The 56610-nt window shown below is 59.7% G+C and carries 49 protein-coding genes, 1 tRNA gene and 3 pseudogenes; 20 read left to right on the top strand and 33 right to left on the bottom strand.

Annotation, left to right across the window (positions count from 1 at the left end; genetic code table 11):
* Positions 1-18: 18 nt before the first annotated feature.
* Entirely contained in the window at positions 19-1242 is a 1224-nt protein-coding gene (locus CLV41_RS04035) for a hypothetical protein (RefSeq protein ID WP_103220948.1), read from the bottom strand.
* A 287-nt stretch (positions 1243-1529) separates the two neighbouring features.
* Here CLV41_RS04035 and CLV41_RS04040 point away from each other — a divergent pair, with 287 nt between their 5' ends.
* Positions 1530-2648: a hypothetical protein gene (locus CLV41_RS04040; RefSeq protein WP_146048494.1), complete on the top strand. Its 1119-nt coding sequence runs from the start codon at positions 1530-1532 to the stop codon at positions 2646-2648.
* An 87-nt stretch (positions 2649-2735) separates the two neighbouring features.
* Positions 2736-3554 carry a methyltransferase domain-containing protein gene (locus CLV41_RS04045; protein WP_170107107.1) on the top strand — a complete coding sequence of 273 codons (819 nt, stop codon included), beginning with the start codon at positions 2736-2738 and terminating at the stop codon, positions 3552-3554.
* A gap of 60 nt (positions 3555-3614) precedes the next feature.
* On the opposite strand, the gene CLV41_RS04050 is transcribed toward CLV41_RS04045, so the two are convergent.
* From CLV41_RS04050 to CLV41_RS04065, 4 genes and pseudogenes are all read right to left on the bottom strand, one after another.
* A complete protein-coding gene (locus CLV41_RS04050) occupies positions 3615-4709 on the bottom strand; it encodes a hypothetical protein (RefSeq protein WP_103220951.1) in 1095 nt (364 codons plus the stop codon).
* A 37-nt stretch (positions 4710-4746) separates the two neighbouring features.
* A complete protein-coding gene (locus CLV41_RS04055; RefSeq protein ID WP_146048495.1) occupies positions 4747-7587 on the bottom strand; it encodes a hypothetical protein in 2841 nt (946 codons plus the stop codon).
* Positions 7588-8147: 560 nt separating this feature from the next.
* A pseudogene (locus CLV41_RS04060) lies at positions 8148-8468 on the bottom strand (integrase core domain-containing protein); the annotation flags it as partial.
* A gap of 40 nt (positions 8469-8508) precedes the next feature.
* Positions 8509-9678, bottom strand: a pseudogene (locus CLV41_RS04065) (IS3 family transposase).
* A gap of 66 nt (positions 9679-9744) precedes the next feature.
* Here CLV41_RS04065 and CLV41_RS28375 point away from each other — a divergent pair.
* A pseudogene (locus CLV41_RS28375) lies at positions 9745-9897 on the top strand (IS481 family transposase); the annotation flags it as partial.
* A gap of 56 nt (positions 9898-9953) precedes the next feature.
* On the opposite strand, the gene CLV41_RS04075 reads toward CLV41_RS28375, so the two are convergent.
* Positions 9954-10043 (bottom strand) — tRNA-Ser (locus tag CLV41_RS04075).
* Between the two features lie 320 nt (positions 10044-10363).
* Here CLV41_RS04075 and CLV41_RS27440 point away from each other — a divergent pair.
* From CLV41_RS27440 to pabB, 5 genes are all read left to right on the top strand, one after another.
* Positions 10364-10678 carry a hypothetical protein gene (locus tag CLV41_RS27440; protein ID WP_146048496.1) on the top strand — a complete coding sequence of 105 codons (315 nt, stop codon included), beginning with the start codon at positions 10364-10366 and terminating at the stop codon, positions 10676-10678.
* A gap of 206 nt (positions 10679-10884) precedes the next feature.
* Positions 10885-11541: a peptide-methionine (S)-S-oxide reductase MsrA gene (gene msrA, locus CLV41_RS04085; RefSeq protein ID WP_170107126.1), complete on the top strand. Its 657-nt coding sequence runs from the start codon at positions 10885-10887 to the stop codon at positions 11539-11541.
* A gap of 408 nt (positions 11542-11949) precedes the next feature.
* A complete protein-coding gene (locus CLV41_RS04090; RefSeq protein WP_208987258.1) occupies positions 11950-12273 on the top strand; it encodes a hypothetical protein in 324 nt (107 codons plus the stop codon).
* Positions 12270-13760 carry a methyl-accepting chemotaxis protein gene (locus CLV41_RS28330; protein ID WP_103220954.1) on the top strand — a complete coding sequence of 497 codons (1491 nt, stop codon included), beginning with the start codon at positions 12270-12272 and terminating at the stop codon, positions 13758-13760. Before CLV41_RS04090 ends, CLV41_RS28330 begins: the two co-directional genes overlap by 4 nt.
* A 190-nt stretch (positions 13761-13950) precedes the next feature.
* The gene (gene pabB / locus CLV41_RS04100) at positions 13951-15786 is read left to right on the top strand and encodes an aminodeoxychorismate synthase component I (protein WP_103221526.1); all 1836 of its coding nucleotides are present in this window, start codon (positions 13951-13953) and stop codon (positions 15784-15786) included.
* Positions 15787-15858: 72 nt separating this feature from the next.
* Here the strand turns inward: pabB and CLV41_RS04105 are convergent, their stop codons facing one another.
* A complete protein-coding gene (locus tag CLV41_RS04105) occupies positions 15859-16497 on the bottom strand; it encodes a nucleotidyltransferase family protein (RefSeq protein WP_103220955.1) in 639 nt (212 codons plus the stop codon).
* A gap of 152 nt (positions 16498-16649) precedes the next feature.
* On the opposite strand from CLV41_RS04105, the gene CLV41_RS04110 reads away from it, so the two are divergent.
* The 3 genes from CLV41_RS04110 (at position 16650) to CLV41_RS04120 (ending at position 17926) form a co-directional block, all read left to right on the top strand.
* The gene (locus tag CLV41_RS04110) at positions 16650-17003 is read left to right on the top strand and encodes a hypothetical protein (protein ID WP_235867049.1); all 354 of its coding nucleotides are present in this window, start codon (positions 16650-16652) and stop codon (positions 17001-17003) included.
* A 55-nt stretch (positions 17004-17058) separates the two neighbouring features.
* On the top strand, positions 17059-17388 hold the full coding sequence (locus CLV41_RS04115; protein WP_103220956.1) for a hypothetical protein: 330 nt from the start codon (positions 17059-17061) through the stop codon (positions 17386-17388).
* 280 nt (positions 17389-17668) lie between these two features.
* Positions 17669-17926 (top strand): hypothetical protein, encoded by a 258-nt coding sequence (locus CLV41_RS04120; RefSeq protein WP_146048497.1) that lies wholly within the window; start codon positions 17669-17671, stop codon positions 17924-17926.
* Between the two features lie 181 nt (positions 17927-18107).
* Here CLV41_RS04120 and pheT read toward each other — a convergent pair whose 3' ends face one another.
* From pheT to CLV41_RS04145, 4 genes are all read right to left on the bottom strand, one after another.
* Complete coding sequence (gene pheT / locus CLV41_RS04125) at positions 18108-20525, bottom strand: phenylalanine--tRNA ligase subunit beta (protein WP_103220958.1); 2418 nt, start codon at positions 20523-20525, stop codon at positions 18108-18110.
* A gap of 58 nt (positions 20526-20583) precedes the next feature.
* Positions 20584-21237 (bottom strand): phenylalanyl-tRNA synthetase subunit alpha, encoded by a 654-nt coding sequence (locus tag CLV41_RS04130; RefSeq protein WP_103220959.1) that lies wholly within the window; start codon positions 21235-21237, stop codon positions 20584-20586.
* A gap of 30 nt (positions 21238-21267) precedes the next feature.
* On the bottom strand, positions 21268-22350 hold the full coding sequence (gene pheS / locus CLV41_RS04135; protein ID WP_103220960.1) for a phenylalanine--tRNA ligase subunit alpha: 1083 nt from the start codon (positions 22348-22350) through the stop codon (positions 21268-21270).
* A 523-nt stretch (positions 22351-22873) separates the two neighbouring features.
* Positions 22874-23791, bottom strand: a complete 918-nt coding sequence (locus CLV41_RS04145; RefSeq protein ID WP_103220962.1) for a LysR substrate-binding domain-containing protein — start codon at positions 23789-23791, stop codon at positions 22874-22876.
* Positions 23792-23925: 134 nt separating this feature from the next.
* Here CLV41_RS04145 and CLV41_RS27710 point away from each other — a divergent pair, with 134 nt between their 5' ends.
* From CLV41_RS27710 to CLV41_RS04155, 3 genes are all read left to right on the top strand, one after another.
* Positions 23926-24063 carry a hypothetical protein gene (locus CLV41_RS27710; RefSeq protein WP_170107108.1) on the top strand — a complete coding sequence of 46 codons (138 nt, stop codon included), beginning with the start codon at positions 23926-23928 and terminating at the stop codon, positions 24061-24063.
* Between the two features lie 195 nt (positions 24064-24258).
* Complete coding sequence (locus CLV41_RS04150; protein ID WP_103220963.1) at positions 24259-24621, top strand: MerR family transcriptional regulator; 363 nt, start codon at positions 24259-24261, stop codon at positions 24619-24621.
* Positions 24618-25217, top strand: a complete 600-nt coding sequence (locus tag CLV41_RS04155; RefSeq protein ID WP_103220964.1) for a short chain dehydrogenase — start codon at positions 24618-24620, stop codon at positions 25215-25217. Before CLV41_RS04150 ends, CLV41_RS04155 begins: the two co-directional genes overlap by 4 nt.
* Before the next feature lie 16 nt (positions 25218-25233).
* On the opposite strand, the gene CLV41_RS28055 is transcribed toward CLV41_RS04155, so the two are convergent.
* Together CLV41_RS28055 and lepA are read right to left on the bottom strand one after the other, a co-directional pair.
* Positions 25234-25812, bottom strand: coding sequence for a PhnA domain-containing protein (locus CLV41_RS28055; RefSeq protein ID WP_103220965.1), 579 nt, complete (start codon positions 25810-25812; stop codon positions 25234-25236).
* 346 nt (positions 25813-26158) lie between these two features.
* Positions 26159-27964, bottom strand: a complete 1806-nt coding sequence (lepA, locus tag CLV41_RS04165) for a translation elongation factor 4 (RefSeq protein WP_103220966.1) — start codon at positions 27962-27964, stop codon at positions 26159-26161.
* Between the two features lie 254 nt (positions 27965-28218).
* Here lepA and CLV41_RS04170 point away from each other — a divergent pair, with 254 nt between their 5' ends.
* Entirely contained in the window at positions 28219-28737 is a 519-nt protein-coding gene (locus CLV41_RS04170; RefSeq protein ID WP_103220967.1) for a GNAT family N-acetyltransferase, read from the top strand.
* Between the two features lie 328 nt (positions 28738-29065).
* Here the strand turns inward: CLV41_RS04170 and CLV41_RS04175 are convergent, their stop codons facing one another.
* The 4 genes from CLV41_RS04175 to CLV41_RS04185 all read right to left on the bottom strand — a co-directional run bounded on the left by CLV41_RS04175 (position 29066) and on the right by CLV41_RS04185 (position 32466).
* Positions 29066-30022: a homocysteine S-methyltransferase family protein gene (locus CLV41_RS04175; RefSeq protein ID WP_103221528.1), complete on the bottom strand. Its 957-nt coding sequence runs from the start codon at positions 30020-30022 to the stop codon at positions 29066-29068.
* Positions 30023-30040: 18 nt separating this feature from the next.
* Positions 30041-30166, bottom strand: coding sequence for a hypothetical protein (locus CLV41_RS28275; protein WP_268952600.1), 126 nt, complete (start codon positions 30164-30166; stop codon positions 30041-30043).
* Between the two features lie 57 nt (positions 30167-30223).
* Positions 30224-31240 carry a penicillin-insensitive murein endopeptidase gene (gene mepA, locus CLV41_RS04180; RefSeq protein ID WP_103221529.1) on the bottom strand — a complete coding sequence of 339 codons (1017 nt, stop codon included), beginning with the start codon at positions 31238-31240 and terminating at the stop codon, positions 30224-30226.
* A gap of 140 nt (positions 31241-31380) precedes the next feature.
* A complete protein-coding gene (locus CLV41_RS04185; RefSeq protein WP_103220968.1) occupies positions 31381-32466 on the bottom strand; it encodes a patatin-like phospholipase family protein in 1086 nt (361 codons plus the stop codon).
* A 293-nt stretch (positions 32467-32759) separates the two neighbouring features.
* On the opposite strand from CLV41_RS04185, the gene CLV41_RS04190 reads away from it, so the two are divergent.
* Positions 32760-33803: a M42 family metallopeptidase gene (locus CLV41_RS04190; RefSeq protein ID WP_103220969.1), complete on the top strand. Its 1044-nt coding sequence runs from the start codon at positions 32760-32762 to the stop codon at positions 33801-33803.
* 143 nt (positions 33804-33946) lie between these two features.
* Here the strand turns inward: CLV41_RS04190 and CLV41_RS04195 are convergent, their stop codons facing one another.
* The 7 genes from CLV41_RS04195 to CLV41_RS04225 all read right to left on the bottom strand — a co-directional run bounded on the left by CLV41_RS04195 (position 33947) and on the right by CLV41_RS04225 (position 40661).
* On the bottom strand, positions 33947-34525 hold the full coding sequence (locus tag CLV41_RS04195; protein WP_103220970.1) for a hypothetical protein: 579 nt from the start codon (positions 34523-34525) through the stop codon (positions 33947-33949).
* Between the two features lie 136 nt (positions 34526-34661).
* The gene (locus CLV41_RS04200) at positions 34662-35336 is read right to left on the bottom strand and encodes an alpha/beta hydrolase (protein ID WP_103220971.1); all 675 of its coding nucleotides are present in this window, start codon (positions 35334-35336) and stop codon (positions 34662-34664) included.
* Between the two features lie 4 nt (positions 35337-35340).
* Positions 35341-36573: a TCR/Tet family MFS transporter gene (locus tag CLV41_RS04205; RefSeq protein ID WP_103220972.1), complete on the bottom strand. Its 1233-nt coding sequence runs from the start codon at positions 36571-36573 to the stop codon at positions 35341-35343.
* Between the two features lie 46 nt (positions 36574-36619).
* Positions 36620-38221 carry a B12-binding domain-containing radical SAM protein gene (locus tag CLV41_RS04210; protein ID WP_103220973.1) on the bottom strand — a complete coding sequence of 534 codons (1602 nt, stop codon included), beginning with the start codon at positions 38219-38221 and terminating at the stop codon, positions 36620-36622.
* A 119-nt stretch (positions 38222-38340) separates the two neighbouring features.
* Positions 38341-39660, bottom strand: coding sequence for a tetratricopeptide repeat protein (locus CLV41_RS04215; protein ID WP_170107109.1), 1320 nt, complete (start codon positions 39658-39660; stop codon positions 38341-38343).
* A gap of 69 nt (positions 39661-39729) precedes the next feature.
* Complete coding sequence (locus tag CLV41_RS04220) at positions 39730-39933, bottom strand: cold-shock protein (RefSeq protein ID WP_103220975.1); 204 nt, start codon at positions 39931-39933, stop codon at positions 39730-39732.
* A gap of 269 nt (positions 39934-40202) precedes the next feature.
* Entirely contained in the window at positions 40203-40661 is a 459-nt protein-coding gene (locus CLV41_RS04225; protein ID WP_103220976.1) for a YtoQ family protein, read from the bottom strand.
* Between the two features lie 213 nt (positions 40662-40874).
* On the opposite strand from CLV41_RS04225, the gene CLV41_RS04230 reads away from it, so the two are divergent.
* The gene (locus tag CLV41_RS04230) at positions 40875-41510 is read left to right on the top strand and encodes a peroxiredoxin (protein WP_103220977.1); all 636 of its coding nucleotides are present in this window, start codon (positions 40875-40877) and stop codon (positions 41508-41510) included.
* Positions 41511-41580: 70 nt separating this feature from the next.
* Here CLV41_RS04230 and CLV41_RS04235 read toward each other — a convergent pair whose 3' ends face one another.
* The 5 genes from CLV41_RS04235 to CLV41_RS04255 form a co-directional block, all read right to left on the bottom strand.
* Positions 41581-42438 carry an SDR family oxidoreductase gene (locus tag CLV41_RS04235; protein ID WP_103220978.1) on the bottom strand — a complete coding sequence of 286 codons (858 nt, stop codon included), beginning with the start codon at positions 42436-42438 and terminating at the stop codon, positions 41581-41583.
* Positions 42439-43266 (bottom strand): TrmH family RNA methyltransferase, encoded by an 828-nt coding sequence (locus tag CLV41_RS04240; protein WP_103220979.1) that lies wholly within the window; start codon positions 43264-43266, stop codon positions 42439-42441.
* Complete coding sequence (locus tag CLV41_RS04245) at positions 43263-44216, bottom strand: class I SAM-dependent methyltransferase (RefSeq protein WP_103220980.1); 954 nt, start codon at positions 44214-44216, stop codon at positions 43263-43265. The genes CLV41_RS04240 and CLV41_RS04245 overlap by 4 nt, the downstream gene beginning before the upstream one ends.
* A gap of 303 nt (positions 44217-44519) precedes the next feature.
* Complete coding sequence (locus CLV41_RS04250) at positions 44520-46955, bottom strand: methyl-accepting chemotaxis protein (RefSeq protein ID WP_208987260.1); 2436 nt, start codon at positions 46953-46955, stop codon at positions 44520-44522.
* 189 nt (positions 46956-47144) lie between these two features.
* Positions 47145-47903, bottom strand: coding sequence for an SDR family NAD(P)-dependent oxidoreductase (locus CLV41_RS04255; RefSeq protein WP_103220982.1), 759 nt, complete (start codon positions 47901-47903; stop codon positions 47145-47147).
* 129 nt (positions 47904-48032) lie between these two features.
* Here CLV41_RS04255 and CLV41_RS04260 point away from each other — a divergent pair, with 129 nt between their 5' ends.
* Both CLV41_RS04260 and bfr read left to right on the top strand, forming a co-directional pair.
* Complete coding sequence (locus CLV41_RS04260; RefSeq protein WP_103220983.1) at positions 48033-48275, top strand: (2Fe-2S)-binding protein; 243 nt, start codon at positions 48033-48035, stop codon at positions 48273-48275.
* Between the two features lie 15 nt (positions 48276-48290).
* On the top strand, positions 48291-48776 hold the full coding sequence (gene bfr / locus CLV41_RS04265) for a bacterioferritin (protein WP_103220984.1): 486 nt from the start codon (positions 48291-48293) through the stop codon (positions 48774-48776).
* A gap of 232 nt (positions 48777-49008) precedes the next feature.
* On the opposite strand, the gene CLV41_RS04270 is transcribed toward bfr, so the two are convergent.
* The 4 genes from CLV41_RS04270 to CLV41_RS04285 all read right to left on the bottom strand — a co-directional run bounded on the left by CLV41_RS04270 (position 49009) and on the right by CLV41_RS04285 (position 53222).
* The gene (locus CLV41_RS04270) at positions 49009-49689 is read right to left on the bottom strand and encodes an ATP-binding cassette domain-containing protein (protein WP_103220985.1); all 681 of its coding nucleotides are present in this window, start codon (positions 49687-49689) and stop codon (positions 49009-49011) included.
* Positions 49690-49698: 9 nt separating this feature from the next.
* A complete protein-coding gene (locus tag CLV41_RS04275; protein ID WP_208987261.1) occupies positions 49699-51399 on the bottom strand; it encodes an ABC transporter permease in 1701 nt (566 codons plus the stop codon).
* A gap of 10 nt (positions 51400-51409) precedes the next feature.
* The gene (locus CLV41_RS04280) at positions 51410-52633 is read right to left on the bottom strand and encodes an ABC transporter substrate-binding protein (RefSeq protein ID WP_103220986.1); all 1224 of its coding nucleotides are present in this window, start codon (positions 52631-52633) and stop codon (positions 51410-51412) included.
* 133 nt (positions 52634-52766) lie between these two features.
* Positions 52767-53222 carry an Lrp/AsnC ligand binding domain-containing protein gene (locus tag CLV41_RS04285; protein ID WP_103220987.1) on the bottom strand — a complete coding sequence of 152 codons (456 nt, stop codon included), beginning with the start codon at positions 53220-53222 and terminating at the stop codon, positions 52767-52769.
* A 142-nt stretch (positions 53223-53364) separates the two neighbouring features.
* On the opposite strand from CLV41_RS04285, the gene putA reads away from it, so the two are divergent.
* Positions 53365-56508: a bifunctional proline dehydrogenase/L-glutamate gamma-semialdehyde dehydrogenase PutA gene (gene putA / locus CLV41_RS04290; RefSeq protein WP_103220988.1), complete on the top strand. Its 3144-nt coding sequence runs from the start codon at positions 53365-53367 to the stop codon at positions 56506-56508.
* The last annotated feature ends 102 nt before the right edge of the window (positions 56509-56610 follow it).

Here is a 56610-nt window from a genome sequence, read left to right on the forward strand (position 1 = left end):
CTAGATAACTTGGTAATTCTAGCCGTGCTTTTGCGCGTATTTTTGACGAAAAAATGCATAAATTCCACCGTCGTTTAGTTTTCGGTCGTAGTAATCTTCTCGAGTTATAAGGCGAAAGATTATCGACAGCAGAAGTCGATCAAATGGATTTCGAAATTGCGAGACAAGTGCATTCTTGGTGACGTAAAATTGGCTGCGCTTGTGCAATCGACGCCAGTCGTTCGCGGCAAGCCACACAGTGCTGGCGTCCATTTCCTCTACAATTTCTTCAACGAACGGTGAAGTTGGATCATTTTCTATACGCGCATTGCAGTCTTTCGTCAGAACAATCGTTTGCTTGAAAAACGCACGGTTCTGACGACTTGTCGCCATCTCTGCCCAAAGAACATGATCACGCACATCGTTGGGGCGTCTTTTCCGGACGCTAGTGTCCTTCGGGCTTAGTTCCACATTCAAGTGGGTTCGGCTGTCCTTTGCAATATAGACGTCACCGGGGTTGGGAACGACTTGGGCAAGGAAAATATCCATGTAGGTATTTGAAACACCGCGCACATTGGGGTCTGCCGGAATTTCAGCCATGACCTCCGGAAAGATGATGTACGGAATTATCAGGAACGTGTGAACGAGTATGACGTCGTCCGACAGCCTGTGAAACAGTTGGCCACAGTGCTCCTGACTTGGCTCCTTCTCCCAAAACCGATAGGACATATGTCTATGAAGGTTCTTGAAGATCAAAGCGGCAAGGTCTTCTGTGGAAATGTCCAACACACCGTTGTTGAGATAGCCGCCGTCAATGACGTCCCTGATCATGTCGGGCTTGTTCGAGCGCATGTTCCAGGAGCCGACAGCCTTGTATCCCTGATTTAGCGCTTCCACAAATTCCCGGAAACTATCACGTGCCCAAATGCCGTCTACGAACAGGAAACCCAGCGCATCACCGTTCTCGTACGCAGCCTTAACGCCAATGTTCTGAAGATCACTCATCTGTTTATACTTGTGATCGTCGTCTAAGCTGCTAGTTTTTATTATAACATCACCAAATTTTCTAATATTCTCAATCGCACTTGCTTTCTCAAGCTGCCATTTTCCCGGTTTGTCAGTTATGATGTGGAACTTGCATTTATAGTGTTCTGAAAAAAAAGGAATATTTCCCGGCGCAAGTAGCGAAGGGATGCAGATCTCGCAAAGAGTTTGTATAAATTCTTCGCCCCAAACGACGAGAATGAATCGAACGGACTTCATGGATTTGCCTTAGCCTAGCGATCAACTTTTTCGCGTATTTTGGCCGCTCCTCGTCCTTCCACGCGCAACATAATTACTGTGGTTTCTTACGGGTAAGAAGCACCATTTCAGATGAACCAATATGGCCCTTGTTAAGCCAATTTGAGGTTAGGGTCGAGGCGCATTCTGAAGTGAGGTACTGTCCATCGAGGTCAGTATGGACTTGAGTAATTTCTTGGACCTACATTGCGCGCTGGATGAAAAATATATAAGTAGCTGTAAAAGCAGAAGTCTGTTCAGGGTGGCTTATGTCCGAAATATATAAAGAAGCGCGCGAAGCGCATAATAAGAAATTACATGTACTTGCAGAAAAATTATATCGAGAAGATCAACTAAGCAGGAAGGTAGGATTTGGCGGAGGGCTGTACTGGTTAGACTGCATGATTTTGCTTGGAATGAAGGGAGAGGCCGAAGAGCTTATCGAACGTCTCTGGCAAAAACAAACCACCGACGCGGAGAGAGAACTGCTCGAAAAACGCCTTGAATATTATGAAGGTATTCTGGCCGAATGGGCGCAACAGGAACGCTTGCCTTCGCATCTCGATATTGGCTCGATCGCAAAAGAGATGCCGATCAAACCTTTTTATATCTCATCTTATGGCGGGTCCGCGACGGCCTGGCTTTCGGCATCACTTAGCTCGCATCCGGATATCGTCTGCTATCACGGCACCATGTCCTTCCCGCCGGGGCGCGCAGATCGTCGCTTTCATCGCATTCATCCGCGGGAGTTCATGCAGTCGCTGGTGGTGAGTGCAGAAGCGACACGCTTCAAGAAAGCATTCGGTGCCATCCACGGCTATCATGGGACATCCGCCCGAGAAGCCGTTGAAGACCTCGGCGGGACATTCTGCGGTGTAATTCGCCATCCGATTAACCGTCTCAAGAGTCTCAGTCATATCCATCTGGCGGAGCATTGTGAAGCGCTTGAGCCGGTTCGGTTCAGGAAACTGAAGGGGGATGTGATGGCGACGCTCGCGGAAACACAGAACGAACAGCTGCTCGAAAAGGCCGCCAACAGAGCGTCGACGATCTTTCGCAATCTCGTCTGTTACGATTTTCAGATGCATGCGGAATGCGGTCGTGAGCGCCTGTTCAAGATGGAGGACCTGACAAGCAAACGGAAAAGCTACAAGGAATTCTTCAACTACGTGACCGACGGCAAGGTGAGTCCCTCCTGGCGCTACGTGTCCTCCGTGATGAAAATTAACAATCAGAACCGCAGGGTTTCCAATGCCCCGGCCGCTTTTGCGCTTCGTAGCTGGCCGCAAGAAATCAAAAGTCAGATCTATCAGAATATCGAGGATCTCGGGCGCGAAAAGTATGTCGATTTCTATGAGTCCTACGGATACTCTGACCTTATTATCTAAATGGTCGATGAAATATGTTGGTGCCTATCAAAGGCACCTTCTGGCAGATGCTTGAAAAAGGCACATGTGCGTTGTGGAGAGAGCAGTATGAGCAAAGCAATTGACACGAAGCCGGCCGACGAAATGGCCAAGCTCAACTCTTCTGAAGGTCAGAAAGGCGAGACGCCCGGAACCGCTTTCGAGGAAGCAACCGCCGCTGCCAAGAAGATCTGGGCCAACAACGAGAATGAAGAATACCGGAAAGACAATTCACATTTCCGCGGTGTTGGTCGCTGGACGGACGATGAGCGCTGGAAGAGTATCGGTAAGAACTCGCTCACGGCGTTGAATCGCCATATCAGAATGGTCACAAACGACCCGTTTTACTGGACGCAGGAGCGGAACATGCTGGAATGGGGTCCTGGAGGAGGATCCAATGCCTATGCATTTCGGAAACTCGTTCAGTACTACTACGGTGTCGATATTTCCCAAGACAATCTCAATGAGACCGAACGGGTCGCAAGCGAAGATGGAACTCAGGGCTTCGTTCCGGTCCTGTTGAACAGCTCGATTGACGACGTCATCAAAAGCGTTCGTGAGCCGGTCGATATTTTTCTTTCAACAGCCGTTTTCCAGCATTTTCCCTCGAAAGCCTACGGTGTCGAAGTACTGAAATGCGTTCATCAAGTCCTGAAGCCTGGCGGGATCGGAATGGTGCAGATCCGTTTCGACAACGGGAACCCCAAATACAAGCCTATCGCAGAACTCGAAGAATATCATGAGAAGCATATTACTGCGACAAGCTATGCGCTTGACGAATTCTTTGGAATTCTTCAGGAGATCGGCTTCTACGAGATTTTCATCACCGGTCTAAACAGGGACATCAATTACGTAACGTACCTGTTCCGTCGTAAAAACAACGCCTAGCAGTGCAGTCTATGTAATTGAAGCGTGAGGCAACGAAAGGCCTTGCCTCACGTTTGAAGGTCATTCCGCAGGCGCAGGTGTGATTGCGCTGTCGACGAAATGCTCTTCGAAATTTCGCACAAGAACCTCATAGTCGTCGTTCTCCCACACGACCTTCTGCTTCTCCTGCAGAAACCGGTAATTCTTACCGATTTCATCGCCCATTTCGATGCGAAACTTGGTCGATGTAACTAGGACACTCTCGGTAATGACCTTGGCGGCCATGAATTTGACTTTCTCGTCAAAAAGGCCGAACACCCAAGGACCGTTGTTTACGAAGAAGGATACTGCGGCGCGTTCATAGAGGGCAACGCGGAAATTGAGATTCCAGTTGGGTATATCACAGATAGGATAACCGCTGAGGTCTGCCGGCAAGGGGTCATATGCCTTATCGAAATCCCGGACAATCAGAGGCTGATAGCCCTTGGTCGTCAGATACCTGCAGAACTTCTCCCACTCTCTAATTTTGTTGTTTCGATCCTTTTGATAGGACGCTTCGCGCAATGTGATCACCGCCAGTTTCACATCCTGCAATCCTTTTTGGGTCAACCAACTCTCGACATTTTGAAGCGCGTCCGAGGGGGCTCGTAGCGACTGCACATTCTTGCCGTCGTTCACCTTGTCCCAAGTGTTGTACCAGCTGTAATAGCGCGTCGGCCGGTCCAAGGTATATCCATAGGGAAACACGGGGGAGCCGTCTTGCGGTACCAGCTTTTCCGCCGATTTGCGGTCAGAAACGATAGATATGCCGGAACAACTCGGTAGGGTTCTAAGAGCAGGGGCGATAATGCTTAAAATGCGATGTTTTGAATGATCCACCGAGTGTACTGACAAATCACGGAAGCCATTTCCTGGTGCAGGGACGACAATCAGCCGAACATGCTTGCAGCCGAATTCGAGCCTTGCGATTTCCGCCAACGATAGGAAATTTGCAATGTCAAACGTTACCGGACAGACGGCGAGATCGTAAAAAGCCCTGAGTTCGCCTTGAGCCGGAGACAACTCGATCCCCGGAGCGGTTTTTTTCGCAGCCGCCCAAGTTTTCAGTCGTTTAATCAGTTTATTCGGCCATCTAGGAAGCTTTTTTTGGAATTCGGCGACGATACCGCTGATCATGAGTTTTCCCACTAATGCCTTGAAAAATCCAGATCGCTTAAAGCTCATCGAGCAGCAAAGGCTGATCACCGCAAATTTGTCTCAAAAGACTCGTCGGGGATTCGTTTTCCCAGTCTTCCGGTGTCAGGGTAACACATACGCCGTTGTTGCCGACAAAAAGCTGGTCCCAGCCATCGTTTGAAACGACAATATTGGTGCCAGCGTTTTGGCAAAGTGCGATCGCGGCGTCTAGAGCATATACCGCTGGTTCAAAGAGGTTGATGCGCTCGGGCAATTGCTGACAGTTTTCCACGAAGTGCCTGCTTCCGTTCAGCAAAATGTTTCTGTGTGCTGCTATTTCCACCAAGCAGTCGGAGCACAGGATACTCTCGGCTTGTGCATTGTTGAGGCTATCGCCAAAGGTTACTACGACGAGATTTTCATCCAGGCCCTTTGAGCCCAGCCAGCGTTTGGTCTGTGTCAGGACGTCATTTGAAGCCGATATCACTTTAAGGCCGGTGATCGATTTAGCATCGGCGCCAGGCAGGGCAAGAGCCTCGATATCCAGCTTCCGCAAAACCTTATCGCTTTCACTCCTGGAGGCAGTTTCGATGCTTCCCAAGGCGTCAATATGGATATTCACGGAGCGGCCCGACATGCCGTAAAATAGCGTTAGGATATCTCCGGAGTGCGTTGCAGCTTCCGAACCGTGGAAAACGAGATCAAGAGCTGTCTTGCTATCTGTTCCAAGAACGGTCTTGTAAAAAATTCGTGCCAATGTGTTTCGGTTAATTGGCAGGTTTTCATCGATCAGGAAAGTGCGACGGATGCTGAAGTCGCCGCTGGTTCTGTCGACATCCTTGAGGTATCTGTTTTCCGCGCATTTCTGGATGCTGAGCGGCACGGACATGATCGGCATGTCGCTGCAGTTCCTGGCAACATTAGAGCGGTATTCATTTTTCTGCTCCCAATCCATTCGGATTTCTTCCACAGCGCTTTCAGGCGTTTCCGAAAGGTGTTCTTTTCGAAAAGCTTCGAATTCGCCGCATTTTACTTGCCATACCGCAGGATCCTTGTAAGAGCGGTAGTCGGCCAAAATCTTGTCGACAAGGCTCTCTTTGGTGCCGCAATAGGTCATTCTTCCCAAGTCGACATACTGATGAAACAGCTGGCGCCCCATGTCGTCCAGCAACGTTACATCCATGTCGAACTCCAACCCTTCGCGCGCGAGAGTGGAGTATTTCGTGATAACGTGGTGACACCGCTCCATCAGGCTATAGAGGGGGATCTTGCTCGAATTTTCGACTTCAATGTTATCAGTGCCGTATTTCTCGATAAGTTCCGCTAGGCCATCCACGATCGGAAGTTGCATAGGGTGTAACCTCACCAGAAGGCGGGCATCCTTCGGCAAGGCTCTGGAAACTGCCACGATACCGGTGAAATCCACATGGTGGTACTGCGGTGAAAACAGAATGTTGTAAGTGGCGTCACCAATTTCTTTCAAAAATTCTCTATGTGACGGTTTAAGTTTGCTTTCTTCTTTCTCGTGATTACGCTTGAAGATTTCCAGCTCGGCGTGTCCTGCGACGATTGCAGGGCGATGAAAGGCGTTTCGCGGTTGGTGAGTTTCCGAGTTCTCCTTTTCGAATTTGTCGAAGACCCAGTAATAATCGGGGTGATTGACGTAGCCGTTCTCGGGCATCTTCACCCAGTGCGTGGTTTGCCACTGATGGGATCCTATCAGGCCGTGTTGGACTTCGATGACTGGAATGCCGAGGCTCTTGCAAGCAAGGATCAGGCCGATGGACTCGGGAGAATAATAAAACTCCTGGAAGACGAATCTGGGGTTTATGCGGCCGACGAAGTCTCTGAAAAAATTGGCGTACCCCCAAGCGTACTGCATGTTTCTTAAAAGTGCATTGTAGTTCTTCTTGTCACTCGGCAGGCCGAGTTTGCTGCAGGCCCGCGTGTAGAGGCGCCAGGATTCCTTGCTTTCGGTGCCACTCCACGATGGAAAATCGGACTTCATATGATCGAAGAATCTCTTCTGGTCGTGCTTCCAGGGCGTGCGGAAGTATTTAGGCGCCAGTACACGCGGTTGGCGTTTCAAGGCCTTGTCGTCGTATTCTTCGATTTTCAAGCAGGAATAGTTGGGTGCGAGAAGCTGGTGCAGATAATCGCAAGGTCCGTCAACCCAAAACCCATTCTTTCGCTTGATGTACCGTAACGCACGTGAAAAGAACAAGAATTCGATATCGAGATTGCCGGCCTTGAACGCGGCGTCGTTTTCAAGAAACGAAATATCGGGTGGCGTATACTTAATTTCATTGGTAAAGGCATTTTCATACTGATACAGCGTCGCTTCTGCATCGCCGGCGATTCGTGTTGTCAGCCTGCCGCCTGCGAGGATCCGGTTTTCAACCTCGGTCGCAAGCACAGTGCGCAACATGGGCCAAATTTCCATGCCGTGATATTTGGCATTGGCGATTAGATTTACATGATGATTTTCAATTTCTGCAAGTATTTCAGCAAGTGAAATGCGGTAGTTGCTGGATTTTAGATTGCGTCCTCTTTGACTTAATGCTCGAAGAGGTTCGGTTGCTGCAAGCGGAAATTTCTCGCAAAAGGCGGTGGCATAGGTTCTTAGCTGAAACGAATAGGGAAATATTCTAGCAGCGGCGGTGAGCGGTCCCGAAAGCACTTTCGCTATTACCAAACCTTCTTTGCCTTTGAGCTGGCTGATCAACTCCTGAATGAAGACATTTATCTCTGGTGTGAGCGCCAAGACCGGTCTGGAGGTGTCTTCAACCTTTTCTTTGATAGTTGAAGCGCTGACACAAAAGGATGTCAATTCAGACCAATCGGATTCGAAAATTTGACTTTCTTGCATGTTCACCATAACGCGTCGCTTTAATAGGGATCTTGTATCCGAAAACACACTGATAATTTTCAAGCTTTTTTAGAGCGCCCGTTCTGCCTTTACATTTTCATCGATCCTATTGGCATGTTTTAACACTTTGAACAGTGCACGCATTCGATTTGTCACTTTATTTTTCGCTCTGCAACATTAGATCCTGACCCGCTCCCGCCTGAAGGGCAAGGACCCCTGATGGGGCCTGGCAATTTCAGTGACGATTTGAAGCGCGATGCGGTCGCGTAGATTGCAGGGTGGGGTTATCTGGTTGCGGTCTACCGAGGTGTTTTCACTAAAGTCAATACTCGCTTCACGCGGAGAGAAACAAGTTCTTGAAACCATTGAACTCACCCGAATGCGAACAAGCATCGGAAATTTGCCGACTAAAATAGGATTCGATGTGGAGAAGCCCGAAAGCGGCTGGGCGACAGACGTCACTTACCATCAGAATACCGCCTGTCGTGCTGTCGTGGCCGCTCTTTTTCTCGCCGAGTCGTGAGGCTGCCGATGCAGAGCCATCAGACCACTGACCTGCCACTGATCTTTCATCCAGCCGCAGCTTGAGCCCGGTTGGTATTTACGCCTGTTGGCGCAGGTTGAGCAAGCGCCCGATACGCGGAGCTTTCCTCTCTCGCAGCGAGGCGGGCGCTTGCCGTCGCCAGGGTCCGCGCATAGTCGGCCGGGGTCTGGTAGTCCAAAGCTGAATGCGGGCGTTCGGTGTTATAGTCGGCCGCCCATGCGGCGATGACCACGCGGGCATGGGCCAGGTTTAAGAACATCGTCTCGTTGAGCAATTCGTCCCGCATCCGACCGTTGAAACTCTCCACGAAGCCATTCTGCATAGGTTTTCCTGGCGCGATGTAGTGCGGTAATCATCCCATTTTTAGTGGGTTTCAAAACCGAGCTTCAGGCCGCTGTTTTCAGTTTCATTGCGGGCGTAATGCCGCCGATGGCCATGTTGGGCCGCTCATTGTTGTATGTCCATAGCCAGCGCGTGGCGTGATCCTGTGCCTCCTCAATCGTCTTGAATATATATTGTCCGAGCCATTCATGGCGAACGGTTCGGTTGTAGCGTTCGACGTAGGCGTTCTGCTGCGGTTTGCCGGGTTGGATATACTCCAAACCGATCCCACGTCTCGAAGCCCATATTTGCAGGGCGGCACTGACGTTTTCCGGGCCATTATCCACCCGGATGTTCAGGGGCTGGCCGCGCCACTCGATGATCCGCTCCAGGGTGCGGATGACACGAAGGGCGGGAATGGAAATGGCCACTTCAATGCCCAGGCCCTCACGGTTGAAGTCGTCCAGAACGTTCAAGGTCCTGAAGCTGCGCCCGTCGGACCGCTGATCCGACATGAAGTCCATAGACCAGGTCATATTGGGACCATCGGGAACAGCCAACGGTTCCGCTTTTTCCCGAACCAAGCGCTTCTTCGGCTTGATGCGCAGGTTCAGTTCGAGCGAACGATAGATCCGCCGGACGCGCTTGTGGTTCCATACGAAGCCTCTGACATTGCGCAGATAAAGGAAGCACAGGCCGAAGCCCCAGGTTCGGTGAGCCGTCGTCAGCCGGACCAGCCAGTCCGCGATCTCTGCGTTCTCGTTGCTGAGTTTGCGCTCATGGCGATAGCAGCTTTCACTGATCTGGAAAGTCCGGCAGGCAAGCGCGATGCTCACACCACGCAGCCGAATTGCATTCATGGCCATCCATTGGCCGTCAGGCGATGCTTGCATCGCCGAGAGGCTCTCGACGCTGAGACGGCCTCAAGGCTTTTTTCCCAAGGCATCCTTCAGCAACTCGTTCTGCATCGCCATTTCGGCATACGTTCCAGCGGGAAAACGATTCACTGGATCGTTTTCTTGTCCGCTTCCAATCTTCAGCCGGCGGTTCTCCTCGGCCATGGCCTTCATTTCCGCCATCAAGGAAGCGTCCATGCCGCCGTATTTCGAACGCCAGTTGTAGTACGTCGCGTTGCTGATCCCGTGCTCCCGGCAAAGATCGGCAACCGGCACACCGTTTTCACCCGGCTTCAAAATCGCCAGGATCTGGCTCTCTGTAAATCTTGATTTCTTCATCTCGTTCTCCAAGCGCATCAAAGGCCGGAGAAGTCCAATTTTCAACCCAGTGGTTTTTGGGGATGATTACCCACCGTTCTCGCCGGCCAGAGGCTCGGTATCAAGGAAGTGGACGAGGGAATTTGGCTGATCAGCTTCATGAGCTATGATCTGGGATATATCGATCTGGAGCAGAAAGCATTACAGACAATCGACAACCCGTTCGGCACGAGGTTGTAACCCATGTCTCCGGTACAAAATGGTACCTATGTCTCCGGGTCGGACATTATGGAAAATGGCGGACAGAGAGGGATTCGAACCCTCGGAACGCTTGCACGTTCACACGCTTTCCAAGCGTGCGCCTTAAGCCACTCGGCCACCTGTCCTTTTCAAGCGGTCGACCCGCTTGAGTGCCGCGCAATATACCCATGACGCGGTCGAGCGCAAGCGCCTTGCCGCGTTTTTTTGAAGTTGCCCTCAAGCTTTGGATTTTTCTGGGAAAATTGCGGAACCGCACACCGGTCGGGAGCGTTCACCCGGTAGCTTCCCGGGGCAAATGTTGCAGAATTGTGTTGCATATCAATTCTTGTGTATTATTTGTGTGATATTACCCTGAGGAAACGCTCAATTGGAAGCGTGACTGCCTTTTTTGGCAACTCACCGTGAGTATTAACTATATAAAGTGTGACGAGTAGAAAGATATACCATGATTAGTGTTTTTAAATTTTTATTCCGGTTACTGGGATACGGCCTTCTCGCTGTCGCGATTGTTGCCGGCATCTCGGATGCAAGTAGTTCAATTGCACAATCGCAAGTTTATATGGCGCCGCTCGGACATGTCTGGTCCGGCCTGTCCCCGCACACCCTTGAGCTGGTCGGAAACTCCGCTTCCCCGGGCCTGTGGGACGTCGCGCAGCGGACCGTGCTGGTCTGGCCGGTCTGGGCCGTCCTCGCCCCGCTGGGCATGCTGCTGTTGTGGCTCGGCGCCAAGCGCCGGCGCCAGCTCGCCCAGTTCGCCTGAGGTCCGCCCGAAAGGCTTCGGATCGCTCACATAAACGTCAATTCGCCGGCAGGCCCTTGGAATGGGCTGCCGGCTGCGCCACATTCATGGCTGACCATCAACCGGTAACGCACCTGACCCGTGGCTACCGCCTTGCCTGTCCGAAGCCTTCCGCCTCGGTCAGGCAAGGCGGCGCGGGCATGTGCAGGAGATCCGCCATGTCCTTCATGACCATGCTGTCCAAGAAGTTTTCGCTGCCGGGCAAGGACGAAGCCTTGCCGGGGCGGGCCGATGCGATCGTTCCCGCCGAACCTCATTTCGTCAACGGCAGGGCGCTTGCCGGGCCCTATCCGGCGGGACTGAAGACGGTCCTTTTCGGCATGGGGTGTTTCTGGGGCGCGGAACGGTTGTTCTGGCAGCTTCCGGGCGTTTATGTGACCGCCGTCGGCTATGCGGGCGGCATGACGCCCAACCCCACCTATAATGAGACCTGTACCGGACGCACGGGCCACACCGAGGCGGTTCTGGTCGTTTACGATCCCGACAAGGTGTCACGGGCCGATCTGCTGAAGGTGTTCTGGGAAAGTCACGATCCGACGCAGGGCATGCGGCAGGGCAACGATACCGGGACGCAATACCGTTCGGCGATCTATATGGCCGATGAGGAAGACCTGAAGGCGGCCGGGCAGTCGAAGGAGGCCTATCAGCAGGCCTTGAAGGAGGGCGGCGTCCCGGCCTCGATCACCACGGAGATCCGCCAGCTCGATACCTTTTATTTCGCCGAGGACTATCACCAGCAGTACCTGGCCAAAAACCCGGCCGGCTATTGCGGCATCGGCGGCACCGGTGTCGCCTGCCCGACTGGCTTCGGGCGGACCGCCTGAGACCAGCGTCTTTCCGAGACAGGCGGCTTTACCGTTCCCTCACGCCGCCGGGAAGCGAATACCTCCCTGCGTTCCGGAGACGTCTCCCTTGCCGTGCCCGCGGCCAAGGCATTCTGCGGCCAACCGAACGCGGACAGGAGGTTCGGCCACCTCGAAACCGATCGGCTTCGAGGTCCCCGATCGGTCCGGGCGGAGGCATTCCATCTGCATAATTCCCCTTCCCCGGATCGGTCAACTTACCTGATCTCATGGGCTCCCGCTCGAGAGCCGAAGATCCTTGTCGGACGTCCTCTTCAAATCCTTCGCAAATTTACCGATGAATTTTCATGCGCCACGCGGAAACTTCAGAGTTTCTTAAAGCGAAGATGCAACCTTGATCTGGAGTGCATCTGCGTAAGGTTTGATACGATGACGTCATCCGCAAAGATTTTTGCGGCGGCCTATTTTCTCGGCGCCTGCATTCTGATGAGCCTCGGTGTGCTCCTGCCTGGTGGCAAGGGGCTGGTCGCGGTGTTCGCGAAGCCGGGCGGTCTGACGGCCGCCGAGGTCATCGCAAGGGCGGATGGCCCGGTCATCTTTGTCCGCGATGGGTCCTGGGTCGCACTGACCGAGTCCGAGGACCATGAATTCATCGCCAGACTGTATCGGGCCGGGGCGGGATTTGTCGCCTCCTCGGCTGTTGCGCAGGTATGTGCGCGCTGGAATGGGGTTTTGGGGGAAAATACGATATGAGTGAAACAACGCATACGACCTCTGGTCTTGACGCCTTTCGGGACACTTTCGCCCGGATCGTCATCTATTTCACCTGGGTGAACGTGCTTCTGGTCATGGCAACCGCCTGGCTGGTCGGCAACGTCTCCCTTGTCGCGGTCGGCGGTGCCGCGCTGGTCCTCGGCGCGGCGGCGACGTTCACCTGGCTGAAGTTCGGCTCCGGCGTCGAAACGCGGCTCGCGACGGCCATGTCCCTGGCGGGGCTGGTGGCGCTTTTCGTCGCCGCGCTTGCCGCTCCGGCCGGGCAGGTCTCCTACCAGCTCGACGGTCATATGTACTTCTTCGCCGTCCTGGCGATCCTGGCAAGCTGGGTCGACTGGCGGGCGCTGGTGGCCTATGCGGCCGTCGTCGCGGTCCACCATATTGTGCTCAATTTCGCCATGCCCTGGGCGGTGTTCCCCAATGGCGCGGATTTCCCCCGCGTGCTGTTTCATGCCACCATCGTCGTGCTTGAGGTCGGCATCCTGTGGTGGATGACCAGCAATCTGGGCAAGGCCTTCGAAATATCCGACAAGGCGCGTCAGGAGGCTGAGGAAGCCCGTGCCGAGGCGGTAACCCTGCAGCGCCAGAGCGCGGATCATGACGAAGCGCAACGGACAAAGGAAGTGCTTGTCAACGAACGGATCGCGGCATTCCAGAACGACATCTCCGCCAAGCTGGACGAAGTCAGCCGCAAGGTGCATGAAATGCGCGGTTCGGCCGAGGAGCTTGGGTCCGTCGCCGAGGACACCACCGGGCGTGCGGCGTCGGTTTCGGACGCCTCCGAAACGGCCTCGTCCAACGTGCAGATGGTCGCATCGGCCGCCGAGGAACTGTCCTCATCCATCGCCGAAATTTCCCGCCAGGTCGAGCAGACCACCGGCATCGTGGTCCAGGCGACTGAAAATGCCCAGACGAGCAACACCAAGGTTGCCGGACTTGCCGAGGCGGCGAACCGGATCGGTGAAGTCGTCACGCTGATCCAGGCGATTGCCGAACAGACCAATCTTCTCGCGCTCAACGCCACCATAGAGGCCGCGCGCGCAGGGGAGGCCGGAAGGGGCTTCGCGGTGGTCGCGGCCGAAGTGAAGGAGCTGGCGACGCAGACATCCAAGGCGACCGAGGAAATCGGTGCGCAGATATCCGCCATTCAGTCCGAAACCAAGGATGCCGTTGCTTCCATCGGCCTCATCGCCACCACGATGGACGAGGTCAACAGCTATACCGCGGCCATCGCCGCCGCTGTCGGAGAACAGGGCGCGGCAACAGCCGAAATTTCCCGCAATGTGGCCGAAGCGGCGGACGGCACGGGCCGGGTTGCCGAAAATATCGGCGGTGTGCGCGAAGCGGTCGAGCGAACCGGCAAGTCCGTCGCGTCGATGGTGGAAGCCACGGAGACCCTGGACGGGGACACATCCGAAATGCGCCGTTCGATCGACGCCTTCCTGAAGGACGTCGCGGCCGCCTGACCCTCGCCGCCATCTAAGGACACGTACAGGGACCGGCTGATCTCAGCCGGTCCTTTTTCATGGTCGGCCGCCGCGGCTCTTGACGGATCGCCGCCCGGATGTCATGAGCCGCCTGTCGCCGACAGCTGCGCCGTGCGGTGTGTGGCCCCGCCTTCTTCAGCCCCGCCTTCTTCAGCTTGGTCTTTCCCGCATGTCTGACAGCGCATTCCCGCCCGGTTCGGTGTTGCTCCTGGATCTTCTGCGAAAGCGCTCGGCCCTGTTTTTCGCCGCACCATTCGAAATCGTCATCTGCCATCGCCTCGAGGATGTGCGCGCCTGCCTGGCAAAGCTCGAGGCGGCGCAGAGGGACGGCGCATACGCGGCCGGTTACCTCGCCTATGAACTGGGCTACGCGTTCGAGGAGACGCTCGTCCGCAACTTCAAGGCAACCGGCGAGCCGCTGCTCTGGTTCGGTCTTTACGACAGGGCCGAACCGCTCACGCTCGATGCGGCGCGGGCCATGCTGACGGCTGCGGGCGGAGAAGCGCCCCGCATCTGCGACGCCGTTTTCGACATGGACAGGGCCACCTATGGCGCGGCTTTCGAGCGGGTCCGTGGGCATCTGGCCAAGGGCGATATCTACCAGGTCAACCTGACCCTGCGCGCCGCCTTCCGGTATCTGGGCGCGCCGGAGCGGCTGTTCGAGGAGTTGATGCGCCGGCAGCCTGTCGAATTCGCCGCCTTTGTACGGACGACGGACCGGACAGTCCTGTCCCTTTCGCCGGAACTGTTTCTCGAACGGCAAGGCAGCCTGCTGCGCGCGCGGCCGATGAAGGGAACCGCGCCGCGCGGCCGCTATCCGTCCGAAGACGCCGCAATCGCCATCGGGCTGGCGAAAGACCCCAAGCAACGTGCCGAAAACACCATGATCGTCGACCTGATGCGCAACGACCTGTCGCGCGTCGCGGGGGCGGGGACCGTCACCGTGACGAAGCTGTGCGAGGTGGAGCGCTATCGGAGCGTGCACCAGATGACCTCCACGGTGGAGGCACGCGCGTCGCAGGACACCGGATTTGCCGCTATGATCGAACGGCTCTTTCCTTGCGGCTCGATCACCGGCGCGCCGAAACTCAGCGCCATGCGGATTGCCCGCGATCTGGAAAGCGCTCCGCGCGGCGTCTACACCGGCGCCATCGGGCATCTGGAGCCGGGCGGCGATTTCCGTCTCAACGTCGCCATCCGCACGCTGGTGCTACGCGATGACGGCAGCGGGGAGGCGGGGACCGGATCCGGGGTGGTTTTCGATTCCGGCGCGGCGCCGGAATATGACGAATGTCTGCTGAAACTGAAATTCATGACGCAGGCAACGCCGCGATTCGAGCTGATCGAGACGATGGCCTTCGATCCGGCGGACGGTTATCTGCTGCTTGAGCGGCACCTGCTCCGGCTCCAGGCGTCGGCGGCCTATTTCGACTTTCATTTCGACCGGCAGGCCGTTGAGGCCACACTTTCGGACCGCGCCCGGCTGTTTCGCGGCGCGCAGCGCGTGCGGCTGCTGCTCGGGGCTGACGGCGGAATTTCCGTGACCGCCACCGCTCTGGCGCCGTCGGACGGGGCAGCGGTCGTCACGCTGGCTCTCGCCGGCGACCCGGTGTCGTCCACCGACCGCTTTCTTTTCCACAAGACGACCAACCGCGCCTTTCTGGACGACACCCGCAAAAGCCTCCAGGCGCGGACCGGCTGCCAGGAAGTGCTTTTCTGCAACGAAAACGGCTTTCTCACCGAAGGCAGCTACACGACGCTGTTCGTGAAACGCAACGGCCGCCTGATGACCCCGGCCCTCGGGCACGGCCTTCTGCCGGGGACCCTGCGGGCGGGCCTCCTGGAACGCGGGCTGGCCGTCGAGGCGGATTTGACGCCGGAGGACCTGTTTACCGCGGAGGAGATTTTCGTCGGAAACTCGGTGCGCGGGCTGTTCCGGGCGCGCCTCCTGGAAGCCGAAGGCCGGATGCACGATGCCAATCTCAGTCAGGCGGATCCCCGTTAACCGCGGTTGCCTTGCCGCCCGCCCTGTCGCTGCCCCGGGCGGCACGCCGCCGGAGGACGGGTATCCCCGCGTTCACGACCAGGAAACGACGTCCAGTTCCGGCCAGAGCGCCTTCATCCGATCGGCTTTCGCGGCATAGGTTTCCCTGTTTTTCCAACCGTAGTTCGGCACGAGACGCATGGCGAAGAGATTGGCAAGGCCGAAGGGCGCATGGAGCACAATCCTGCCCCGGTCCAGCCGGGCCGCGACCGCGTGCGTGCGGGCCGCATAGGTCGTCAGCGCGTCCATCGAGCAGTCCAGCGGCCGGTAGGGGCGCCCGAAACGCTGTTCGTACCAAAGGTGCACCCGCGCCTGATTGCGCACCTCCAGCAAGGGCGCAAGGTCCGGCAGTGCCGCGTTCACCTTCCGGATGACGACATCTTCCGCCTCCCAGGAGACATCCGATCCGTCGAAATAGATCACGTCGAAATCCTTGATGCCGTGAAGATGCGGCCGGCCGGTCAGGACATTCCAGACACTCTGGTAAATTCCACCCGAAACCAGCCACCCGTCGGGCAGCGCGAGATCGCGTATGGAGGTGAGAATTTCCATCACATGCGGGAGCGTCAGAAGGATCTGTTCGAGCCGCGTGATACGCTCGTCTTCGCGGGTGGCATATGGATCCCCCAGCCGGGTATCGGGGCCGGACCGGGCTTTGGCAGCTGCTGTCATGCTACGGGCCTTGTCGTCAGCATCGTCGGGTCGCAAGCCTACGCGATTCTGCGCGTGGGAAAACCCGAACACCTGAAACTTCGCCGGAGCGGCTTGACTATGCGCCGATAGACGCCATCTCGCTGTCAGGACCAATGAACCGGGAAATGCATATGAGCCAGCAGCACAAAAGACCGCTTGCCGGAAAAGGCAGAACCAGAACAGGCAGACTGGGATTGATGGCCGTCGCAGGTGCGGCGCTTGCCTTGTCGGCCGTGCAGCCCGCCATGGCGCAGTCGGGACGGCCGGACACACGGTCGATGACCTGCGCACAGGTTCAGGCTCTCATCAGCCAGCGCGGCGGCGTGGTGTTGAGCACCGGCCAGCATACGTTCGACCGCTACGTGGCGAACCGCAATTTCTGCCAGCACGGAGAAATTCTCAAACGCGATTACGTGCCGACCAGAGACAACAACAGGTGCTATGTCCAAAGATGTGCCAACAATCAGCCGTTTTATTTCGACTGAATGAGCTGATTGCCCGCGGACCCCGGGGCCACCTGAGATCGGGAGGGACTTGCAGATGAACGCAATGGTCAGGACGGTTTTCCGGAAGCTGCCGGTGCTGGCGGCTGCGGGAGTCTTTTTCCTTCAGCCCGGCCTCCTGCAGGTGCAGGCACAGTCCGCACGGCCCGATACCCGCTCCATGACCTGCGCGCAGGCGCAGGCCATGGTCAAGCAGCGGGGTACGATTGTCATGTCTACTGGGCCGACGACATATGAAACCTTTGTCGCCGACGCCCGCTATTGCGTTCCGCGCGCAAGTTCGGTCCGGGCACGATTTGCACCGACGAAAGACAATGCAAAATGTCCGGTCGGCAACAGATGCTACCAGAACCGGAACAATCGCTGATCGATCTCGAAATGCCAGAACGGCGGGGGTTCAAGTTGGCGGGCCGTCTTGCCGGTGTCAGAAAGTTTTCCTGCAAAGGTTCTAATGGTTTGCCGCACAGGCTATTGCAAATGGACCCCGTTTCACAAATATGAAACAAGAAGTGCCTAGAGCACTTTTGTTAAATAAATTTGCCTGAAATCTCAGGAAAGGCCTTGCGATGAACGCGAATAATAGCAAGAAACAACTGTCAATTGCAGGTCTTGCAGTCAGTTCCGGACTGTTTTGCGCTGCGTTGTTCTTGACTTTTCTGTCCGCCGAAGCGCAGACCCGGCGGCAACCCGACACCACAGAGCTGACCTGCGCGCAAACGCAGGCGCTGATCGACAAGTTCGGCGCGATCAATCTGAAATCGGGTCCGTACAAGTTCGACCGCTACGTGTCGGGCAGGAACCAGTGCGTTTCGGCCGGCAGAGTGGTCAGGACCACATACGTGCCGACCCAGGACGATTCCAGCTGCCCGGTTAAGATCTGCGCGGAACAGGGACAGCAACAATAGCCAGGGCCACACCACCTTCAATAAATAAGAACCCATTCGATGGCTTGTTTATTGAAGGTGATATTACGGGGCCACATTCGGGCGATTGCGAGCAGTACCTGACGAAAATTCAACTGCCCGCGTCAAGCATCCACCGCACGGATTTGTCCGCGCGGCGTCTGATCACTCGATAGTCCGGCAATCAGCCCCGCAGGGTGCCGCCGGTCGCTTTTTCGACATTGGCGATGATCCGGGCTGAAACGGCATCGATCTCCTCGTCCGTCAGGGTCTTCTGACGCGGCTGCAGGATGACGTCGATGGCGACGGATTTCCGGTCTTCCGGAACGCCCTTGCCTTCGTAGATGTCGAACAGCGTGACTTCGGAAATCAGGGTCTTCTCCGCTCCGCGCGCCGCTTTGAGGAGCGTTTCCGCAGATATGTCCCTGGCAACGAGGAAGGCAAAGTCGCGCCGCACCGGCATGAGGCCGCTTGCGTTCAGCGCGCCCCTGGACCGGTTGCCCTTGCCCTTGGGCTGCGGCAGGGCATCGAGATAAATCTCGAATGCGGCCAGCGGGCCTTCGATATCCAGCATGGCGAGCGTGCGCGGGTGAATTTCCCCAAACACGGCGAGCGTGTTTTTCGGACCGAGCTTCAGGCAGCCGGACCGGCCCGGATGGAAGGTTGCCGGGGCATCCGCGACGACCTGGAGCTTGTCGACCGGTGCGCCGATTGCCGCAAGTGCGGCTTCAGCGTCGGCCCTGACGTCGAAAACATCCACATCGCCGGAGGCGCCCGACCAGTGACGTCCGGCGCCCTGCAGCTTCGCCGTGCCGCGGCGCACGCCCGCGGCGACCATCTTCTGGCCGTCCGGCGTGTCGTCCTCGAACACCTGACCGATTTCGAAAAGGGCGACATCCCCGAAGCCGCGGTCGGCGTTGCGCTGCGCAGCCGCCAGAAGGCCCGGCAGCAGGCTCGGACGCATGTCCGACATTTCGTGGGAGATAGGATTGGCCAGAGCCAGCGCGGCGTTGCCGCCGCCGAAAAGCTCCGCCTGGTCCCTGGCGATGAACGACCAGGTGACCGCCTCGTTGAAGCCCCGGGCGGCAAGCGCGCGCCGGGATTTACCACGGCGGATCTGGCTGGTGGTCAGCACCTTCTGTCCCACGGTGCCCTGTCGCGGCAACGGCGTGAGCGGAACCCGGTCGAGCCCGATGATGCGCACGACCTCCTCCACGAGATCGGCCTTGCCTTCGATGTCGGGCCGCCAGCTCGGCGCGGCGACCCTGACCGTGTCACCGGCCCCCGAAATCCAGAACCCGAGGGATTTCAGGACGACATTGGCTTCCGCGTGCGAGAGTTCTACGCCCGACAGCCGCCGGATTTCCGAATAGGGGAAATCGATGATGTTGCTGCTCTCGGGAACCGAACCGGCCTGGATCGCCTCGGAGGCCTCGCCCCCGCACAGGTCCAGCACCATGCGCGTGGCGTATTCCAGTCCCGGCATCATGTAGTCCGGATCGACACCGCGCTCGAAGCGGTATCGGGCGTCCGTGTTGATGCCGAGTTTGCGTCCGGTTGATGCGATGTCGTCCTCGTCCCACAGGGCCGATTCGATCAGCACGTTGACGGTCTCTCCGGTGCAGCCGGACGGCACGCCGCCGAGTATGCCGCCGAGGCTCTCGATACCGTTGTCGTCGGAAATCACGCAGATCGTCTCGTCGACTTCGTAGGTCTTGCCGTTGAGGCCTTCGAGGGTCTCGCCCCTTTGGCCGCGCCGGACCACGAGATCGCCGCTGACCTTGTCGGCGTCGAAGACGTGCAGCGGCCTTCCCTGGTCGAAGGTGATGTAGTTGGTGATGTCCACGAGGATGTTGATCGGTCTGAGGCCGATGGCCGTCAGCCGGTCCTGCAGCCATTGCGGCGACGGGCCGTTCTTCACGTTCCTGACCATGCGCAGGCCGAACGCCTTGCACATCGCCTTGGTGCCGGCGAAGTCGAGCTTCACGTCGACCGGGCAGGGATAGCTGCCGCGAATCTGCTCGCGAGACCGTTCTTTCAGTTTTCCGAGCCCGGCCGCGGCGAGGTCCCGCGCGATGCCGTGGACGCCCGTGCAATCGGGGCGGTTCGGGGTCAGGCCGATTTCGATGACAGGCTCGTCCAGTCCCGCCCATTCGGCGTAGCTCATGCCGACGGGCGCGTCTTCGGGCAGATCGATGATGCCGTCGTGCTCTTCGGAGAGTTCCAGTTCGCGCTCCGAACACATCATGCCGAAGCTTTCCACGTCGCGGATCTTGCCGACCGACAGGGTGATGTCGAGGCCCGGGACATAATCGCCCGGCTGGCCGAGCACACCGACGAGGCCGGCTCGGGCATTGGGGGCGCCGCAGACGATCTGGACAGGGTCGCCTTCGCCGGTATCGACCTTCAGGACGCGCAGGCGGTCCGCGTTCGGATGCTGCTCGGCCTCCAGCACCTTGGCGATGCGGAAGGGCTTCAGACGGTCGGCGCGGTTGGTGACCTCTTCCACTTCCAGCCCGATCATCGTGAGGCGTTCCACGATCTCCTCCAGGCCGGCATCGGTGTCCAGGTGCTCCTTGAGCCAGGAAAGGGTGAATTTCATGAGTGTTGCTCTTTATCGGTCGTGCAGCGCATGTGCGCGCGAAACTGGTGAAACGAGGTTAGTTGCTGAACCGGTCCAGCTCGGGAATGATCGTGGCCTGACCGTAGCTTTGGGCGAACCGGCGGCCGATATCGGAGAGGTCCTGCGTCCAGAAACGCACCATTTCCGGGGTGATCTGCTGTCCGGTGGCAATCGCCTGGGCCGCTTCCGTTTCAATCCGGTCCCGCAGGATGCCGAGCTCGAACTGGGCGGAATATTCGGCCCTGTATTTGCCCAGCCAGCCCATGGCGACAATCGCCACCATCACCAGAACCGCGGCGCTGCTGGTGAGGCCGGCCCATTTGGCCGTGCCGCCGATACGCCGGTCGCTGGCGATCAGCACGATGGAAGCGATGGTCAGGAAAGCGACGATATAGATCGCCTGCAGAAAGCTCTGGTATTTTTCCGCCGAACTTGCCTCATGTCCTGCCCGCAGCCGGGTGATGCGGTCGCGCAGATAAAGCAGGGCATCGGCTTCCGTGCCCAGCTTGTCGCGGAAATAGGTGTCGCAAAACCGCAAACGGCCCCGGCTTTCGATCTTTTCGGCGCAGGCCTCGAGAAACGATGTCGGTGTCGCGACACGGCTTTCCTGATCCGCGGTCTGGGCCGCCACCGGCAGGATGGCGGCGAGCGACAGAGCGGCAACAAAAAATAAGCGGGTCAGCAGTGACATGGGTATACGCCCCCTTGAAGGTCCGGACGGTTAACTGGACAACCCGCCGAACAGCGTCGGCAGGTCGAGAGGGCGGAAGCCGTAATGCTGGATCCAGCGCACATCCGCGTCGAAGAACGCCCTGAGATCCGGCATGCCGTATTTCAGCATGGCGATCCGGTCGATCCCCATGCCCCAGGCAAAGCCCTGATAGACGTCCGGATCGAGGCCGCAATTGCGGATGACATTGGGGTGCACCATGCCGCAGCCGAGAATTTCCAGCCAGTCTTCCCCCTGGCCGATCTTCACTTCGCCACCCGAGCGGTCGCATTGGATGTCCACTTCCATCGACGGCTCGGTGAACGGGAAGAAGCTCGGACGGAAACGCATCTTGACGTCGTCGACTTCGAAGAAGGCCTTGCAGAATTCCCTGAGCACCCATTTCAGGTGGCCGAAATGGCTCTCCTTGTCGATGACGAGCCCTTCCACCTGATGGAACATCGGCGTGTGGGTCTGGTCGCTGTCGCAGCGATAGGTGCGGCCCGGGATGATCACGCGGATCGGCGGCTCCTGTGTGCGCATGGTGCGGATCTGCACCGGCGAGGTATGGGTGCGCAGCAGCAGGCGTTCGCCGTCTTCCTTCGGATTGAAGAAGAACGTGTCGTGCATTTCGCGCGCCGGATGGCCTTCGGGAAAGTTCAGCGCGGTGAAGTTCAGTTCATCGGTTTCGATATCCGGGCCTTCCGCGATGGAAAAGCCCATATCCGCGAAGATCGCCGTAAGTTCGTCGATCACCTGGCTGACCGGGTGGATCCTTCCGGTTTCCGCCGGCGACGGGCGCAGCGGCAGGGTGATGTCGACCTTTTCACCGGCAAGGCGGGCTTCCAGCGCGGCTTCCGCCAGAACATCCTTGCGGGCGGAAATGGCCTCGGTGATCTTCGCTTTCAGGCCATTGAGGGCAGGGCCCATCACCTGGCGTTCTTCCGGGGTCATCTTGCCGAGCGTTTTCATCTGCTCGGAAATGGACCCCTTCTTGCCGAGGGCATTGACCCGGAGCTCTTCCAGGGCGGCTTCGCTCGCCGCATTTTCAATGGCTGCCAGAAGATCGGATTCAAGAGTATCGAGATTTGACATGCGTGCTCAGATGGTTCGCGCGCGGCGCGCGCATTAAGTCGAAACAGAAAGTCCGGGTCTTTTAGCGAATAATCGCGGACATTGCCACGGCCTCAGCCGCATTATTGCGTGAGACCCCACGATGAGGAAAAGCGCTGGAAATGAAGCGCATAAGAGCGTGTTGTGTTTAAGCGGATTCATGGTTTCAGGAAGACGCCCGAGGCAGCGTTTACTTTGCAAATGTGTTCGGGCGATTTTCTGAATTCAATTTAACGCAACATGCTCCAGCGCCTAAATCGTCCGCAGGCAGGACCCTGCGACGCCATGAGGCGCGCACCATCGTCCATCGGGCGCATTGCGCTCCGGTCCAGACCGGAATGGCGGATATGTGCGGTGCTGCAGGTCATGGCGGTCAATTTACTGTATGGCCGGGAGAAGGCAAGCGGAAATGAAACGCGGGCTTCAAAGGTATTCGCCGCCCTTTTCAGCCGCGACATGTTTTGCTGAAAAGCATAGGTTTGTCAGCGCGAAGGACGCATTCCTGTCACGTCACCACCACGTCCGCACCCTTCGGCCGTCCGATGGAGGTCTGCAGTTCTTTTTTCAGCCATGAGCCAAAGGCCTGCTTGGCTTTTGTCTTCGGCGCGTTCCGGCCGCTGATCAGCCAGTAGGCCATGCCTGTCGCGGGGCGTTCGGGGAAAGGGGAGATCACCTGGCCGCAATTCACCGCGTAGACGGCGAGTGTCTCCCAGGCGAGAAAGACGCCCTGGCCGGCGATGGCCGCGTCGAGACACAGCGACCCGTCGGAGAATGTCGGGCCGCACCGCAGAATGCTCTCGTCCAGTCCGAAGAGATCCAGCCAGCTCTTCCAGGAAAACATCTGTCCCGGATCGTGGATGATCGGCAGTTTGCCGATATCCTTCGGCTCCCTGATCTTCTCGGCAAGTGCCGGACTGCACACCGGGAAGACCCGCTGGTTCAGCAGCTTGTCCGCATTGACGCCCGGATAGGGGCCGCGTCCGACGCGGATGCAAAGATCCACGTCCGACGCATCCGGATCGACCAGATCGACCGTCGCCTCCACACGAACCCGGATGCCGGGATGCGCCTTGCTGAAGTTCTTTATGTGCCAGACCAGCCATTTGCCCGCGAAGACAGGGGCGACCGAGATCGTTAGCGCATCTTCCCTGCCGCGCTGCGTGGTGGCCACCGCGGTGGAGAGCGACGTCATGGCGGAGGTCAGATGCGGCTGCATCGCAAGGATATGGGCGGTCGGAAGAAGCAACCTGTTCTGCCGTTCGAAAAGCTGCACGCCGAGCTGTGCTTCCGTCTTCTGGACCTGCTGGCTGACGGCGCCGACAGTGACGCCGAGTTCTTCCGCCGCCGCCTTGACAGAGCCGAGACGGGCGACGGCTTCCACCGCCCGGAGGCCGGACATATGAATGCGGTTCAGGTTTTTCATTATAGCTAAGCTAAACCGATTTGCAGAAGAAGTCGATTTATATCGCCAGAAAGGTAGCCTAAATACAAAGCATAGCTAAATTCAACAAGAGGGATTTGGCGATGAGAAGAACAATAATAAGGAGACTGAAAGTCATGTTGAAACTGTTTTTGCGCCGCCAGTTGACCGCCAGACCGGCATCCGCTTACGACCGCACCGATCCGCTGTCCCATCCGGCGATCCAGCGCATGAGCCAGCGCGAACTGGCCGACCTGCCGTTGAACCGGCACTGACGAGATCCTGACCGGCTTTTGGGCCGGTCGAAAGCGTTCCCTGTAACGATACCTTTCGGTGTGAAACCGATCGGGTGGAATTGGTAAAATCAGAAAACGGCGCCGGCGTCCCCGGCGCCGTTTCTGTTTGCAGGCCTTGACTTGGAGTGACTCCAGACCTGTAGGGTCGTAACCACGACATGCGAGCGAGGGCCAATGCGAATTTCTGAAGCCTCCACGAAAAGCGGCCTGAGCGCCGACACCATCCGGTTTTACGAGAAATCGGGAATCGTTCCTCCGATTGAGAGAGGTCCGGAAGGATTGCGCCGCTTTTCGCCTGAAAACATCGAGTGGCTCACCCTGCTTTACTGGCTCCGCAAGACCGGCATGCCGATGAAGGAAATGCAGCGGTTCGCATTGTTTTACCGGCAGGGAGAGGCAACCGTTCCGCAGCGCAGAAATCTGCTTTTGAAACATGAACAGCGCCTGCGGGAACGCAGGGCCGACCTCGTCAGATGCGAGGAGGTACTCGCTTACAAGCTTGCGGCGTATGACAGGATCGAGGGAAAACAATCATGAAAATTATCGTAGTCGGCGCCGCGGGAGCGATCGGTCAGGCGGTCTGCGCCGAACTGGCTCCCCGGCATGACATCATCACCGCCGGACGCTCTTCCGGGGATATCCGTGTCGATCTGGCGGATCGGGCAAGCATCGAGGCGATGTACCGGACCGCCGGGTCGGTGGACGCTGTCGTCTGCGCCGCGGGGGAAGTCGAATTTGGCCGGCTTGCCGAAATGACCGGAGAAAAATATCTGTTCGGGCTGAAGAACAAGGTTCTCACACAGATCAATCTGGTGCTGGCCGGATTGAACGTGCTGACGAATGGCGGATCGTTCACCCTGACGAGCGGTATCCTCGACCGGGAGCCTGTCCGGGAGGGTTCCGGATCAGCGACCGCCAACGGCGCGCTTGCCGGTTTCGTCAAGGCGGCGGCCATCGATATGCCGCGCGGCCTGCGCATCAACGTGGTCAGCCCCGGCCTGCTTCAGGTATCAGCGGAAAGATACGGCGCCATCTTTCCCGGCCATGATCCCGTCTCTTCACGCCGTGTCGGTCTCGCTTATGCCAAATGCATTGAAGGTGCCGCGACAGGGCAGATGGTGCCGGTGGACTGAAACCGGAACGTCCGGCTCAGGACTTCTTCACGAATTCCGTCAGGATGACGATCCGCTGGTCGTTCACCCGGCCTTCAATATGTGACGGGTTGTCGGCAACAAGGGCGATATTGCGCACGGCCGTGCCGCGCTTGGCCGTGAAGCCGGCACCCTTGACCTTCAGGTCCTTGATCAGGGTCACGGTATCGCCGGACGAAAGGACGGCGCCATGGGTATCCTTGTGCACCACACCGGTGTCTTCGCCAATGTCGGCGGTCTGGAGGCCGGCCTTTGCCCAGGCAAGAACCTCGTCCTCCAGGTAAAGCATGTCCAGCAGATCCCGGGCCCAGCTCTCGTCCGGCATTCTGGCGAGCACACGGTACGCGGTGACCTGCACCGGCGGAACCTGGCTCCACGCGGTTTCGTTCAGGCAATGCCAGTGGGTCGGGTCGATGTCCTTCGTACCGGAGATCTGATCCGTACAATCGGTGCAGGCGAGGATCGCCATATCCGCGCTGCCGTCCGCCTGCGGACCGACTTCCAGCATTGCCGGCGCCTGTGTGGAGCCGCAGAGTTCGCAGGCGTTGCCGGCGCGTTCACGGAGAGTCTGCTCCATGGTATTTCCTTACTTTGTCGTCCGTAAGCCCTACAGGCCCAATGCAATAGCCGATGTCAGCCAACTCGACGGCGCTTCGCGCCTTACACTCGCGTGCGTCCGGAGCTCGCGAAGGTCCTCTGGACCTTCACGTCGGGCAAAGCCCGACCGCATTTGCCCGCTCGACGGTGCTACGCACCTTACACTCGCGTGCGTTCGAAGCTCGCGAAGGTCCACTGGACCTTCACGTCGGGCAAAGCCCGACCGCATTTGCCCGCTCGACGGTGCTACGCACCTTACACTCGCGTGCGTTCGGAGCTCGCGAAGGTCCACTGGACCTTCACGTCGGGCAAAGCCCGACCGCTTCTCACTCATCCATCTTCAATGCCTGGATAAAGGCTTCCTGAGGGATTTCGACCTTGCCGAACTGGCGCATCTTCTTCTTGCCGGCCTTCTGCTTTTCCAGCAGTTTTCGTTTACGCGTGGCGTCGCCGCCGTAGCATTTGGCGGTCACGTCCTTGCGCAGGGCAGAAATGGTTTCGCGGGCGATGACCCGTCCGCCGATGGCGGCCTGGATCGGGATCTTGAACATGTGCCTCGGGATCAGCTCTTTCAGCTTCTCGCACATGGCGCGGCCACGGCGATCCGCCTGGCTGCGGTGCACGAGCATGGAGAGCGCGTCCACCGGTTCGTCATTCACCAGGATCGACATCCTGACCAGGTCGCCCGCCCGGTAGTCGGAGATCTGGTAGTCGAAGGAGGCGTAGCCCTTGGAGATCGATTTCAGCCGGTCGTAGAAGTCGAAGACCACCTCGTTGAGCGGCAGGTCATAGGCCACCAGGGCGCGCGAGCCGACATAGGAGAGGTCCACCTGGACACCGCGGCGCTCCTGGCAAAGCTTGAGGATGCCGCCCAGATAGTCGTCCGGCGTCATGATCGTCGCCCGGATCCACGGTTCGCGGATCTCGGTGATCTTGACCACGTCCGGCATGTCCGCCGGGTTGTGCAGGTCGATGTCCGATCCGTCCGTCAGCGACATCTGATAGACGACGGACGGCGCGGTGGCGATCAGATCGAGGTCGAATTCGCGGTAAAGCCGTTCCTGGATGATTTCCAGGTGCAGGAGACCCAGGAAGCCGCAACGGAATCCGAAGCCGAGCGCCGCGGAAGTCTCCATTTCGAAGGAGAAACTGGCATCGTTGAGACGCAGCTTGCCCATGGCGGCGCGCAGGTCGTCAAAGTCGTTGGCATCGACCGGAAACAGGCCGCAGAACACCACCGGCTGGGCCGGCTTGAAGCCCGGCAGCGCCTCGGCGCAGGGCTTTTTCTCCAGCGTGATGGTATCGCCGACACGGGTGTCGGCCACTTCCTTGATCGAGCCGGTGATCACGCCGATTTCTCCGGCATGCAACTCGTCCACCTGCAGGAATTTGGGGGTCATGACGCCGACACGGTCGACGTCATAGGCGGCGCCGGTTCTCATCATCTTGATCTTCTGGCCCTTCTTCAGGGAGCCGTTGATGACGCGCACCAGAACCATGACGCCGAGATAGGTGTCGTACCAGCTGTCGACCAGCATCGCCTTCAGCGTGTCGTCCGGGTCGCCCTTCGGCGCCGGCAGCTTGTGGACGATCGCTTCCAGGACGTCCTCGACGCCGAGGCCGGTCTTGGCGGAGATCATGCAGGCCTCGGAGGCATCGATGCCGATCACGTCCTCGATCTGTTCCTTGATCCGCTCCGGTTCGGCCGCGGGCAGGTCGATCTTGTTGAGGACCGTGACGATCTCGTGATTGTTGTCGATGGCCTGGTACACATTGGCCAGCGTCTGGGCTTCCACGCCCTGCGAGGCGTCGACCACCAGCAGCGAGCCTTCGCAGGCCGCAAGCGAGCGGGAGACCTCGTAGGCGAAGTCGACATGGCCCGGCGTGTCGATCAGGTTCAGCGTATATTGCTGACCGTCCTTGGCGGTGTAGATCAGCCGCACGGTCTGGGCCTTGATCGTGATGCCGCGTTCGCGCTCGATATCCATCGAATCGAGAACCTGTGCGGTCATTTCGCGGTCGGTCATCGTCCCGGTCATCTGGATCAGCCGGTCAGCCAGCGTCGACTTGCCGTGATCGATATGGGCCACGATGGAAAAATTGCGGATGTTGGAAAGTGTCTTCGTCGTCATGGCCGCCCGTTTACCACCGCTTTTTGATTTCGACCAGTGAATTGCGCGCGCCGGAGGCCGAAATCGGCTGGTTTTGAAGCAAAATATGGCTATTCGAACGGGGGCGAGGCGCTGGCCGCCGGTTAGCCGGGGTCAGGGAGCAAAAGCACCACGATAGCGCTGGGCCCGGTTCCCATCTTTTTACGTTGACCGCTATTAAAGCGACCGGAAAGGTGTGTTAGCGGTAAATTGATAAAATTAACTAGGAAGAGTTCATGAACGTCCGTGATGCCGCCCCGAAGGACATTCCAGCCATTCTGGCCATTTATAACCGCGCGATTCGGGAAACCACGGCCGCCTGGACGAACCGGGAGGAGACCCTCGACGACAGGTTGACGTGGTTCGAAGGCCGGAAGAAGGAGGGGCTGCCGGTGCTGGTCGCCGAGAATGACAAGGGCGAGGTTCTTGCATTTGCCAGCTTCGGCCCGTTTCGTCCCCGCGAAGGCTATCGGTTCACGGCGGAACACACGGTCTATGTCGACCCGAAGGCCCAGCGTCAGGGCGTTGCCTTCGCCTTGCTCTCTCAGCTGATCGATATCGCCGGCGCGAAAGGCCTCCATCTGCTGCTCGGTGTCATCGACGGGGAAAACGCGGCTTCCATCGCCCTGCATGAAAAACTGGGTTTCGAAGTCACCGGCCGTTTGCCGCAAGCCGGCACAAAATTCGGCCGCTGGCTGGATCTGGTGCTGATGACCCTCGTTCTCAACGCGGGGATGCCTGCACCTAAAAAATGAGCGGATGAAACGGAGTTTCCCGGTTTGTGGAAGGCCCGGCCGGGAAGGGGCAGGCAAGACCAGACTGCTGACAAACCTAATTTCGTCATTCTGGACAAGTGAGACGCAAGTCGAACGCCGATCCGGAATCCAGACGTATTCTGCGCCGTAGGCGCGCTTTAAATGAATAATTGCAAGATATTATTTTGGTTCGGCGCTCGCTCCCGCTCGCCCTTATGCGCTGGGTTCCGGATCTGCGCGCAGCCTCGCTGCGCTTGTCCGGAATGACAAAGCCGAGGGGGTGTCAACAGTTTGAAGACCCGGCCCGAAGACGGGCCGGGCTCCGGGGTCATGCAGCGGCGCGATTGCCGCAGCAGGTTCCGCTGATCGCGGCAATGTGCCGGTGATCCGTACCGCAGCAGCCGCCGAGCACGCGGACCCAGGGCATATGGTCCAGGATATGGCTGTAGCGCATCGCCAGGTCCTGCGGATCGCCGATGTCCAGTTCCTCTGCCGCGTCCAGCTCCTCGTGGCTCATCCGGGAAGCGTTCGCACGGATGCCGCATATGCGTTTCACCCATGCACCGCCCTGTTCCAGAACCTCACTGAAATGAACCGGGTGCGCGCAGTTGACCATGTAGTAGGCGACGGAATTGCCACTCGCGGCATCCACGGCATCGATCGCGTCGCCGAGGTACTCGCCGGAAGGCAGGCGGCCGTCGGTTTCGACCGTGAAGGAAATCACGCACGGTATCCCGGTAGCCCTGGCGGCAAGCGCAATCCCGGTCGCTTCCGGCACGTTTGTCATCGTGATTGCGGATACCAGGTCCGCACCGCTTTCTTTGAAAACGGCGATCTGGCGCGCATGATAATCTTTGGCATCCGTCGCGCTCATGAGTTCACCGGCAACATAGCCGTCACCGCGCGGACCGATGCAGCCACTGACCACGAAGGGGCTGGCTTCGGTCCGGTATTCGTCAGCCAGCTCGCACAGTGTCTCGATCGCTTTCCTGTTGGCGGCATCCAGCGCGCTTGCCGAATAACCGAGCCTTTCCGCCCAATCTGGATTGGCGCGCCAGGTAGGACTTTCGAGAATGAATCCGGCACCACTGGTAACGGCTGTTTTCGCATAGGGGCGATAGTAATCCTTGAGTCGCTCCCGTCCGCCCGGGGTGCTCAGGAGTGTGAAGGATGCAAAGTGAGGAAGCTCGATGCCGTCAAGAAAAATCAGGCTCGTCTCCATGCCGCCATCGGTGAGGAACATCTGCTCCGATCGATGGGGAAGTATTCCGGGTGTCCTCGTCATATGAAATTCCAATCTGGTTCAAACGATACGGATCTCGATCCGGCGTGCGAAATAAGGCAGCGCGCCGCGAATGTTGTCCGATCCCGCGAGAAGATCCAGAGGTCTCAAGGCCAGGTTGCGTGAATAAAAAAAGGGAAGTGACATCAGTCACACCGGAAACAGGCGATTTCCATAAAAACAGCGCGTTTTCGCTGGTTTTCGTCAGTTCGCCGTCAGAACCGACCGGCAATCCCGCGGCAGCGCGGCCAGGGCCATGGGCCGTTTCTTGACCACTTTCGGCTTTTCACCCGGCTTGGGCGGATTTTTCGGCACCCAGGGTTCGTCCGACAGCCAGTAGGTCAGATTGGCGCCGCAGCCGTCTCCGGGCGGCGGCGGGTTCTGGTTTTTGCAGCCGACACTTCCGGCCGGACAGGAAAGCCGGACATGGAAATGGTAGTGATGGCCCCACCATGGCCGTATCTTGGCCAGCCAGGCGCGGTCGCGGCTTTTCTCGAAATCGCAGAGCGCCTTCTTGATTGTCGGATTGACGAAGATCCGGGCCACACGTTTGTCCGATGCCGCGCGGCGGATCAATCTGGCGTGGGTATCGGTCCATTTCCTCGGGTCCACCCGCCGGTCCGCATTTTTCACGTCCAGCGGGCCGATCAGCATGGAAATCGCCGAGACCTCCTCGCGTTCCTGCCCGCTGAGGCGCCGGCCCGGCATTTGCGTCAGCCAGATATCGGCATCCAGTCCGATCTGGTGGCTGGCATGGCCGGAGGTCATCGGTCCACCGCGCGGCTGCGCCAGATCGCCGACCAGAAGTCCGTTCCAGCCGACCTTGGGCGCATCCTTCGCAAGGTCTTCCAGGTAGTCGATCAGCTCCGGATGACCCCAGTTGCGGTTGCGCGACAGCCGCATGACCTGCCAGGTCGGACCGTCCTTCGGCAGGGCCGCGCCACCCGCGAGGCAGCCCTTGGCATAGGAGCCGATGGACCGGGACTTCAAGGGCGCGGGGCCGTTCGCCGCACCGAAATAGTCTTTGGCCGGAAGCTGGGAATAAAGCACGAGTTCGGGTTTGCTCGCGACATAGCCTTCCGGGACGTCGCGTTTTTTCACCGGCACCGGGATGCCGGCGACAAGCTGCACGCTGGGCGCGAACTCTTCGATGACAATGTCACCCCGGCTTGCGGGCTTGGCAGCGGGCACAGGCGTGACCGCACCGGCATCCGGTGCCATAGCCGCCACCGTCACAAGGGCGGCAATCAGTCCTGCCGATCCCGCGAACGGATGTTTCCAGTTTCTCGATGCTGTTTTCCGCGCTGCCGGATTGCGCATGGTCACCTTGGAACCTCGTGCTTCGCAGATTGCAGATGGTATTACGCAGCATGCACCAATTCGGGCGGCTTCGCATCCGATTCCCGGGCCGTGAGGTGGGTTTTCATCAACTCCGCGATTTCATCCAGAAGAACCGTGTTGTCACGGATCACCCGGTCGGCGGCACCGTTGAGAGCGATGATGTTGCCGGGCCTGGCATTATCCATGGCTTCGGCTTCCGGCGGCAGGGCGGCGTCAAGACGGTGATAGGTTACATTTGGCAGCTCGCCGAACAGGTGACGCGCCTGATAGGAGGCCGTCTGCGATTGTCCGTCCGAGAGGATCGACAGGATGGGCGCGCCCCTGGAAGGCTGCATCCAGCCGAGAGCGCCCCAGCCGACGGCGTCCTTGAAGGGGAACGACCGTTCCGCCGCCCGGCCGCTGCCAAGCGACAGAATGACGATCTCGTCCGCGTCCCAGCCGATCTTGCGTGCCTCCAGATAGGCGGCGATCGCCGGATCGTTCATGAAGACATCGCCGCCGACGAGCGCTTCCTCGCGTTTGCGCGCCAGGTTCTCGACCCTGGCCGGCTCGAAATAGGAGGGCGTGGCGGTCGTCGCGCGCACGGCCTGCCAGAAATAATAGTCATCCGGCCGGCTGCCGTTTTCCTCCAGCCCGTTGGTCATGAAGACAGTGCGCCGCTGCTCGATATCATAGGCGGTCAGCACCAGCCTGGTGAGGCCGCTCGCCATGGACGTCCAGCCGAAGCGTTCCTTCAGCAGCTTTTCCAGCGGGCGGGCGTCGTAGGTTTCATCGAAGAGGCCGAGCGGTCTGGTCACCGCGCGCGCCAGCCGCGCGCTGATCGAATGGGTAAAGATCTCCCGCGCCTCGCGCTCGAAGAAACATCTGAGTTCGGAAATCGTCGCGGCGGCCTCACCGGCCGAACTGCCGGGGCGCGGTGCGCAAAGGCCTGCGGCGATCAGGCCGCCGGTGGAGGTCCCGGCCATCAGATCGAAAACCTTGTGCATCGGTGCCGCGATGCCGCGATGGATCAGCCGGCTCTCCAGGGCCTCGAGCACGCGCAATGGTATCAGGCCGCGCATGCCGCCGCCGTCAATGGAAAGAATGAATCGTTTTTTCTGGGCCATCTCTTGTCCCCGGGTGGTCAAAAAGGAAGGGCTGCGCCTCTTGCGGCAGCAACGGAAACATTTTTATCTTTCCCTGATTGTTTGCCCGCAATTGCGACGCGGCAATGGCAAAGCGCAAAACTACGGTCGGTTTATTGAAAAATCGGCGAGCAGGGGGTTAACCGGATCAGGCAAATTTGCTGTTTTTCCGCCAATCGGGAACGGATACCGATGTCCTGCGTCTTCACTCTTTGTCCCGAAGCCGAATTCAGAATAGGATCGGCCGGAATTTACAACCTTCAGCAGGAAGTTCCATGAATATCGATCTCCTCCGCCGTCTTTGCGAAACCCCCGGCGTACCGGGTCACGAGCACCGGGTCCGCGAATTGATCCAGGCAGAAATCAAGGGTCTGTTCGACGAGATCACCGTTGACCCGATGGGCTCGCTGCTTTGCCGCCGCGACAGCCGCAAGGCCCCCAAGAAAGGCGCGCCGCAAAAAGTGATGCTGCTGTGCCATATGGACGAAATCGGCTTCCTGGTCTCCCATGTGACGGACAAGGGTTACGTTCATGTGCAGCCGGTAGGCGGCTTCGACGCGCGCAATCTCTTCTCGCGCCGCGTGCTTGTGTCGACGGACGAAGGCGACTTCAAGGGCGTCATGAACCCCGGCGGCAAGCCTATCCATATTTCCTCACCGGAAGAGCGCAAGAATATCCCGGAACCGAAGGACTTCGTGGTCGATCTCGGCATGGGCGAGAAAGCCAAGGAAATCGTCAAGGTCGGTGACATGGTCACCATGGACGAGCCGCTGATCGAAATCGGCGACAAGGTGGTCTCCAAGGCGCTCGACAACCGCATCGCCTGCTGGCTCGGCATCGAGGCGCTCAAGGGCATCGGCAAGACGAAACATGCCTCGGAAATCCATGTCGCCTTCACCTGCCAGGAGGAAGTCGGTCTGCGCGGCGCGCGCACGGCGTCTTTCGCCATCAAGCCGGATATCGGCCTCGGCATCGACACGACACTGGCCTGCGACACGCCCGGCGTGCCCGATCAGGACCGCACCACGGTGCAGGGGGACGGCTTCGGTCTCCACGTCAAGGATTCCAGCTTCATCGCCGACAGGGAACTGGTGAAACAGTTCGAGGCGCTGGCCGAAAAGGAAAAGATCCCGTTTCAGCGCACCATGCTGGCGGCCGGCGGCCAGGACGGCGCGGCGGCCCAGCAGGCGGCGGCCGGTGCCAAGGCGATCGGCATCGTGGTCGGCACCCGCTACATCCACACGGTGACCGAGATGATCCACAAGGCCGACCTGCAGGCAGCCCTCGACATTCTGGTGGCGTATCTGAAGAAGGCCTGAGCCCGACAGCATCTTTGTGCTGAAGAGTCTTCAGCGATGGAGCGGGAGACGGGCGGCGAATTTCGGAATTCGCGGCCCGTACTTCAAGGTGTTCTTGGTGCCCCCGGAGGATTCGATGCGATGTCCTGTTCCGGAAACCTGCCTCAGGCAAAAAGTCCGGTCAAGTTGGACACCTGATCGCCGCTGCCGGCGTAAAGCTCGCTGACGGAAGCGCTCTGATAGTTGAAGGAGCCACCATCGAATTGGCCTTCGATGGCCGAGGCGTTTGCCGAGCGGGCCGAGAGGCCGGTTGCGCTGTCGTATGACACGCGCTCGTAGGAGACGAATTGCGCGGTGAGCGTCTCGCCGCCGACTTCGGCTTCAATTGTCGTTGTGGAGATCGTCGCGCTTTCATAGGTGATGGAGGGGGACGCGCCGCCATCGTCTTCCCCGAGCGCGGCTTTCAGCTTGCCCGCGGTGTTCTGATAGTCCTCGACCGTCGCAAGGGCACCGTCCTTGTCGTCCTCGTCGCCGTTTTGTTCGGCCTTGCCCTTTTCCACCGCATCCTGAAGCGCCGCGATCACCACGGCGTCTTCTTCGGCCTTCTTGCTGGCAGCTTCAAGAGCGCTGACCACGGGCGCCTTGTCCCCGCCCTGACCCTTGGCATTACCGGACCCGCCATTTGAATAGGAAGCCATAAACAGGCTGGAGCTCTGGGTGGTGGTTTCGATTGAAATCTGCATGACGCTCGGATCCTGGCGAATTCGGACCCGTCCGGCCCGGCAAAAAGACCCTTTCACCATTATGCAAAAAACTTAACAGGCCATTAACTAATGCTCTGGTTCGTTCGTCTGGCATGCTCCGTATCCAGGGTCCGGATCAGGAATGGGCCGAAAAGCTTTTCTCCAGAAAGCGTCCCCCGAGCACCATGCCGCGTTCGTCGATCCCGTGGCCGAGACCGCTGAGCTCATGAAGCGTCGCGGCAACGCCCGCACTGCCGAGCGCCTTGTGCGCGGCTTCGGCGTGGTGGCAGGGCACCACGTCGTCATCCGTTCCGTGAACGATCAGGACCGGGCTTTGGGTATTGATGCCCCTCAGACGATCCACTCCGGGTAGAAGTCCGGAAAAGCCAACAAGAGTGGCCGGAGCGGTCCTTCGGCGGAGACCGCACTGGAACGTCATCATGGCACCCTGGCTGAACCCCACAAGGGCCAGCGCGCTGCCGTCCAGGGAAAGTGCTTTCAGTTCGGCATCCAGAAACCGGTCGAGAACCGGCTGGGCGGCTTCCGCGCCGATCCGGTATTCCGCCGGGGAGCGTTCGCTCAGCGCAAACCACTGGCGGCCGCCGAAGGCTTCGAAGGGCAGGAGCTCGGGCGCGTTCGGGGCGATGAAGGCGGCATCGGGAAGCTGGCCCTGCCAGGCGCGGCCTAAATCGATCAGGTCCGCGCCGTCAGCGCCGTACCCGTGCAGGATGACAACAAGCTGCCGGGCAGGCCCGCCGGAGACAGGCGTCAGACGGGGACCGTCGAGAAGAGGAGGCGGAGGCATGGACATCAAATCACTCTGCAGGTGTTTTTTCCTGAAAGCGCATGAAGGGAAGCGCGATCAGCATGGAAGCCAGGATCAGCAGACCCGCCAGGGCAAAGGGAGCGCCGGGGAAGACAATCGCCGCGTCCGGCCCGGAGAAATAGGCGAAGGTCTGTGTCATCACGAAGGGACTGAGCACCATGGACAGCCCGGCGGCACTGGCGATCAGTCCCTGAAGCTCGCCCTGGGCGTTGTCCGGGACGCGGTTGGACATCAACGCGGTGAATGCGGGTGTCGCCAGCGCGCCCAGGGCGGCGAAGGAAACCAGCGCGTAGACCATCCATCCCTCATCGGCCATCGCGAGACCGGCAAAAGCCAGAAGGTTGGCGCAGAGCCCCAGCAAAAGCGTGCGGCCGGTGCCGAGTTTCGGTTCCAGGACCCGGATCAGATAGCCTTGCACGAATGCGAAGCCGATCCCGACAAACGCAAGCGACATGCCGATGTCGGCCGGGCTCCAGGCGAAGACTTCCTCCACGTAATAGCTCCAAACGGCGGGATAAACGTAATGGGCGATGTCGAACAGGAAGACCGCCAGAAGCAGCGTACGGACCGCGGGATAGGCCCCGATCTGCTTCAGGGCGCCGAAGGGGTTCGCCCGTTTCCACTCGAATTTCCGCCGGTTCTTGTCGTTGAGCGTTTCGGGCAGCATGAAGTAGCCGAACACGAAATTGACCAGCGACAACGCCGCGGCCGCGTAGAACGGCGCACGCGGGCCGTATTCCCCTAAAAAGCCGCCGACAATCGGACCGAACACGAACCCGATACCGAAGGCGGCGCCGACCAGTCCGAAATTCCTGGCGCGCTCGTTCTTCGGCGAGACGTCCGCGATATAGGCGGACGCCGCGGAATAGGTTGCGCCGGAAACACCTGAAAGGGTCCGTCCGGCAAACAGCACAGCAAGACGCCAGGACATCGCCATGATCAGATAGTCCACGGCCATGGTGAACATGGAGACCAGCAGGACAGGACGGCGGCCAAACCGGTCGGACAGGTTGCCGAGGAGAGGGCCGCAGGCGAACTGCATCAGCGCATAGACCACGCTCAAGGCCCCGCCCCAGCGGGCCGCATCGCTCACTGGCAGGGTCGTCAGTTCCCTCAGAAGCGACGGCATGACCGGCATCATCAATCCGATGCCCATCGAGTTGATGGTCAGCGTGACCAGAATGAATGCGAGCGCGCTGCGTTTGGAAAGTGGGGACCGCACCTTGTCTTCCCGCCAAAATGGATCGGTGCTTCGCCCGAAGCCTGTGTTATTCGGCGGCAACCACGGCCGGCTGCTCCCAGTGACCTTTTTCGATCTCCGCGATCTGCTTGTCGATCTGCGCGGTGACGAACCGCGAGAACGGTCCGAGATGGACGTAAAGCGCCAGCATCATCATTACCGGCTTGATTGCCCGGAAATTGGTGAAGGCGGTCTTGATCAGGGTTTTCCAGAAAGGCAGGCGATAGGTCGTTTCCGTGAAGGTCATCGCAAAGATCAGCCGGCCGAACATCCTGATGTCATGGAAGAATCCCGCGCCGAAAATAGACCCGTTGGCACCGCTCATGTTGAGCATGCCCGCGACCTTCTGGACCCTGCCGAAATAGGCTTCCGGTCCGTAGACCCGCTCGATGACGGACTTGAAATCGGCCAGGATCTGTTCGCGCGGTCGTATTGTCGTGAAGTTGAGGCCTGCCGTGCACTGGTCGCCGTGCTCCGTATCCGGGTCATCGGTGGCGAAGTCCGCGTGCAGGCGGCCTTCCTTGGCGAGCCGCCGCGTGAGCTGCGTGTTTGGCAGGGCGTAGAGCAGGCCCGTCATCGCGACAGGAATGGCGGCCTCCTCGATCAGGGCCGAAATCTCTTCCGCGACCCTGTCGTTTTCCTCATCGAAACCGACGATGAACCCGGCGAGCACGAAAATCCCCGCATCGTAGATCTGGTGCACGCTCTTGGCGATATCGCGGCGGGTGTTCTGCTTTTTGCGGGTCGCGATCAGCACTTCTGGGTCCGGGCTCTCGATGCCGATGAACACCGAGAAGAACCCGGCCTTTTGCATCATCGTCAGGAGTGCTTTGTCATCGGCCAGATTGAGCGAGGCTTCCGTCGACATTTCGAACGGATGGTTTCTCGCTTTCTGCCAATCCGCAAGGTCCGGCAGGAAGCCTTTGACCGCGCGTTTGTTGCCGATCAGGTTGTCATCGACGAAATCGACATGGCCGCGATAGCCAAGCTCATGCAGCCTGTCGAGTTCCGCCAGCATCTGCTTGTTGGTCTTGGTCCGCGGCACGCGGCCGTAAAGCTCGATAATGTCGCAGAATTCGCAGGTGAACGGGCAGCCGCGCGAATACTGGACACCGATCTGGACATAGTCCTCGAATTTCAGGAGGTCGAAACGCGGGATCGGGCTGGAGGTCACGTCCGCCTTGAATTTTTCCGCGGTGAACCGGCCGGTGCGGGCGCCTTCGTTCCACGCCTCCACAAATGTGCTGAGGATGCCTTCGGCTTCTCCCAGGACGAGAAAATCCGCGGCCTCGTATACTTCAGGAGATGAAGTCGCGTCCGGTCCGCCGACCGCGACGGGTACGTTGTTGGCCTGTGCCCTCTTGATGATGGCAAGGCAATCGGCCTGCTGCGGCAGCATGCCTCCGGTCATGATCATGTCGGCCCAGGCGAGATCCTCGTCGCTGAAGGTGCCGGTATTGCGATCGACCAGTCTGACATTCCAGCTTTCCGGCAGCATCGCCGCGACGGTGATCAGTCCGAGCGGCGGGGCGGGATATTTTGCGCCTACAAGTTCGCAGGTCGCCCCGTAGTTCCAGAAGGAACCGGCGTTAAAACGCGGGTAAACCAATAAAACATTGCAGTTAGGCATGCAGTTTCCCTCCGGACGGACCATCCGTCCACTAATGGCGACACCGTAGCAATATTACGCTTCGGCACAACCGTCTAATGCCGGTCCAGCGGATAAATTTGGGATCTTGCCCCGTCAGCCTAAGCAACCAGAATGGAGTCAGGCTTGTGCAGGTGGAAAATGAGGCCATGGACCTCTTTTCCCAGTTCATGACGCAGGACCACCTGTTTTTCGCTGAGATAGGACAAGCCCGCCGCTTCGGCGCTGCGCCTCAGATAGGCGGGCAAATGCGCGTAACGTCCCGTCGGATCGACCCGGTAGTCGGGGCCGGCCGGATCGGCAAGATGCTCCACGCTGGCAATCAGCAATCCGCCGGGTTTGAGAGCGGCGTAAAGTGCGCTCATGAAGGGCTGCAGATCGCCCAGATAGCACAGCGTATCGACGCAAACGGCCAGGTCGAACCGGGTCGGCAATTCGGAATTGAGGAACGCGACCAGTTCCCCTTCCACCAGAAAATCATAGACCTCCAGGGCAGCGGCCTTGCGCAGCATGCCGGGCGAAAGATCGATGCCGGTCAGCTTGCCGCATTGTTCACGCATGAGCGGGCCGCACAGGCCTGTCCCGCATCCCAGGTCGACCACATCGGGAAACAGGGTGCCGTTTTCCCTGCCGAGGGCGATCACTTCTTCGGCGACCAGCTCAGGCGCGCGGTAACCGAGATTTTTCAGAACCTCGTCGAAACTGTCCGAGAAACTGTCGAAATGGGTTTTGACGTAGTCTTCCGGCGCCTGGTCCAGATTGTCACCGCGCACGGCGGCGAGCTGATAGCGCGCGACGGTGTTGTCCGGGTCCGCCGAAACGATGCCCTCCAGATGTTCGACAGCGCGTTCCCTTCGTCCAAGGGCGCAAAGCACCCTTGCGTGCCAGATGGGGTCCGTCCAGACTTCGGCACCGAACTCCAGGCACCGTTCCAGCGCATCGGCGGCTTTTTCCTTATGACCCGCCAGCATCAGCGACAGGCCGTAATTGTGCCAGGCATTGGGGTTGTCGGGATCCAGGCGGACGATTTCGGTGAGGATCGGCAGGAGGTCGTCGTTGTTGGTCGCGCCCTCCATCATGACATTGATGTTGCTCCAGGCCTGTTCGTGGCGCGGTTCGATCTCGACTGCCCGCACATAGGCTTCGAGTGCCTCGTCCGGTTTGTCGGCGAGTTTCAGGATATTGCCGAGATTGTTGTAGGCGGAAGCGTTCCGCGGGTTCCTGTCCAGGGACTCGCGGATCAGCAGGACGGCGTTGTCGGTCTTGCCGGCATCGAAGTGTAATAGGCCGAGAAAATGCAGCCCGTCGGCGTGGTCGGGATCGGCGGTCAGTACTTCCTTGTAGGCAGCGAGTGCCGCTTGCAGATTGCCGTCCCGGTGAGCGGCAACTCCTTGCTCCAGCCTTGCGTCACAATCAATCACGTTTGACATTCTCCCAACAAAAAAGGGCGGTCGAACCGCCCTCATTTCCGGATAGACCCGTAAGTGAGCTTACAGGATTTTCAGATCTTCGGCCACCATCTGACCGCGGCGCCACTCCAGATCGAAAACCACAACCTGGCCTTCTGTCAGAGTGTCGATACCCGATCGGCGAAGGGCCGAAATGTCGACGAGAATGTTGTCCTCGCCATCTTCAGGTTCGATCGTGCCGATTCCCCGGCGGTGATCGAACCATTTTACGTTTCCATGTTGCATGGATTTACTTTCCAAATTTTCGCATCAAGGCATTCGGGCGGCATATGTAGCCGCACTTCTCAACGCCTTGATGACATCGTTGTTGATAGTGCTAAAGTACTTTTGAAATACCCATCGGAAAAATACGCATGTTCGGGCAGTCATAAAAGGCTGCCTCAATCCGAACCGCGGTCCTTGATAAGTTGGGATCTCGCTACCCGGTATTCAAACCCGGGAATATCTAAAGCTTTACCCAATATGGTGACGATAAAGTTAATGTCAAGGCAAGACTACCGATCCAGCTGGCCGTGTATGACATACTTGAGGATATCGACCACTTGCCCTGGCGTTTCGGTGACTGCAAATGCAGCTGCGTCAACTTCCTTGAGCGGGTGGGTCAGAGACGGGTCATGCATCACGATCAGCGATTTTCCGAGCGCTGACGCATAGCCGGCGTCGAACGCGGCGTTCCACTGTTTGTATTTGTCGCCGAAGCGCACGACGACGATATCGGCTTTTTCGATCAGCGTGCGCGTGCGGATGGCGTTCACCTTCGCGCCCTTTTGATCGTACCAGAACTTGTTGCTCTCATCGCCGAGGATCACCGCGCCGCAATCGTCGCTGGCGGGATGATCCGTGACCGGCGCGGAAAATTCCACCGGCAGGCCAAGAGCTTTTGACTGCTCCATGATGGTTTCGCGCCAATCGGTATGGATTTCGCCGGACAGGTATACGCGCCAGGTGCCCATTTTTCTCTCCCTCTCAGGTTTTTGCTGTTGCTGACAATATCTGTCGCCTTGCTGGTCCAAAGCTGGTGGGTGAACAGGCCGCCGTCAAGCCATGCGTCGGATTGCCCATGCCGGAGAGCCATACCCACTCTGGACAAACCGCTGGGAATTCGTGAAGGATGGCGCGCCCAATTCCGGCTTTCTACCCATGAGAAAATTATCAGGAGATTATTGATGTCTGCACTTTTGCTCGGAGACGAGGCTCCCGATTTTGAAGTTGACACCACCTCTGGCCCGATCCGCTTCCATGAAGCGATCGAAGGTTCCTGGGCGGTTCTGTTTTCCCATCCGAAGGATTTCACGCCGGTCTGCACGACCGAACTCGGCATGACGGCCAAGCTGAAGGACAAGTTCGAGGCGCGCGGCGTCAAGGTTTTCGGCGTTTCCGTCGATCCGATCGAGGATCACCATGCCTGGATCGGAGATATCAAGGACACGCAGGGCGTGGCGCTGAACTTCCCGCTGATTGCCGATCCGGCACGCAAGGTCGCGACCGCCTACGGCATGATCCATCCGAACGCCAACGATACCTTGACCGTGCGATCCCTGTTCGTGATCGGCCCGGACAAGAAGATCAAACTGAAAATCGAATATCCGGCGTCCACCGGCCGCAACTTCGATGAGGTCATCCGCGTGATCGACTCTCTTCAGCTGACGGCTAAACACAAGGTCGCCACCCCCGCCAACTGGAACTCGGGCGAAGACGTGATCATCGTTCCGGCCGTCAGCGATGCCGAGGCCAAGGAAAAGTTCCCGGAAGGCTGGAAGACGCTCAAACCCTATCTGCGCATGGTGCCGCAGCCGAAATAGGTTGTGTGCGGGTTTATGATGAAAGAGGTGGTTCCGACCCTCTCCTCACGGGAGAGGGCGCCGGACCGCGTCACATGCTTTCCAGCAGATCCTTCAGGGCGGTGCGGTAGTCGGGAAAGCGGAAGGAATAGCGGAGCTCGCCCTTGACCCGCCGGTTGGAGACCCGCTTGTTCTCGCCGTAAAAGGAACGCGCCATCGGGGACAGGTCGGCGGTCTCGAACGGCACTTCGGCGGGCGGTTCCACTCCCAGCAGGTCCGCGGCGAAGGTGACCACGTCCTGCGGCGGTGCCGGTTCATCGTCGGTAACGTTGAAGATCCGGGTCGAGGGGCGTTCCATGGCGGCGCTCAGGACACCCGCGATATCGGCGACATGAATGCGGTTGAACACCTGGTCCGGCTTGACGAGCCTGCGGGCCGTGCCGTTCCTGAATTTTTCGAGGACGTTGCGGCCGGGCCCGTAGATCCCCGAAAGCCGGAAGATCTGCACCGGCAGCTGGTGGGAGGAGGCAAAGTCGAGCCATGCACGTTCGGCGGCAACACGCTGCACCGAGCGTCTGGAAACCGGCTTGCAAGGCGTTTCCTCATCCACCCAGGCGCCATCGTGATTGCCGTAGACGCCGACCGTGGAAAGATAGCCGATCCAGTCAGGCCTGGCCGCGGCGATATCCTCGCCATGACGGTTCAGGGCCGGGTCGCCCGCGTCATCCGGTGCGATTGAAACCAGCACATGCGTCGCGCTCGTGATCGCCTCCGCGATGCCTTCCCCCTTGCTCTTGCCGTCAAAGAGAAAGGGCTCCACTCCCAGATCCTTGAGGTCCCGGGCTTTTTCCAGCGAGCGGGTCGTGCCACCGATCCACTCGAACCGGTCGCGGATTTCCCGCACAAATGCCTTCGAGGAATAGCCCGTGCCGAAGACGAACAAACGCATTCAAAGCTCCAGGTGCTTGCGGCGGATTTCATAGAGCGCGATGCCGGTGGCAACGGCGAGATTGAGACTGTCTGCCTGACCCGCCTGCGGTATGCGGATCAGGGTCGAACAGGCGGCCGCCATGTCGTCTTCAAGCCCCTGCTGCTCGTTGCCCATCACCAGCAGGACAGGGTCAGTGTAATCCGGCGAGCGGTAATCGACCGACCCCTTGAGATGGGTGGCGGCAACGGTGCCGGGCCACTTGCCGGCGAGCGCCTTGAATTCGTCCTTGCTGATTTTCGCAAGCGGCACATGGAAAAGCGAGCCCATTGTGGCGCGCACCGCCTCCACGGCGAACGGGTCTGTACAGTCGCCCACCAGCATCACGCCAGCGCCGCCGACGGCATCTACCGTGCGGATGATGGTGCCGAGATTGCCCGGATCGCGCACCCGGTCGAGGGCAACCCACAGGGCCGCGCCGGAGGGATGGATGTCCTTTGCGGAGAGCATCCGCTGTTCGTAGACACCGACAACCATCTGCGGATTGTCCTTGCGGGTCATGGCGGACATGACGGCCGTTGAGACTTCCAGGATCAGGGCGCCCCTTGCCTTTGCGGTCGCGGCCGCCTTCTGGGCAACAGGATTGTCGCGCGCCTCTGTGCCGAGCGCCAGATAGCGCACGCCCCACCCGGCGGCAAGCGCGTCGGTTGCCAGCTTCAGGCCCTCGGCGACGAAAAGACCGGACTGGCTGCGGTGCTTGCGCTGGGCGACGAGGCCTTTGATTTCCTTGACGATCGGATTGGAGTGGCTGGTGATCTGCTTGACCGAGCCCTGACGTATTTCGCTCATCGGCTGCTCCAGCGCGAGAACAGCGACGTGGACAGGGCCCGCTTGCCGTCCTCTTCTCGGATCACCAGTTCGCCGGACTCCAGCAGCCCGCCCTGACGGGCCAGCGTCTCGGCCATCAGTTCGTGAATGGAAACGAAACTGGAGCGGATCGCATAGGCGGTCAGGATCATGAACAGCGCGTCTTCGGCGAGCAGTTTCTGCAGGTCGGCGAGCATGCCCGGCAGGCTGGTGTAAAGATCCCAGACCTCGCCCTTCGGGCCGCGCCCGTATTTCGGCGGGTCCAGGATGATGCCGTCATATCTGCTGCCGCGCCGCACTTCCCGGGCGACGAATTTGCCGGCATCCTCGCAGATCCAGCGGATGGGCAGATCCTCAAGGCCGGAGAGTTCCTGGTTTTCCCGCGCATAGCCGATGGCTTTCCTGGAAGCGTCCACATGCGTGACCTGAGCGCCTTCGCTCGCCGGAAGCAGCGAGGCCAGCCCGGTATAGCCGAAAAGGTTCAGGATTTTCAGCGGCTTTTCCGGTGCGCGTTCGCGCTCGGCGCGGATCTTGCCGTTGACCCAGTCCCAGTGCGCCGCCTGTTCGGGAAAGACGCCGACATGGCGGAAGGACATGAAGCGGCCGTTGTAACGCACCGGTCCATAGGCCATCGGCCAGGTTTCCGGCACGCTGCCGGAAAATTTCCACCGGCCCGGACCTTCTTCTTCCGTATCGCCGGTAAAAACCGCGTCCGCCCGGCTCCAGACGCTTTCCTTCAGCCGCCGGGCACCCATGGCCTGGGGTTCGGGGCGCACGATGGTGAAACGTCCGTAACGCTCCAGTTTTTCGCCGTCCCCCATGTCCAGCAGCCGGTAGTCCTTCCAGCCTTCGGTTTCCAGAATGACAGGCCAGGATTGGGCCGGGGGATTGCCGGGTTCGGCAAAGGATGAGGCGCTGGTGAGGTTCGCCACGATTGTCTCTCGTATCTCGGAAATCTTTGGTGTTGTCCTGCCTTAGAGCATTCTGCGCTCAATTGAACGTAGACAGGTTGCTCTAACACTTGTGAATCGATCGGCTTTTGCATGCCCAATCGAATCCGACGGAGCATCCGTTGATCTAGTCGCCAGCGGCGGCGCGGTCAATATTTAGCGCGAAATCCGGGATGGCGCCGGCGAGGGGAACCGGGCGGCGCGAAGGAGCCGGGCCACGAAAAAGGGCGGGAGCGTTCGCCGCTCCCGCCCTTGATTTCGGTGCTACTCCGATCGGGCCAAAGGTCAGGCCGCGGCCACTTCCGAAAGGAACCGCTCGACTTCCTGTTTCAGTCCGTCGGTCTTTTCCGTGAGCTCGCCGGAGGCCGACAGAACCATGTCGGCGGAGGACGAAGTCTGGTCGACCGCCTGGGACAGCTGGTTCATGGAGGAGGAGACCGCGCTGGTTCCCTCCGCCGCGCGCTGCACGTTCTGCGAAATCTCGGCGGTGGCGGCGCCCTGCTGTTCGACGGCGGAGGCGATTGCCGTGGTGTAGGTGTTGACCTCGGTCATGGTCTCGGCGATCTCGCCGATCGCGACAACGGATTCCTTGGTCGCGTTCTGGATCTCGGTGATCTGCGAGCTGATTTCCTCGGTTGCCTTGGAAGTCTGGGTTGCCAGCTCCTTGACTTCCGCGGCGACCACCGCGAAGCCCTTGCCGGCTTCACCGGCGCGCGCCGCTTCGATGGTCGCGTTCAGCGCCAGAAGGTTGGTCTGCTCGGCGATGGCCTGAATGAGCGTGACGACCTCGCCGATCTTGGTGGCTGCTTCCGCAAGGCCCTCGACCTTCTGGTTGGTGATCCGTGTACCGGTGGTTGCCTTGTCGACGATTTCGGTGGTCTGGGCGACCTGGCGCGAGATCTCGCCGATCGATGCCGCGAGTTCTTCCGCCGCGCTTGCAACGGTCTGGACGTTGTTGGTTGTGTCGTTGGAGGATTGCTGGGTTTCGCTGGCATATCCGGCGCTGTCGCGGGCGATTTCCGTCAGGGCACGGGCTGTCGAATCGAGACCTCCGGCGGTCAGTTCGACCGACCCGAGAGCTTCCTCGGCTGTTGCACGGAAGGACTGGATCAGGCCGTCGATGCGCTGCTGACGCTCCTGCCGGGCGGCTTCCTCGCGGGCATTCTGGTCTTGCAGCTGCGACCTTTCCACGGCGTTGTCGCGGAACACCTGCACGGTGCGGCTCATGTTGCCGATCTCGTCGCCCCGGTCGATGCCCGGTATCTCGACTTCATTGTCGCCGTTGGCCAGCCGGTCCATCACGTTTGTGATCGTCTGGATCGGACGGGTGATGGCAAGGTTCAACACGAATGCCAGGCCGACACCACCCGCGATGGCCAGCAGGATGGTGATCATGATCTGCATTTCCGCGGAAGCGGCGGCGGCGGAGGCTGCGGTGGACTGCGAAGCGGATATGCCGGCGATTTCTTCGCTCACCTGACCGGTCAGGGTGTCAAGCTGCTTGCGTTTCTCATGCAGATCGGACTGCGCCATCAGCATTTCCTTGAAGGCCCTGTCGAAGGTGGCGACCGATACCGGAATTTCGTTGATGGCATCCGCCGTGGACGGCAGGAGCTTCGCGAAGGAAACCATCTCCTCTTCAAGAGCGGCGAGCGCGGCGATCTGGGCTTCCGCGGGCGCGGGATCGTCCAGTCCGAACTGGCCGAAGAGGTTCAGGGTTTCCTTTTGCGCCTTGATTGCGAGCTCCTTGAGAGTGTCCGCCTTTTCGGCAATCCCGCGGATACTGGCAAGGCGGGTGTTCGCGGTCAGCGCGGTGGCCTTGGACTCGCTCACGGCTGTATTGGCCTGCATGCGGATATCGCGCGCGATTTCCATCATCGCCTCGATGGAGGTGCCGACCGCCGTCCTGGCCTCATAGGCCTCCGCAAATCCGAGATCCTCGGAAAGCTTGGCGATTGCCTTGCTCAGCTTGTTGGCCTGTCCCGAGAGTTTGGAAACGCTCTTGCTCTGGACACCCGCGATCTTCCGGTAACCCATTTCCTTGGTCTGGGCGACCATGTCTTCCGCGGTGCTCAAGGCCTTCGCATGGGCTTCGCCTTCCAGCGAGCCGCTGCCCTTCAGATAGGCGAGCTGAATGGACACCACGGCTTCCTGGAGCTCGAAGACTCCCCGTTGCATGGTGTTCGCGTCGTCGAGCGTGCCGTTGGCTGCGAAAACCTCGCTGCTGACCTTTTTTTCCTCGGCCAGTACCGCTTCGGAAATCGACGTCGCAAGAGTTTCGAGATTGCCGGCGCTTTCCTGCAGCGTCGCAAGACGGTCCGCCTGTTGCTGTGTCTGGGTGACGACCTGATCGAAGGTTGCCGAGAATTCCTTCACGGCGTCCAGCGCTCGCTCGACCTGAGTCCGGGCAATGTCGTCATTTGAGACGTCGTGGCTCAGTTCCTCCAGGGTCCCGTTCAGTTGGCCGATTTCCTGCCGGACGGCAACGTCGAGTTCAGCTGTCGGGTTGTTGAGGAATTCCTCGCGCTTCAGCGATGTCGCCTGGACCTGGTTGGCCACCTTGGCCGAGTGATCGGCGACGACAAAGAGTGACGAGAGATTGTGGACCGCCAGAAAACCGACGCCGCCGACAACGGCAGTCAGCAGCAAAATGGCGAAAAACCCGCCTCCGACCTTGAAGCCGAACTTCAAGTCGACCAGCATCTTCATAATCCGTAGCATTTCGTCCCCGCAGCGCCATAAGACCAGCATTGATATTCTGCAACTATTGCGCGGGGTCCATGAATATTAGGTAAACTACAGAAAAAATATCCGTCCTTCCGCACGGATCTCCCTGTTAATATTTCCTATTATTTGATGCGGCGCAGCATACGCAATTACGTCGATAGTAGGCTGGCTTGGATTTCAGGTCTAAACATGCTGCCCGCCGTTGATATGTATTTCCGCACCAGTAACATAGGACGACATGTCCGAGCACAGGTAAAAGATCGTATCGGCGACCTCCGCCGGTTGCCCGAGACGGCGCAGAGGTATGTCGGCGACCAGTTTTTCGGTGCCGGGAGACAGAATCGACGTGTCGATTTCGCCCGGTGCGATCGCATTGACCCGGATACCGTGGGGACCGAAATCGGTTGCCATTTCGCGGGAAAGGGAAGCAAGGGCGGCCTTGGACGTCGCATAGGCGGTTCCGGCGAAGGGGTGAACCCGCCCGCCCGCGATGGATGTCACGTTGACCACCGATCCTTTTGCGTTTTTCAGTTCCTTGAACAGGCCCCGGCCCAGAAGTATCGGCGCGAAAAAATTGACCTGGAAGACCGTCCGCCATTCATGCATGGGGGTGTTGAGGGAATTGAGGCGTTCTCCCTCCGGGTCTTTCGGGCTGATGCCGGCATTGTTGACCAGGGCGTTCAGCCTGGAGCCGTTGGCTTCCAGCCGCTTGCGGATTTCCTGAACGGCGAACCCGAGATTTTCCGGATCGGAAAGATCGACCTGAATATGGTCCTCCGGTCCCATCGGCCAGGGGCATTTGTCCGAGAAGGCGTAACGGGAGCAGGTGATCACACGCCAGCCTTCGGCGGAAAAGCGCTTTACGGTCGCATGGCCTATGCCGCGACTGGCGCCTGTCAAGACGAGGGTGGGACGGTCATCCTGGGTGGCCTTGCCGGTCATTTCGGATCCTTGCTGGCGTGTCCGGGTGGACTCGGAAAAAGTTGACTCAGATAGTAGAGTTTCGTTATTGCGCACAAATCCCTGAATGCCAATATGTCCGAATGATAGGGACGCGGTCCGGAACCTGCGATGATCATATGCTCCTGTAACGTTCTGTCTGACAAGCAGCTTCGCGAAGCGGCGGAAGAAATGCGTGCGGACCCTAACGGAAAACTGCCGACGCCGGGCGCCGTGTTCCGGCATCTGGGCTGCCGTCCGAGATGCGGTGGCTGTTTTCCCGCCGTCATTGACATCATTCATCAAAAGGCGTCTGAAGAAGCAAGCGAAAAGGAAGCGCGGACCGAACCGGTCAAGCGGGCCGTGAACCGGTAGATTGAAGAGGGCCAAATGAAAGGCGAACCGCGCGTTATCGACTATCTGAACAAGGCCCTTCGCCACGAGCTGACGGCTGTCAGCCAATACTGGCTCCATGCCAGATTGCTGGCCGACTGGGGATTCGGCAAGCTGGCGGACAAGGAACTGGAGGAATCCGGGGAAGAGCGGCAGCATGCGCAGGACCTCATGGACCGGATCATCTTCCTGGAAGGGCTGCCGAACCTGCAGACCCTGGACCCGTTGCGCATCGGCCAGTCGGTCAAGGAATGCCTGGAAGGGGATCTTGCGGCCGAATATGTGGCCCGGGCGCTGTATCACGAGGCGCGCGAGGTCTGCCGCGAGCTTGGCGACTACATTTCCATGCAACTGTTCGAAAAGCTGCTCGGCGATGAAGAAAGCCATATCGATTATCTCGAAACCGAACTCGGCCTGATCGAACGGATCGGCATCGACAGGTATTCGCTTCTCCAGGCCAAATCCGCCGACGCGGCAGAGTGATCCTGTTTCCTGGGGCTGCCACGCACGGCAAAGCTTGGCGCACAGCCGTCTGCAACTCAGACTACTGACAAAGGCTTGCGCTTTCGGTCGTCATCCCGGCCAAGCGAAGTGCGAGCCGGGACCGGTGAGCAACAATCCTTTTCCGTCGCACTTGCGTTTCTATCGACAGACCCCGGCTCCCCGATCCCGGATCTTCGTTGTGCTGCGTCCGGGATGATGGGCTGAAGGTTTCTCAACAATCCAAGCCATTGCCGGCTTTGCCTGCCTCAAGCCGGTGGACCTCGCCACCGGCCGCCCGGGCGTCTTCTTCGTCATGGCTGACCAGCAGGACGGGCAGTCCCTTTTTCCGCGCCAGATCGAAAACCAGTTCCCGCACTTCCGCCCGGCGTGTGCGGTCGAGGCTGGAAAACGGCTCGTCCAGCAAAAGCGCTTTCGGTTCGGCGAGCAGCGTGCGCATCAGCGCAACGCGTGTCTGCTGTCCGCCGGACAGAGTTGCCGGATCCCGTTTACCGAAGCCTGCGAGGCCGACGTCGGCCAGAGCGCGTTCGGCCAGGTCCTGCCGATCCTGCCGGCGCCTGCATGTAGCGGGCAGGGCGAACATCAGGTTCTGCAGAACGGACATGTGCGGAAACAGCAGGGGGGACTGGAACATCAGTCCGATTTGCCGGTCCTGAGCGGGCAGGGATGTCAGATCGCGGCCGTTCAGCAGCGCCCGTCCCTCCGCCCGGAAGTCGGGCTTCAGGAAACCGGCGACAAAATCCAGCAGACTGGATTTTCCGCTGCCGCTTTCCCCCATGATCGTCAGCACCGAACCCGGAAGGATCCGGCAATCGATGTCCAGCAGCGGCAGCCCGCCGAGCCGGATAACGACATTTTCAAGAACAAGGCCGGATATGCGATCGCTGGAGGACATGTGCGAGTGTTACCTTTCCAGCCGCATGGCGGCGCGATTCCTGAAGGCCAGCGCCGGAACAAGCGCGGCGAGACTGAACCCCGCGAGCGGGACGATCAGCTGCAGGAGGGCGTAGAGGGCGGCGATCTGGCGGCTGCCGCCGCTCGCAAGGGCGACGCTTTCCGTCGTGACCGTCACGACCCGCCCCGCGCCGATCATCAGTGTCGGCAGGTACTGTCCGGTGGAAACCGCGGCGGCCACCGCGAAGGTCACCAGAACCGGGCGCAGCAGCAGAGGCAACTGGATCTGGAAGAATACCCGCGCCCGGCTTGCGCCGGTGGAGCGGGCGGCCTTCGCGTAGCGCGGGTCGAGCCGGTTCCACGGATCGCTCAGGGCCAGAAACGCATAGGGAAAGACGAAGATCAGATGGGCAAGCAGCACGCCCGTCAGCGTGCCGCTCAGCCCGGCAAGCAGAAAGAACATCTGCAGGCCGAAGAGAAAGCCGATCTGCGGAAGCAGAAGAGGCAGGAAGATCAGCGCCTTCATCCGTCCGGTCTCGCGCCTCCTGGCGTTGCCCCGCGCTTCCAGCAGCCAGAGCGTCAGGGCGGTTGCAATGGCGGCCGCGCCGCAGGCGATGACCAGTGTCGCGCCAAGGCTCGGGCCTCCCGATTTGAGGGCGTCCAGCATGCGGCCAAGGCTCCATGCCTGCGGCAGGCTTGCGGGAAACCACCAGGATTTCGCCAGCGACCACACTCCCAGAAGCGCCACGGAAAGGCTCATGGCGGCAACGATCAGCAGCATCGGCAGGAGACTGAACACCCTGCCTGGGGTCTCACGCGGGTGGCGGCGGCCGTTGGAGAAGCGCGTGCGCAGGCAGGATCCGGCGAGCGTTTCGAGCAGCAGATAGACAAGAAGCGCGCTTGCGCTGAGCAGAAGTTGAAGCAGCGCTCCGGCCGAGGCCATCAGGCGCAGGGACAGATCCGGATCGTTCATCCAGCCTACCAGCCGCGGCGCCAGGGGCTGCGGTGTCGTCGGGCCCAGGATCACGGCCACATCGACAACCGAGGTGGCATAGGCGATCACCGCCAGCACCGGCAGGCGGATCAGCGGATAGATCTGCGGCAGGACGACCTTGAAGAACGTGGCCATGCGGCCGTAGCCGAGGCTCGCGCCGGCCTTGAGATACTCCTGTACATGGGGCCGGTTCAGGGCGGCAAGCGTCATCAGGAAAAGAAACGGAACCTCCTTGGCCACCAGTCCCACCGTCATGGCAAGACCGTAAGGGTCGCCCGGGATCAGGATATCCGGCGGACGGGTCCAGCCCGTCGCCCAGGGCGAGATCAGGCGGACCAGAAATCCGGAGGGGGCGATCAGGAAGGCAAGTCCGATGGCAGCGGCCGCATGCGGCACCGACAGGAGCGGCGACAGGAACCGCGTCAGCCGCCGGAAAGTGTCCGTTCCGGCCCAGCCGGCGGTGAAGAGGAGGACAATTGCCAGCGACGCGACAGAGGCGGCAAGGCCGGTGCTGAAACTGAGCGCGGCGGAGGTCGTCAGTCCCGGCATTGAAAACAGTTTGCGGAACGGATCGCCCGAGAAGGAGTCATGGCCAAGCACAGGCAGATAGCCGAAGGCGGGCAACACGGTGCCTGCGAGACCGGCCAGAACCGGCCCTGCCAGCAGGGTGGTCACAAGGACGGTCGGAACGTCCGGAAGGCCGTCAGTTTTCGGCAAGGGAGCTCACCTATCTGGCGCCGTAACGGGCGGTCCAGGCATTCTCCAGCGCGCTGACCCAACTGGGATGCGGCTCCGGCAGCACCGGCCCGAGATCCTGCGGCGAAAGCGCGGCCGGGCCGAGATCCTGTGTCTCGAACAGGGCTTTTTCGTTCGCCGGCAGACCCGCCACGTTCAGCACGGTCGGATCGCCCCAGATCTCCGGGTCGCGCTTGCGGGCCTGGGCCATCGGCGAAAGCAGGAAATCGGCGAAGACCTTCGCACCTTCCTGACTGGAACTGTTGAAAGGGATCGCGACGAAATGCGTATTGCCGATCGTGCCACCGTCCAGAACGAAGCTGCGCACGCTCGGCGGCAATTCCCCGTTGGCAATTGCGGCGGCTGCGTCTCCCGGATTGAAGGAGAAGGCGATGTCCAGTTCACCGTCCGCCAGAAGCCGGCGCAAATGCGCGGCGTCCTTGGGGAAGGCCTTTCCCTGGCGCCAGAGCACCGGGTTCAATGCGTCCAGATAGGCAAACAGCGGCGCGGTGGCGCCGTCGAAATCCGCTTCGCTGACCGGCTTCGACAGGAGATCCCGGTCCGCGATCGTTTCGACCAGAACCTGTTTCAGGAACGTCGTGCCATGGAAATTCGGCGGTTGCGGATAGGCAAAACGGCCGGGATTGTCTTTTGCGAATGCGAGCAGTTCTTCAAGCGTTGCCGGCGGTGTTTGCAGCCGGGCGCTGTCATGCATGAAGACCAGCTTGGCCATGCCCCAGGGACTTTCCCGGCCCTCCGTCGGCACGGTGAAGTCGATGACCACGGTCGGTTTGTTCTCTACATCGACATAGCGCCAGTTGGGCAGGGTTTGCGCCCAACCGGGCGCGGCCAGCAGGTCGTTCTCTTTCATGGAGGCGAAGTTCTCGCCGTTGATCCAGATGAGATCGACGGCACCGCCGGAAGTCTTGCCGACCGATTTTTCGGTCAGCACCTGCGACACCACGCTCGCCGTGTCGCTGACCTTCACATGGACGACGCGCACACCGAAATCCCGCTCGACCTCTCGGCCGGCCCAGGCAATGAAGGCATTGATGCGCGGCTCGCCGCCCCAGGCATGAAAATAGACGGTCTGGCCTTTGGCCTCTTGCAGCGTGGCCTGCCACTCGGGGGAAGGCTCGCCGTCCTGCGCAAAGGTCTGAAAAGGTGTCAGCAGTATCAAAAACAGGCCAAGTCCGGCAGCGAGCAGTCGAGACATTGTTTTTCCTCCTGAAGTGTTGTCAGTCCCTTGCGCGGGCGGCATGACACGGTCAAGACAATGCTTTGTGAACGCATGCGCTCCGGACGCCCGCGCGCTCATCCCGTCCGGTCTCGTATCACCTCTTCCGTATTCACACCGGCAGGATATGCGTGTCCTTGATCTCTTCCATGACCGCATAGGTATGGGTTTCCCGGACGCCGGGTAGCGCCAGCACCACATCCGACAGGAAAGCGCGGTAGGCCTCCATGTCTTTCACCCGGCTTTTCACCAGATAGTCGAAGCCACCCGCCACCATGTGGCACTCCAGAATATCTGGTGCGCGCTCGACGGCGTGTTTGAAGGAGTCGAAGATCTCCGGCGATGTCCGCTCCAGCCGGATTTCGACAAAGACAAGCAGGCCCCGCTCGACTTTCCTCGGATCGAGACTGGCGGAGAAGTGCTCGATATAGCCTTCCCGCACCAGCCGCTTCATCCGCTCCGCCGTGGCCGTCGCCGAAAGGTTCACCCGTTCGCAAAGGTCCGTGTTGGTGATACGTCCGTCCTGCTGCAGAACTCTCAGAATTTTCCGGTCAACGGGATCGAGCATGGTGGAAATCTCTATTCAGAATAAGTTTAATAGTTGATAGCCCGCCAATAGAAGAAACAACAGGGAAAATCCCCATGAGAAATCCGGTATTGTAGCGGAATGTGATGCCCAGGTCTTCCATGGTGCCGTTTTGGAGGTTTTCATGATTTCTGCCGCCGCTCCCGTGACGCCGATCGAAAATGCGGATCTGATGCCGTTCCGTGCCGCCTATGCCCCCGATGACAGGACGCTGATCGAGGCGCTGCTGCACGAAGCGGCGGGCGATCCCGTGGTGGAAAAACTGATCGACCAGCGCGCGCGCGGTTATATCCAGGACATGCGCTCCGTCCAGGTCGGACTCGGCGGTGTGGAAGATTTCATGCGCGAGTTCGGTCTGACGACGCGCGAGGGTCTGGCGATGATGGTTCTGGCGGAAGCGCTGCTGCGCGTGCCGGACGCCGTGACTGCAGACAAGCTGATCGAGGACAAGCTGGCAGCCGCCCGGTTCGACGATCCGTCCTCCGGCCACAAGTCCGATACCTGGCTGGTGTCGGCCTCCTCATGGGCACTGGGGATCACCTCCCGGCTTCTGCACCCGGGCGACACACCGCAGAGCGTTCTTTCCAGCCTGGTCAAGCGCATGGGAATGCCGACGGTGCGCCTGGCGACCCGCAAGGCGATGCACCTGCTCGGACACCAGTTCGTGCTTGGCGAAACCATCCAGAAGGCGCTGGATCGCGCCAGGACACAGGAAGCCAAGGGGTATCGCTATTCCTACGACATGCTCGGCGAGGGCGCGCGCACGGCCGCAGATGCAGAGCGTTATTTCCAGTCCTATGCAAAAGCCATCGAGGCAATCGGCAAGGCCGCGGGCGACAAGCCACTGCCGGACCGGCCGGGCATTTCGGTCAAGCTGTCGGCCCTTCACCCGCGCTACCAGGCGGTTCAGGGGGAACGGGTGCGCGACGAACTGCTGCCGAAGCTGCGCGAGCTGGCGCGGATGGCCCGGGACCGCGATCTCAATTTCACGATCGATGCCGAAGAAGCCGACCGTCTGGAAATCTCTCTCGACGTGATCGCAGCCCTGCTTGACGATCCAGTCACGAAAGACTGGGAGGGCTTCGGTCTGGCGGTGCAGGCTTACCAGAAACGCAGCCCGGAAGTTATCGACTGGCTGGTGGATGCCGCCCGCAAGACAGGCCGCAGAATGATGGTGCGCCTGGTAAAGGGCGCCTACTGGGATACGGAAATCAAGCACGCCCAGGAAAACGGCGCCGACGGATATCCGGTCTTCTCCCGCAAGGCGGCGACCGACCTTGCCTATCTGTGCTGTGCGAAGCGCATGCTGGCGGCCCGGGACGTGCTTTATCCGCAATTCGCGACGCATAACGCCCTGACCGTCGCCCAGATCATCGAGCTTTCGGGAAATTCCGCGCAAGGCTATGAATTCCAGCGCCTGCATGGCATGGGCGAAAGCCTCTACAAGTCGGTCTGCGAGCGCGACGGGTTCCCGTGCCGCATCTATGCTCCGGTCGGTGGACACAAGGACCTGCTGGCCTATCTCGTCCGCCGCCTGCTGGAAAACGGCGCCAACTCCTCTTTCGTCACCATCGTGGGCGACGCCTCGGTTCCTGTCCGGGATCTGCTGAAACGTCCTGCCAAAATTCTCGAAAACGGCGATCATGCGATCAACCGGTCGATACCGCTGCCCGGAGATCTTTACGGAGAGAGCCGCCGCAATTCGAAGGGCCTTGAGTTCGGCTGTTCTGCGGAACGCAATGCGCTGGTGACGGGCATGGCCGCGTTCACCGCGCCGTTTACCGAGGCCGGTCCGCTCGGTGCGGGTCTGTCCGCATCGGGCGACGCCCATCCGGTCTTTGCGCCGATGGACGGCAGTACGAAGGTTGGCACGGTTCGCTTCGCGGATGTGGAGACCGCACGCAAGGCCGTCGACGTCGCGCTGAAAGGCTTTGAGACCTGGTCGCGCCGGCCGGTCAACGAGCGCGCCGCCGCGCTGGACAGGCTCGGCGACCTTCTGGAGGAAAACCGCGATCGGCTGATGGCAATCCTGGCGATGGAGGGCGGCAAATGCCTGACCGATGGCATTGCGGAGATCCGTGAAGCGGTCGATTTCTGCCGCTATTACGCCGGCGAAGCCCGCAAGCTTTTCGGGGAAGGGCATCTGATGCCCGGGCCGACCGGCGAGGAAAACCGCCACCGCCATCGCGGGCGCGGTGTGTTCGTCTGCATTTCGCCGTGGAATTTCCCGCTGGCGATCTTTCTGGGCCAGGTCAGCGCTGCGCTTGTCGCCGGCAATGCCGTCGTGGCCAAACCCGCCGAGCAGACGCCGCTGATTGCCTTCGAGACCGCAAAACTGATGCATATGGCCGGCATTCCCGAAGATGCCTTCCTGCTGGTTCCCGGTGAAGGCGATATCGGCGCCGCGCTGACCTCTCATCCCGCCGTGGCCGGCGTCGCCTTTACCGGATCGACGGAAACCGCCTGGGCGATCAACCGGACGCTTGCCGCCAAGAACGGCCCGATTGTCCCGCTGATCGCCGAAACCGGCGGCATCAACGCCATGCTCGTCGATGCGACCGCCCTGCCGGAACAGGTCTGCGACGATGTCATGATGTCTGCCTTCCGCTCCGCCGGGCAGCGCTGCTCGGCCCTGCGGCTTCTCTATGTTCAGGAAGACGTTGCCGACCCTCTGCTGCGGATGCTGGAAGGCGCCGCGAAGGAGCTGAAACTGGATGACCCGCGCCTGCCGTCCACCGATATCGGTCCGGTCATCGATGAGGAGGCCCGCGATGCCATTGTTGCCCATATCGATGACATGCGGGAAAGCCAGACCCTGCGCTATGCCGGTGAGACGCCATCAAGACCGCTCGCCAACGGGTCCTGGGTGGCTCCGCATATCATCGAGCTGGATACGTCCAGCGCCCTGACGCGCGAGGTCTTCGGGCCCGTCCTGCATGTCGTGCGCTACAAGGCGAAGGACATCGACAAGGTGCTCGATCAGATCGCCGCCACCGGTTACGGCCTGACGCTCGGCGTCCACAGCCGCATCGACGCGACGGTCAAAAAGGTCGTCGACCGGCTGTCCGTCGGCAATGTCTATGTCAACCGCAACACCATCGGCGCAGTCGTCGGCACCCAGCCCTTCGGCGGCTCCGGCCTCTCCGGCACCGGCCCGAAGGCCGGCGGCCCGGCCTACCTGACCCGGTTCGCCCTGGAACAGGTCGTCTCGATCAACACGGCCGCCGCGGGCGGCAACGCCAGCCTGGTGGCGGCGTCCGACGATTGAGGGATGATGTTTGTAGGGGTGCTGTAGCCTGATGATTGATCAGGCATTTGCCGCGCAATTGGTTTTATCCCCTTCTCCCTTGTGGGCAAAGGTTAGGGATGG

Source organism: Roseibium marinum, assembly GCF_002906165.1.
GTDB lineage: Bacteria > Pseudomonadota > Alphaproteobacteria > Rhizobiales > Stappiaceae > Roseibium > Roseibium marinum.

What these genes read in the sequence shown, in the direction of transcription:
- CLV41_RS04035 (WP_103220948.1), bottom strand. Translation starts at nt 1,242, where the DNA reads ATGAAGTCCGTTCGATTCATTCTCGTCGTTTGGGGCGAAGAATTTATA.
- CLV41_RS04040 (WP_146048494.1), top strand. Translation starts at nt 1,530, where the DNA reads ATGTCCGAAATATATAAAGAAGCGCGCGAAGCGCATAATAAGAAATTA.
- CLV41_RS04045 (WP_170107107.1), top strand. Translation starts at nt 2,736, where the DNA reads ATGAGCAAAGCAATTGACACGAAGCCGGCCGACGAAATGGCCAAGCTC.
- CLV41_RS04050 (WP_103220951.1), bottom strand. Translation starts at nt 4,709, where the DNA reads ATGATCAGCGGTATCGTCGCCGAATTCCAAAAAAAGCTTCCTAGATGG.
- CLV41_RS04055 (WP_146048495.1), bottom strand. Translation starts at nt 7,587, where the DNA reads ATGGTGAACATGCAAGAAAGTCAAATTTTCGAATCCGATTGGTCTGAA.
- CLV41_RS27440 (WP_146048496.1), top strand. Translation starts at nt 10,364, where the DNA reads ATGATTAGTGTTTTTAAATTTTTATTCCGGTTACTGGGATACGGCCTT.
- msrA (WP_170107126.1), top strand. Translation starts at nt 10,885, where the DNA reads ATGACCATGCTGTCCAAGAAGTTTTCGCTGCCGGGCAAGGACGAAGCC.
- CLV41_RS04090 (WP_208987258.1), top strand. Translation starts at nt 11,950, where the DNA reads ATGACGTCATCCGCAAAGATTTTTGCGGCGGCCTATTTTCTCGGCGCC.
- CLV41_RS28330 (WP_103220954.1), top strand. Translation starts at nt 12,270, where the DNA reads ATGAGTGAAACAACGCATACGACCTCTGGTCTTGACGCCTTTCGGGAC.
- pabB (WP_103221526.1), top strand. Translation starts at nt 13,951, where the DNA reads ATGTCTGACAGCGCATTCCCGCCCGGTTCGGTGTTGCTCCTGGATCTT.
- CLV41_RS04105 (WP_103220955.1), bottom strand. Translation starts at nt 16,497, where the DNA reads ATGACAGCAGCTGCCAAAGCCCGGTCCGGCCCCGATACCCGGCTGGGG.
- CLV41_RS04110 (WP_235867049.1), top strand. Translation starts at nt 16,650, where the DNA reads ATGAGCCAGCAGCACAAAAGACCGCTTGCCGGAAAAGGCAGAACCAGA.
- CLV41_RS04115 (WP_103220956.1), top strand. Translation starts at nt 17,059, where the DNA reads ATGAACGCAATGGTCAGGACGGTTTTCCGGAAGCTGCCGGTGCTGGCG.
- pheT (WP_103220958.1), bottom strand. Translation starts at nt 20,525, where the DNA reads ATGAAATTCACCCTTTCCTGGCTCAAGGAGCACCTGGACACCGATGCC.
- CLV41_RS04130 (WP_103220959.1), bottom strand. Translation starts at nt 21,237, where the DNA reads ATGTCACTGCTGACCCGCTTATTTTTTGTTGCCGCTCTGTCGCTCGCC.
- pheS (WP_103220960.1), bottom strand. Translation starts at nt 22,350, where the DNA reads ATGTCAAATCTCGATACTCTTGAATCCGATCTTCTGGCAGCCATTGAA.
- CLV41_RS04145 (WP_103220962.1), bottom strand. Translation starts at nt 23,791, where the DNA reads ATGAAAAACCTGAACCGCATTCATATGTCCGGCCTCCGGGCGGTGGAA.
- CLV41_RS27710 (WP_170107108.1), top strand. Translation starts at nt 23,926, where the DNA reads ATGTTGAAACTGTTTTTGCGCCGCCAGTTGACCGCCAGACCGGCATCC.
- CLV41_RS04150 (WP_103220963.1), top strand. Translation starts at nt 24,259, where the DNA reads ATGCGAATTTCTGAAGCCTCCACGAAAAGCGGCCTGAGCGCCGACACC.
- CLV41_RS04155 (WP_103220964.1), top strand. Translation starts at nt 24,618, where the DNA reads ATGAAAATTATCGTAGTCGGCGCCGCGGGAGCGATCGGTCAGGCGGTC.
- CLV41_RS28055 (WP_103220965.1), bottom strand. Translation starts at nt 25,812, where the DNA reads ATGGAGCAGACTCTCCGTGAACGCGCCGGCAACGCCTGCGAACTCTGC.
- lepA (WP_103220966.1), bottom strand. Translation starts at nt 27,964, where the DNA reads ATGACGACGAAGACACTTTCCAACATCCGCAATTTTTCCATCGTGGCC.
- CLV41_RS04170 (WP_103220967.1), top strand. Translation starts at nt 28,219, where the DNA reads ATGAACGTCCGTGATGCCGCCCCGAAGGACATTCCAGCCATTCTGGCC.
- CLV41_RS04175 (WP_103221528.1), bottom strand. Translation starts at nt 30,022, where the DNA reads ATGACGAGGACACCCGGAATACTTCCCCATCGATCGGAGCAGATGTTC.
- CLV41_RS28275 (WP_268952600.1), bottom strand. Translation starts at nt 30,166, where the DNA reads ATGTCACTTCCCTTTTTTTATTCACGCAACCTGGCCTTGAGACCTCTG.
- mepA (WP_103221529.1), bottom strand. Translation starts at nt 31,240, where the DNA reads ATGGCACCGGATGCCGGTGCGGTCACGCCTGTGCCCGCTGCCAAGCCC.
- CLV41_RS04185 (WP_103220968.1), bottom strand. Translation starts at nt 32,466, where the DNA reads ATGGCCCAGAAAAAACGATTCATTCTTTCCATTGACGGCGGCGGCATG.
- CLV41_RS04190 (WP_103220969.1), top strand. Translation starts at nt 32,760, where the DNA reads ATGAATATCGATCTCCTCCGCCGTCTTTGCGAAACCCCCGGCGTACCG.
- CLV41_RS04195 (WP_103220970.1), bottom strand. Translation starts at nt 34,525, where the DNA reads ATGCAGATTTCAATCGAAACCACCACCCAGAGCTCCAGCCTGTTTATG.
- CLV41_RS04200 (WP_103220971.1), bottom strand. Translation starts at nt 35,336, where the DNA reads ATGTCCATGCCTCCGCCTCCTCTTCTCGACGGTCCCCGTCTGACGCCT.
- CLV41_RS04210 (WP_103220973.1), bottom strand. Translation starts at nt 38,221, where the DNA reads ATGCCTAACTGCAATGTTTTATTGGTTTACCCGCGTTTTAACGCCGGT.
- CLV41_RS04220 (WP_103220975.1), bottom strand. Translation starts at nt 39,933, where the DNA reads ATGCAACATGGAAACGTAAAATGGTTCGATCACCGCCGGGGAATCGGC.
- CLV41_RS04225 (WP_103220976.1), bottom strand. Translation starts at nt 40,661, where the DNA reads ATGGGCACCTGGCGCGTATACCTGTCCGGCGAAATCCATACCGATTGG.
- CLV41_RS04230 (WP_103220977.1), top strand. Translation starts at nt 40,875, where the DNA reads ATGTCTGCACTTTTGCTCGGAGACGAGGCTCCCGATTTTGAAGTTGAC.
- CLV41_RS04235 (WP_103220978.1), bottom strand. Translation starts at nt 42,438, where the DNA reads ATGCGTTTGTTCGTCTTCGGCACGGGCTATTCCTCGAAGGCATTTGTG.
- CLV41_RS04240 (WP_103220979.1), bottom strand. Translation starts at nt 43,266, where the DNA reads ATGAGCGAAATACGTCAGGGCTCGGTCAAGCAGATCACCAGCCACTCC.
- CLV41_RS04250 (WP_208987260.1), bottom strand. Translation starts at nt 46,955, where the DNA reads ATGCTACGGATTATGAAGATGCTGGTCGACTTGAAGTTCGGCTTCAAG.
- CLV41_RS04255 (WP_103220982.1), bottom strand. Translation starts at nt 47,903, where the DNA reads ATGACCGGCAAGGCCACCCAGGATGACCGTCCCACCCTCGTCTTGACA.
- CLV41_RS04260 (WP_103220983.1), top strand. Translation starts at nt 48,033, where the DNA reads ATGATCATATGCTCCTGTAACGTTCTGTCTGACAAGCAGCTTCGCGAA.
- bfr (WP_103220984.1), top strand. Translation starts at nt 48,291, where the DNA reads ATGAAAGGCGAACCGCGCGTTATCGACTATCTGAACAAGGCCCTTCGC.
- CLV41_RS04270 (WP_103220985.1), bottom strand. Translation starts at nt 49,689, where the DNA reads ATGTCCTCCAGCGATCGCATATCCGGCCTTGTTCTTGAAAATGTCGTT.
- CLV41_RS04280 (WP_103220986.1), bottom strand. Translation starts at nt 52,633, where the DNA reads ATGTCTCGACTGCTCGCTGCCGGACTTGGCCTGTTTTTGATACTGCTG.
- CLV41_RS04285 (WP_103220987.1), bottom strand. Translation starts at nt 53,222, where the DNA reads ATGCTCGATCCCGTTGACCGGAAAATTCTGAGAGTTCTGCAGCAGGAC.
- putA (WP_103220988.1), top strand. Translation starts at nt 53,365, where the DNA reads ATGATTTCTGCCGCCGCTCCCGTGACGCCGATCGAAAATGCGGATCTG.